This window comes from Nitrococcus mobilis Nb-231 (genome assembly GCF_000153205.1).
Lineage (GTDB): Bacteria > Pseudomonadota > Gammaproteobacteria > Nitrococcales > Nitrococcaceae > Nitrococcus > Nitrococcus mobilis.
Genome location: NZ_CH672427.1, coordinates 3,189,287 through 3,246,957 on the forward strand (window position 1 = coordinate 3,189,287; position 57,671 = coordinate 3,246,957).

General features: G+C 60.5%; 41 protein-coding genes and 3 pseudogenes (2 of these 44 running past the window's edge). 29 read left to right on the forward strand and 15 right to left on the reverse strand.

Annotation, left to right across the window (positions count from 1 at the left end; all coding sequences use genetic code 11):
• Both NB231_RS14535 and NB231_RS14540 read left to right on the forward strand, forming a co-directional pair.
• Positions 1–167 carry the end of an MBL fold metallo-hydrolase gene (locus tag NB231_RS14535; RefSeq protein ID WP_156777037.1) on the forward strand. Its footprint begins 907 nt before the window's first position, so 167 of the gene's 1,074 nt are visible here — the last part of the coding sequence; the start codon falls outside the window, past its left edge; the stop codon is at positions 165–167.
• Between the two features lie 166 nt (positions 168–333).
• A complete protein-coding gene (locus NB231_RS14540) occupies positions 334–1,458 on the forward strand; it encodes a sodium:calcium antiporter (protein ID WP_232210486.1) in 1,125 nt (374 codons plus the stop codon).
• Between the two features lie 109 nt (positions 1,459–1,567).
• On the opposite strand, the gene NB231_RS14545 is transcribed toward NB231_RS14540, so the two are convergent.
• On the reverse strand, positions 1,568–1,903 hold the full coding sequence (locus NB231_RS14545) for a DUF4168 domain-containing protein (RefSeq protein ID WP_005004306.1): 336 nt from the start codon (positions 1,901–1,903) through the stop codon (positions 1,568–1,570).
• Positions 1,904–2,060: 157 nt separating this feature from the next.
• Between NB231_RS14545 and NB231_RS20385 the strand changes: the two genes are divergently transcribed.
• The 3 genes from NB231_RS20385 to NB231_RS14555 all read left to right on the forward strand — a co-directional run bounded on the left by NB231_RS20385 (position 2,061) and on the right by NB231_RS14555 (position 3,516).
• Positions 2,061–2,237 (forward strand): FAD-dependent monooxygenase, encoded by a 177-nt coding sequence (locus NB231_RS20385; RefSeq protein ID WP_408634410.1) that lies wholly within the window; start codon positions 2,061–2,063, stop codon positions 2,235–2,237.
• Positions 2,168–2,854, forward strand: coding sequence for an FAD-dependent monooxygenase (locus tag NB231_RS14550; RefSeq protein ID WP_232210487.1), 687 nt, complete (start codon positions 2,168–2,170; stop codon positions 2,852–2,854). The genes NB231_RS20385 and NB231_RS14550 overlap by 70 nt, the downstream gene beginning before the upstream one ends.
• Positions 2,855–2,952: 98 nt before the next feature.
• A complete protein-coding gene (locus NB231_RS14555; RefSeq protein WP_005004312.1) occupies positions 2,953–3,516 on the forward strand; it encodes a chlorite dismutase family protein in 564 nt (187 codons plus the stop codon).
• A gap of 809 nt (positions 3,517–4,325) precedes the next feature.
• On the opposite strand, the gene NB231_RS14565 is transcribed toward NB231_RS14555, so the two are convergent.
• Positions 4,326–5,861, reverse strand: coding sequence for a SulP family inorganic anion transporter (locus NB231_RS14565; protein WP_005004320.1), 1,536 nt, complete (start codon positions 5,859–5,861; stop codon positions 4,326–4,328).
• A 1,392-nt stretch (positions 5,862–7,253) separates the two neighbouring features.
• Here NB231_RS14565 and NB231_RS14570 point away from each other — a divergent pair.
• Positions 7,254–7,478: a hypothetical protein gene (locus tag NB231_RS14570; RefSeq protein WP_005004322.1), complete on the forward strand. Its 225-nt coding sequence runs from the start codon at positions 7,254–7,256 to the stop codon at positions 7,476–7,478.
• 151 nt (positions 7,479–7,629) lie between these two features.
• On the opposite strand, the gene nirD is transcribed toward NB231_RS14570, so the two are convergent.
• The 10 genes from nirD to NB231_RS14605 form a co-directional block, all read right to left on the reverse strand.
• On the reverse strand, positions 7,630–8,043 hold the full coding sequence (gene nirD / locus NB231_RS14575; RefSeq protein ID WP_005004323.1) for a nitrite reductase small subunit NirD: 414 nt from the start codon (positions 8,041–8,043) through the stop codon (positions 7,630–7,632).
• Positions 8,043–10,475, reverse strand: a complete 2,433-nt coding sequence (nirB, locus tag NB231_RS14580) for a nitrite reductase large subunit NirB (protein WP_040662500.1) — start codon at positions 10,473–10,475, stop codon at positions 8,043–8,045. The genes nirD and nirB overlap by 1 nt, the downstream gene beginning before the upstream one ends.
• A gap of 190 nt (positions 10,476–10,665) precedes the next feature.
• Positions 10,666–11,970: an IS1634 family transposase gene (locus NB231_RS19880; protein ID WP_005004330.1), complete on the reverse strand. Its 1,305-nt coding sequence runs from the start codon at positions 11,968–11,970 to the stop codon at positions 10,666–10,668.
• A gap of 264 nt (positions 11,971–12,234) precedes the next feature.
• Entirely contained in the window at positions 12,235–12,627 is a 393-nt protein-coding gene (locus NB231_RS18035) for a MerC domain-containing protein (protein ID WP_005004332.1), read from the reverse strand.
• Between the two features lie 142 nt (positions 12,628–12,769).
• Positions 12,770–13,090 (reverse strand): transposase, encoded by a 321-nt coding sequence (locus NB231_RS14590; RefSeq protein ID WP_084766352.1) that lies wholly within the window; start codon positions 13,088–13,090, stop codon positions 12,770–12,772.
• A gap of 257 nt (positions 13,091–13,347) precedes the next feature.
• Positions 13,348–13,497 carry a hypothetical protein gene (locus NB231_RS19885; protein ID WP_232210488.1) on the reverse strand — a complete coding sequence of 50 codons (150 nt, stop codon included), beginning with the start codon at positions 13,495–13,497 and terminating at the stop codon, positions 13,348–13,350.
• Between the two features lie 47 nt (positions 13,498–13,544).
• Entirely contained in the window at positions 13,545–15,560 is a 2,016-nt protein-coding gene (locus tag NB231_RS14595; protein ID WP_005004335.1) for a TonB-dependent receptor, read from the reverse strand.
• Between the two features lie 246 nt (positions 15,561–15,806).
• Positions 15,807–15,977: a hypothetical protein gene (locus NB231_RS18810; RefSeq protein WP_156777038.1), complete on the reverse strand. Its 171-nt coding sequence runs from the start codon at positions 15,975–15,977 to the stop codon at positions 15,807–15,809.
• Entirely contained in the window at positions 15,950–19,282 is a 3,333-nt protein-coding gene (locus NB231_RS14600; protein WP_005004337.1) for an ABC transporter permease, read from the reverse strand. Before NB231_RS14600 ends, NB231_RS18810 begins: the two co-directional genes overlap by 28 nt.
• A complete protein-coding gene (locus NB231_RS14605; protein ID WP_005004339.1) occupies positions 19,279–20,160 on the reverse strand; it encodes an ABC transporter ATP-binding protein in 882 nt (293 codons plus the stop codon). The genes NB231_RS14600 and NB231_RS14605 overlap by 4 nt, the downstream gene beginning before the upstream one ends.
• Here NB231_RS14605 and NB231_RS14610 point away from each other — a divergent pair.
• The 19 genes and pseudogenes from NB231_RS14610 (at position 20,135) to NB231_RS19895 (ending at position 50,757) form a co-directional block, all read left to right on the forward strand.
• Entirely contained in the window at positions 20,135–21,364 is a 1,230-nt protein-coding gene (locus tag NB231_RS14610; RefSeq protein ID WP_198007310.1) for a helix-turn-helix domain-containing protein, read from the forward strand. The genes NB231_RS14605 and NB231_RS14610 overlap by 26 nt on opposite strands.
• Positions 21,365–21,431: 67 nt before the next feature.
• Positions 21,432–28,004 carry a non-ribosomal peptide synthetase gene (locus tag NB231_RS14615; RefSeq protein WP_005004343.1) on the forward strand — a complete coding sequence of 2,191 codons (6,573 nt, stop codon included), beginning with the start codon at positions 21,432–21,434 and terminating at the stop codon, positions 28,002–28,004.
• 51 nt (positions 28,005–28,055) lie between these two features.
• Complete coding sequence (locus NB231_RS14620; RefSeq protein ID WP_005004345.1) at positions 28,056–33,557, forward strand: non-ribosomal peptide synthetase; 5,502 nt, start codon at positions 28,056–28,058, stop codon at positions 33,555–33,557.
• On the forward strand, positions 33,554–35,320 hold the full coding sequence (locus NB231_RS14625) for an ABC transporter ATP-binding protein (RefSeq protein WP_005004348.1): 1,767 nt from the start codon (positions 33,554–33,556) through the stop codon (positions 35,318–35,320). The genes NB231_RS14620 and NB231_RS14625 overlap by 4 nt, the downstream gene beginning before the upstream one ends.
• Positions 35,317–37,059 (forward strand): ABC transporter ATP-binding protein, encoded by a 1,743-nt coding sequence (locus tag NB231_RS14630; RefSeq protein WP_005004350.1) that lies wholly within the window; start codon positions 35,317–35,319, stop codon positions 37,057–37,059. The genes NB231_RS14625 and NB231_RS14630 overlap by 4 nt, the downstream gene beginning before the upstream one ends.
• Positions 37,056–38,165, forward strand: a complete 1,110-nt coding sequence (locus NB231_RS14635) for a saccharopine dehydrogenase NADP-binding domain-containing protein (RefSeq protein ID WP_005004353.1) — start codon at positions 37,056–37,058, stop codon at positions 38,163–38,165. The genes NB231_RS14630 and NB231_RS14635 overlap by 4 nt, the downstream gene beginning before the upstream one ends.
• Positions 38,165–39,319 carry a class I SAM-dependent methyltransferase gene (locus NB231_RS14640; RefSeq protein ID WP_005004356.1) on the forward strand — a complete coding sequence of 385 codons (1,155 nt, stop codon included), beginning with the start codon at positions 38,165–38,167 and terminating at the stop codon, positions 39,317–39,319. Before NB231_RS14635 ends, NB231_RS14640 begins: the two co-directional genes overlap by 1 nt.
• Before the next feature lie 19 nt (positions 39,320–39,338).
• Positions 39,339–41,555, forward strand: a complete 2,217-nt coding sequence (locus tag NB231_RS14645; protein ID WP_198007311.1) for a class I SAM-dependent methyltransferase — start codon at positions 39,339–39,341, stop codon at positions 41,553–41,555.
• Between the two features lie 225 nt (positions 41,556–41,780).
• Positions 41,781–42,941 (forward strand): Gfo/Idh/MocA family oxidoreductase, encoded by a 1,161-nt coding sequence (locus NB231_RS14650; RefSeq protein ID WP_005004366.1) that lies wholly within the window; start codon positions 41,781–41,783, stop codon positions 42,939–42,941.
• A gap of 1 nt (position 42,942) precedes the next feature.
• A complete protein-coding gene (locus tag NB231_RS14655) occupies positions 42,943–43,671 on the forward strand; it encodes a VOC family protein (protein ID WP_040662507.1) in 729 nt (242 codons plus the stop codon).
• Positions 43,672–43,680: 9 nt separating this feature from the next.
• Positions 43,681–45,288 carry a (2,3-dihydroxybenzoyl)adenylate synthase gene (locus tag NB231_RS14660; protein WP_005004369.1) on the forward strand — a complete coding sequence of 536 codons (1,608 nt, stop codon included), beginning with the start codon at positions 43,681–43,683 and terminating at the stop codon, positions 45,286–45,288.
• Positions 45,285–46,046 (forward strand): thioesterase II family protein, encoded by a 762-nt coding sequence (locus tag NB231_RS14665; RefSeq protein ID WP_005004371.1) that lies wholly within the window; start codon positions 45,285–45,287, stop codon positions 46,044–46,046. Before NB231_RS14660 ends, NB231_RS14665 begins: the two co-directional genes overlap by 4 nt.
• 5 nt (positions 46,047–46,051) lie before the next feature.
• On the forward strand, positions 46,052–46,357 hold the full coding sequence (locus NB231_RS14670) for an isochorismate lyase (protein ID WP_005004372.1): 306 nt from the start codon (positions 46,052–46,054) through the stop codon (positions 46,355–46,357).
• Positions 46,354–47,730 carry an isochorismate synthase gene (locus NB231_RS14675; protein WP_005004375.1) on the forward strand — a complete coding sequence of 459 codons (1,377 nt, stop codon included), beginning with the start codon at positions 46,354–46,356 and terminating at the stop codon, positions 47,728–47,730. The genes NB231_RS14670 and NB231_RS14675 overlap by 4 nt, the downstream gene beginning before the upstream one ends.
• Before the next feature lie 260 nt (positions 47,731–47,990).
• Positions 47,991–48,707, forward strand: coding sequence for a 4'-phosphopantetheinyl transferase family protein (locus tag NB231_RS18045; RefSeq protein ID WP_084766355.1), 717 nt, complete (start codon positions 47,991–47,993; stop codon positions 48,705–48,707).
• An 86-nt stretch (positions 48,708–48,793) separates the two neighbouring features.
• Positions 48,794–49,201 carry a cupin domain-containing protein gene (locus tag NB231_RS17115; RefSeq protein WP_005004377.1) on the forward strand — a complete coding sequence of 136 codons (408 nt, stop codon included), beginning with the start codon at positions 48,794–48,796 and terminating at the stop codon, positions 49,199–49,201.
• 143 nt (positions 49,202–49,344) lie between these two features.
• Complete coding sequence (locus NB231_RS17120) at positions 49,345–49,605, forward strand: cupin domain-containing protein (protein WP_084766357.1); 261 nt, start codon at positions 49,345–49,347, stop codon at positions 49,603–49,605.
• A gap of 236 nt (positions 49,606–49,841) precedes the next feature.
• Positions 49,842–50,268, forward strand: a pseudogene (locus NB231_RS19890) (IS701 family transposase); the annotation flags it as partial.
• Between the two features lie 162 nt (positions 50,269–50,430).
• Positions 50,431–50,757, forward strand: a complete 327-nt coding sequence (locus tag NB231_RS19895) for a hypothetical protein (RefSeq protein WP_040662510.1) — start codon at positions 50,431–50,433, stop codon at positions 50,755–50,757.
• A 98-nt stretch (positions 50,758–50,855) separates the two neighbouring features.
• On the opposite strand, the gene NB231_RS19900 is transcribed toward NB231_RS19895, so the two are convergent.
• Positions 50,856–51,056 (reverse strand): hypothetical protein, encoded by a 201-nt coding sequence (locus NB231_RS19900; protein ID WP_232210489.1) that lies wholly within the window; start codon positions 51,054–51,056, stop codon positions 50,856–50,858.
• A gap of 17 nt (positions 51,057–51,073) precedes the next feature.
• On the opposite strand from NB231_RS19900, the gene NB231_RS18825 reads away from it, so the two are divergent.
• On the forward strand, positions 51,074–51,304 hold the full coding sequence (locus NB231_RS18825; RefSeq protein WP_156777042.1) for a hypothetical protein: 231 nt from the start codon (positions 51,074–51,076) through the stop codon (positions 51,302–51,304).
• A gap of 181 nt (positions 51,305–51,485) precedes the next feature.
• Entirely contained in the window at positions 51,486–51,902 is a 417-nt protein-coding gene (locus tag NB231_RS14705; RefSeq protein ID WP_156777043.1) for a MuF-C-terminal domain-containing protein, read from the forward strand.
• A 204-nt stretch (positions 51,903–52,106) separates the two neighbouring features.
• Here the strand turns inward: NB231_RS14705 and NB231_RS14710 are convergent, their stop codons facing one another.
• Entirely contained in the window at positions 52,107–54,563 is a 2,457-nt protein-coding gene (locus NB231_RS14710; protein ID WP_005004384.1) for a YbcC family protein, read from the reverse strand.
• Positions 54,560–56,104, reverse strand: a complete 1,545-nt coding sequence (locus tag NB231_RS14715) for an NADH-quinone oxidoreductase subunit L (protein ID WP_232210490.1) — start codon at positions 56,102–56,104, stop codon at positions 54,560–54,562. Before NB231_RS14715 ends, NB231_RS14710 begins: the two co-directional genes overlap by 4 nt.
• 489 nt (positions 56,105–56,593) lie before the next feature.
• Here NB231_RS14715 and NB231_RS20390 point away from each other — a divergent pair.
• Together NB231_RS20390 and NB231_RS18050 are read left to right on the forward strand one after the other, a co-directional pair.
• Positions 56,594–56,671 (forward strand): annotated as a pseudogene (locus NB231_RS20390) (IS1595 family transposase); the annotation flags it as partial.
• 280 nt (positions 56,672–56,951) lie between these two features.
• Positions 56,952–57,671, forward strand: a pseudogene (locus NB231_RS18050) (IS3 family transposase); it runs 456 nt beyond the window's last position.

Sequence of the window (57,671 nt, forward strand, 5' to 3'; positions counted from 1 at the left end):
AACCAACCGTGCGTGATCTCGCCCAACGGATTCTGCCGCGCGTCGTCGCCCCTGGCCATTGCACCGGCTGGCGGGCCAAGGCGCGGCTTGCAGATACTTTCGCGCCGAGGCATTACGGCCCAAGCGCGGTGGGAACCTTATACCATCTTGTTGCGATGACCGCCTGACCGCGCTCATGTGCTGCGCCAGCAGGCTCGGATCGATCGAGCGGATTCAAACAAGCACACAGCTGAGGCCGGTTTGCCCGGTTGCCAGTGAGCTTTTAATCGGCACCATTCGATCCGGGCCATGAGATTGGATTTGGGTGCAACCTCCTGCCGGTAGCCGAGAAAAATGAACGGCCGGCCGGCCGACAACGTCTTCGCTCGGAATCGGTCAGCGCGGGCGAAGTTTGCTGTCTCCCGTGCTTTCGGGCGTAAGATTTGGAGGGGCATGAACGAGACGACGTTATGGTCGTTACCCGTGAGCATTGCCGTCTTCGTGGGCGGGGCACTGCTCACGATCGGGCTTGGCATTCGACTGTCGCAAGCCGGCAACGAACTTGCGGACCGGACAGGGTTTGGTGAGGCCGTATTCGGTTCGATTTTCTTTGGGGGCATCATTTCGCTGTCCGGAATTGTCATGACGGCAACCGCCGCCGGCAATGGCCAAGCTTCGCTCGCTTACAGCAATGCCGTTGGCGGCGTTGCCGCGCAGATCCTTGCGCTTGGTATCGCGGATATTGCTTATCGACGGGCGAATCTGGAGCACGCCGCGGCCTCACTACCGAATGCGGTTTTCGCAGTCGTGCTTGGCTGGCTTTTGTGCATCGCCTTGCTGGCGAGCTTCGCACCACCGGTCACCCTCTTTCAGGTCAATATCGCCTCCTTGGTGCTCGTGGCCGTTTATGTTTTCGGCCTGCATCAAGTTCGGGCCACGCACAGTGATCCGCAATGGCATGCCAAGCAGACGGACCAAACTGTGGCGGATCGGCCGGAAGCGCTTTCCAATCGCAGCACCGCGGGACTGTGGGCGGATTTCGCACTGTCCGGATTAGCCGTATCCGCAGGCGGTTGGGCTATCGCGCGAGCGGCTATCTCGCTCGTACAACAGCTGGATTTGGATGCAAGCTTCGTCGGTGCCTTTTTAATGGGGGCCGTCAATGCCATACCCGAGACCGTAACCGCCGTTGCAGCGGTGCGAACCGGCGCGTTGACGCTCGCCGTAGGCGGCGTGTTGGGCGGCAATGCTTTCGACGTGCTGAATCTCGCAGTAGGCGATGTCGCCTATCGTGGCGGCTCGCTCTATCATGCTGCGGATCGAGATGATCTTTTTGTGACCCTTACCAGCCTGCTAATGACCTTGATCGTACTCGGCGGCTTGCTGCGACGCGAACGGCGCGGGCCGCTGGGCATCGGCTTCGAAGGTGTCGCGCTGGGAGCCGTGTATGCGCTTATGGTGGTTATCACAATAATGTAAGCCGCCGTGCGCCGCATTCCTGGCTGTCGTCAGGAGGCTACGACGCCGCTGGGTGGCGAAGGCCAAGCTTTCTCTCAGCCTATAGCACCCAGCGGCGCAAGCGGGGGCTCTATTGGTGCTTGAGGAGACGCTCGCGGAGCTTGGGATCGTTCTGCGCCGCTTGCGTGATTCGATTGTATTCGGGCACCGTCAGGCCGGTAGCGATAACCGCCTGCGCCATCTCTTGGCGGGCTTGGTTCCGTAATTCCGTGGCCTTCTCCCGGTCCTGAACTTCACCCAGGCGCTCACGGTATTCCTGGCTGATGCCCGCGACCTTATTCTGAGCTTGGGTATATTGCTCCAGCTTCTGCTGGGAGAGGTTAGCGCCATCCTGCGCGTACGTTACCGGGACCACGGTCAGCAGTCCGATCGTCAGCACCAAGACAACGCGCTTGGTAATGCTCATTGGTATGCTCCCTAAAACGCCTTAGTCAGAAAAGAACGGATGCTCCGCTCTTCAACGATACAAATGCAATAAAAGCGCCAATTTTGAATCCACTTCAGGGCTTGTTGAGGAGGACGACCGCGTTGTCGGGGTGCGCGTGCGCGCGCCGCAGGGCGAGGTGGCGATCCGGGCCGATTTGGTGATCGGCTGCGATGGTCGGGATTCGGCGGTGCGCGCTGCCGCTGGGCTGCGTGTGCGGGATTACGGTGCGCCGATGGACGTGCTGTGGTTTGTCTGTCGCGCAAGGACAGCGATCCGCAAGACACCTTCGGCATCATCGGAACAGGGCAGATGATGGTGCTGCTCAACCGCACCGACTATTGGCAGGCTGCTTATTTGATACCCAAGGGCGGCGCCGATGCGCTGCGCGCGCAACCGATCGATGAGTGGCGCGGCACCATAGCGAAGCTGGCGCCGTTTATCGCCGAGCGCACCGATACTCCAGCGTCGTGGAATGACGTCAAGACACTGGAGGTGCGCCTCGATCGCCTTGAACGCTGGTATCGGCCCGGCCTGCTGCTGATCGGTGATGCCGCGCACGCGATGTCGCCCATCGGTGGTGTCGGCATCAATCTGGCGATTCAGGATGCGATCGTGACGGCCAATACGCTGGTGCCGCTGCTGCGCGAGCAGCGCCCGATCACGGAGAGATCGCTACGCGCGGTACAGGATCGGCGCCTGCCGCCGACCCGACTCATCCTGGCGGCGCAGCTGCAGATCCAGAAACGCGTAATCTCGCGCGCTGGTGCGATCCGGGCGTCCGCTGGAAATGCCCGCGATTTTGCGTTGGCTGCTGCGGTTCCGCACGGTACGCCATCTCCCCGCCCGGCTGTTCGGTTATGGTCCGCGTCGCGAGCACGTGTACACGGACGACTACCTTTCACGGGCGTGAAGCAGCCGAGCCGAGCGTAGGGCGCTCATCCGTCCTGGAAGTACCTTGATCGCACCGAGAGCCGCGCGAAAGTTATACTGTCCGGCCCGAGTAGCCACGCCGAGAAGAGAAAACAGCGATGAATGCTCGACTTTTTGCTTTTGTAGGCGGTGAGATCGGTTCTTGGCGTGTGATCGAAACCAAAACCGTCGCCGGAGAGGGTCTTGCCGAGGTTAAGCGATTGAACGTGGTCAACGCAGCGGTTCCTCTGCTACCTGACGATGCCCAATGGCTCCTCCGCGGGGTGACCAGCAATGAACGCTACGTCACCCGTTCGGAACGGGCTCAGCTCACGGCTAAACAACCGGTTTTAGGCCGTCGCCAAGCTACCTGCGCAGCCTTCATTCCCATTCGAAAAACCGCATCGTGGTGGAACCTAGCCCAGGACGAACGCCGAATGATCCTGGAGGAAAGCTCCAACCACATTAAAACGGGGCTGAAGTACCTGCCTGCGGTCGCTCGCCGCCTCCACCATTGCCGCGACCTCGGCGGCGACGCCGAGCCGTTCGATTTTCTTACTTGGTTTGAATATGCACCGTCCGACTCCGCTGCCTTTGACGAATTGGTCGCCGAACTGCGCGCGTCGCAAGAGTGGACGTACGTTGATAGGGAGATCGACATGCGCTTGGCGCGTGATGAGTGAAAATTGCTGGTTACGGCCAGCGACTGCGCCGCGCCGCCGGCTAATTACCACCTCGAGCCCGGCCTCAATTTCCACCGGCCTTGCTTCTTTCCCACCGAGAAAATCGAAGCCAAAGGCCGTATCCGCAAGCACCACCACTACAATCGGATGATGATGACCCCTACGATAAGCTCAAATCACTCCCCCATGCCTCTACTACCTCAAAGCCGGCCTCACCTTCGAGTAACTCGATGCAACTGCTCACGCTATCAGCGACAATGAAGCCGCCTGCGGCCTCAGCCAGGCCAGGAGCTGAACTGTTCCATTTTATCAATAAGTTCCGAAACCTGGCCGCCTGAACCAGCTCACTTACTACCATCGTTCAGGCTTATCTCTGGATTGAAAAGGACTGTGTGCCGAATTACAGCGCTGAATTCGCCGCGTCAGCACGCCGCACAAGAAGCAGGCGCAGAGGATTCTCCTGAGTGCCGAGGCTCTGGCCCAGCAGCGCGATTGTGCGCCGAGTTGGGGGAGTCTGAGGCTGGCGCGCGCGGTTTATGCCGACCGGCATCTAGGGGCTGCACCGGGATAAGACGCGTAGACCGGGCAAGGCACCGGTTTCGCACAGCTAAGTCAGCCCGCCATGACGGCATAACTCAAAATCCGCGAGCCTCCGATAAACTCGGGGCGGTTTCCTTTCGTCTCAGGTCTTCTCGCCACCCGGCTCCGCCATCATGAGGGAGGCGCTTATCCGGTCCAGTTACTGCCCAAATCATGGGGATCAGCTTCAGTTTCCCTTCCTCCTCCGCTTTCGAAGCAGGATTACAGGATTATGGGAGCTTGCCCCGTCCGATTATCGCCCAAAGCGGCTTTCCTCCGTTCCGCCGTGCGAACTCATTCCAGTCGACGACCAGTTTGCCGCCACGCGAAGCGTGGGAGCTTTCGTGGTTTTGCAGCCATTCGAGGCAGGCCCGGTCGACGTGCACCAGGCCCCCGACGTGCAGGTGAATCTCCGCGTCGTTGGGTAGCCGCTCGATTGTCTCCGCGAGTTCCGGCAAGCGCACGAAGGTCGCTGCACCATGCAGGTCCACCTCGTAGCGCCGTTCACCCGTCAGAGTGACGTCGATCTCCAGGTAGCTAAGCGTGCGTACGAGCTTGATGAACGAGAGCACCACGCCCGTGATGATACCGGTCAGCAGATCGGTGAGCACGATTACGCTTAGCGTCACGATGCAGATACCGAACTCCACGCGGTCCAGGTTCCACATACGCCGTAGGGCGGATATGTTGAGCAATCGGTACCCCGTGTAGATGAGGATGGCAGCTAGCGCCGAACGCGGAATGAGCTCGAGTACCTGCGGAAGCGCCACAACGAGACCCAGCAACCACACACCATGCAGAATTGGCGAGAGGCGAGTCCGCGCGCCGGCCTCGATATTGACGGTGCTGCGCACGATGACGCCGGTCATCGGCAGCGCACCGACTACCCCCGCCAGCGTGTTGCCTATGCCTTGCGCCAGGAGCTCTTGGTTGTATTTGGTCCGAATGCGGTTTTGCATCCGGTCGACGGCGGCCGAACACAAAAGCGTCTCGGCGCTGGCCACCAGGGCGACGGCCATGGCGTCGCCGAAGACAAGCGGTTCGGTCAAGCGTGCAAAGTCACCGGGGGCCGGGATGTTCATGTTGTGGATAAGGTTCTTAGGCACCTCCACGTAATGAACGTCCAGCCCCACGATCGCTGCTATGACGCTCGCCACGATCACTCCAACCAGCGGGCCCGGAATCGCTCGCAACCATTTTGGCCGGAGTTTGTTCCACGCTATTAGCGTCAGTAGGGTTACTAGGCCCAGCATCGCCGCTAGGGCAGTGGCGTCCATAGGAAAGATTCCCGTGTGGACGGCCTCGGGAATCGAGATCAGGTTTATGATCCCACTGCCCTGCGGTTCCTTGTTCATCAGCACATGGAACTGGCTGGCGAAGATCAGTACGCCGATGCCTGAAAGCATGCCCTGGATGACTGCGGGCGAGACAGCGCGGAACCAGGGGGCGAGTCGCAGCATGGCGGCGGCCGCCTGGATGAGCCCGGCGGCAAGCACCACGACACCTAGCATTTCGAGACCGTGCCGCTGGACGATATCCCAAATCAGTACCGTCAGCCCCGCAGCAGGGCCACCCACCTGTAGCGGCTGGCCCGCCAGCGCTCCGACAACGATTCCGCCGATTATACCGGTGATCAAGCCCAGGCCTGGCGGAACTCCGGATGCAATGGCGATACCCATACACAGTGGAAGCGCCACGCAGAAGACCACGATTGAAGCCATCAAGTCGGGGAAGAAGGTGCCGCCTGCTCTGCCCTGCTCACTCATGAGATCCCTCGGATTGTTCGACCGAACCTCGTCGGGTGGGTGTGGAAATCGGCTGCCCACACATAGCACGCATAATAGACCCTTCTCCACAGAATTCCTCTTAAATTTACTTCAGCCATATCGGTGAAAGAGCATTAAGAATCATGCCAAAATGGCACTTAATTAAGACGTAACTCACTGAAAATAAAGTGTACTAAGGAATGCGTTGAAAGAGCTACGCCAGGATACCCCATAACGTATTGTTGCTACGTAAAATTATGGCAGATCGATATGTGGCTATTTCAACAACCGCCTTAGTGGGAACCTAAACAAGGACGGCGCAAACGCATTGTCGAAACCGATCCAAGCCGGCAATTGGCGATTTGCCCTCATCACAAGTCATTGAAATCGTTTCGCGTCGTTTTTTGAGTCTCCAATTTGTAATCAATTGATATAATAGAAATTATTTGTTTAAATAAGTGCCGTTGTGCGCGAGGGAAAGTCTGGGTATCTGGAATCAGCCATGAGATGTGATTGTGAAATTATGCGATGGAACCCGGTGGGAGTAACCCACCCGGCAAAGACTGCCCATCAGCCGGAAGCGAGTCTTGGGTGGCGATGTGGCGACCCCCGTCACGAAGCGTAGACAGCGAGTGAACAGGCCGTGTGATTGAGCCTCGAAACACGCAACTCGGGAGCCGACGTCTTAATGGCGACGCAAGGCAGCACGGAACCACCGCGCTGGCAAGGTGGCGAAGTCCCGGCGGGGTCGGAGAGCGGGGCATGAGCACACCGGGGTTCCCCAGGAGCCTGGGAGAGACTGACGTTTCCACCGAGCAACGGCGAAGGGGAAGCCGAGAAAGAAAACCCCAGATCCCGTCAGGGACATCGGTGACGGCGAAGCGAACGACAGATGTCAACGGTGGTACGCACGGACGAGGGAAAACCGAAGTCCGTAAGGATGGGCGTCAGTTGTCGGAGCTTTTGATAGTACCGTAGAAGCGGGGGAATGCTGCCCTGGCAGACCCCGTGGAGGGAAGCGGAAGCCGGTAAAGAACAACCGTTGGAGTGCAACCTGAGTGCCCAGGAACTCGACAACGTGTCAACGAAAATCCAGCGGATAGCGCAACAATCGCGCAGTTAACATTCTGCACCGAGGAGCCGGATGCGGTAGTCCCGCACGTCCGGTTCTGTGGGGGTTCGGTCCGGTTCCGCCGGACCGTTCTACCCGACGGGATCATGCCATATCTATTTCGGACGATCCGGCTGGCTGACTCTCATCCATTGCTGGGTGTCAGCATATGATATGGCACAGCGCAGTACTCGATTCGCAGTAAGTGGCACATGGTGCAATAAAATCTGCCGCTAGTGCACCGTTTGGAACATATCGTTAGTTTTGTGCTCTCTTCGTGCATGAGCATAGAGATTACTTTGAACGAAGCCGAGCGTGCCGAATTGCAACGCTCGATTCGCCCCGGCAGCACGCTGCACAAGAAGCAGGTGCAGCGGGCGCAGAGGGTTCTCCTGAGAGCCGAGGCTCTGCTCAGCAGTGCGATTTTGCGCCGGGTTGGGGTGAGCGATCCAACGCTGGCACGAGTGGTTTATTCAGGCCGGCATCGAGGGCTGTGCCGGGATTAAGACGCGCAAACCGCACAAGGCGCCGGTTTCGCAGGCGAAAATCAACGAGGTGCAGACTCTGACGACCACCGACGTCCGCTCGGGGTGGGCGATCAGCAAGGCTCAGACTCGTCGTCCTTGGTGGCGATAAGGCAGATTTTGCCGGCGGTACTCATTTTTCGAGCTTGGCCAGCCGTGGCCGTTCCCCCTCGTCTCCTTCGGATGAGTGCGTATATGGGGCAGATGAATCGGCTTGCCGCAGGGCTGTCAGCCCGAGCCAAATGCGGCCATCCTCGAGCTTGACCGGAAAACGTGGCACACAGCCTTTATCCGGAGCCACTGCCTTGCCGTTATCTAAGTGGATGTTCAAACCGTGCAGGGGGCAGGTGACGGTTGTGCCATGCACCATGCCCTCGGAGAGCGGTCCGTTTTTGTGCGGGCAGCGATCCAGCAAGGCGAAAATCTCCCCCGTTCGGGTTTTGAACAGCGCAATCGGGCCTCGGGCCGTCTTCACCACCCGAGCGCCTAGCACGGGGATGTCATCGGGTTTGCCCACGGCGATCCAATTCGTTGTCGGGCGGTCCATCAGCTCACCTCCTGTAAGGTTTGGAATTTATCGGCATGGCATTTGTCGGCATACTTCGCCCAGGGATCCTCCTGGGCTTGGCGCTGGGAGGCATGGAAACGTTCGGCCAGGCTCTTGCGCCCGGCCGCGTCGTCGACCAGGCGCTGTTTCACATAGCTCAGCCCCACCCGCTCGATCCAGTGTGCGGTGCGCTCCAGATAACGCGCCTCCTCACGGTAGAGCTGCAGATAGGCGGCGGCGTATTCCTTCACCGCTGTGGCGCTCTCCACCCGGCACAGTACTTCGGTGGCGCGCACCTTCATCCCGCCGTTGCCACCTACATGGATCTCCCAGCCGGAGTCGATGGCCACGACCCCCAGATCCTTGATGGTGGCTTCGGCGCAGTTTCTGGGGCAGCCGGAGACGGCCATCTTCACCTTGTGCGGCGTCCAGGTGCCCCAACACATCGTCTCCAGCTCGATGCCCAGCCGGGTGGAGTCCTGCACTCCGAATCGGCACCATTCCGTGCCCACGCAGGTCTTGACCGTGCGCAGCGCCTTGCCGTAGGCGTGTCCGGAAACGAAACCGGCTTTGGAGAGATCACCCCAGACCTTAGGTAAATCTTCTTTCTTCACCCCCAGCAGGTCGATGCGCTGGCCGCCGGTGACCTTTACTGTGGGTATCTGATAGCGTTCTGCTACATCGGCGATGGCCCGCAGTTCGGCAGGGTTCGTCACCCCGCCCCACATCCGCGGCACTACCGAGTAACTGCCGTCTTTTTGGATATTGGCATGCATGCGCTCGTTGACGAAGCGGGCCTGGGCATCGTCGATTGCCTCGCCCGGCCAAGTGACGATCAAGTAATAATTAATGGCCGGTCGGCATTTCTCACAGCCATCCGGGGTCTTCCACTCCATGAAGGCGAAAACCGCCTCCAGGCTGGTCAGGTGGTGTCGGCGGATAGTCTCGCGCACCTGGTCGTGGCTGTGATCGGTGCATCGGCACAGCGGGGTGATGGCAGGGGTGGCGTAGTTGCCAACGGTATTTTGGAGGATCTGCTGCACCAACCCGGTACAGGAGCCGCAGGAAGCCGATGCCTTGGTGTGGGCGCGCACGTCCTCCAGAGTGAACAGGCCTTTGCTGACAATGGCCTCCACGATTGTGCCTTTGCAGACTCCGTTGCAGTCGCAGATCTGAGCGGAATCCGGCAGATCCGCCGTTTGCCGTACGCCACCGTGGCCGGAGTCGCCCAGATTGGCCTGGCCGAACAGCAGTGTGCTGCGGATATCGTTGATGGGGGTTGCGTCGCGCATCATCTGGAAATACCAGGCACCATCGGCGGTATCGCCGTACATCACCGCCCCGACGATCTGCGCGTCCCTGATCACCAGCTTCTTATAGACCCCGGCGCTCGAGTCCTGCAGCAACAGTTCTTCACACTCCCCCCCGCCCTGGAAATGGCCGGCCGAGAACAGTTCCACACCGGTGACTTTGAGCTTGGTGGAAGTCACTGAACCCTCATAGTAACGATAGCCCAGTTCGGCAAGCTGGTTGGCGCAAACCTTGGCTTGTTCAAAGAGAGGGGCAACCAGACCGTAACACTGGCCGCGATGCTGCACGCACTCGCCCACGGCATAGATGCGCGGATCAAAAGTCTGCAGGGTATCCGAGACGACCACCCCGCGCTCGCAATAGAGGCCCGCCCTTTGCGCCAGCGCCGTGTTGGGGCGAATGCCCACGGCCATGACCACTAGATCCGCGGGGACCTCCGAGCCGTTGGCAAAGCGCACCGCTTGCACCCGACCATCGCCTACAATCTCGGCGGTTTGGGCCTTCATCAAAAACCGCATGCCGCGTGCCTCCAGGGAATGCTTGAGCAACTCCCCGGCTGGTCGGTCTAGCTGGCGCTCCATCAGGGTCTCTTCCAGATGAACCACAGTGACCGTCATGCCCTGTTTCATCAGCCCATAGGCCGCCTCCAGCCCCAACAACCCCCCGCCGATGACCACCGCCTCTTTCTGGCGGCGGCTGGCGGCGAGCATGGCTTCCACATCATGGATGTCGCGATAAGTCAGTACTCCGGGTAGGTCGTTGCCCGGCACCGGGATGATGAAGGGATTAGAGCCGGTAGCCAGCAGCAACCGATCGTAGGGCGCCGACGTACCGTCGGCGGCGATCACCCGACGGTGGAAGCGGTCGATCTCGATGACCTCGCAACCGCTATGCAGCGTAAGGCCATTTTCCGCATACCATTCCACGCGGTTCAATATGATGTCGTCCACTGTCTGATCGCCGGCCAGCACCGGGGAGAGTAGGATACGGTTGTAATTGCCGTAAGGCTCGGCACCGAAAACAGTGATGTCGTATCGGTCGGGGGCGATGGCAAGCAGTTCTTCGATGACCTTCATGCCAGCCATACCGTTACCTACCAATACCAGCCGCTCTTTACCCATGACCCGGATCTCCAACTTGGGTTTGCCATTTGCTTACCCTGTATGCAGCATGTGTGCCAATATCGGGTATACCGATCAATCGGCTGTTTTATGAAGAATTTTTTATAAAAGAGCAGGGACGAAGCGGACTGATGGGGAGGTTGCGTGGTGCGCTGCAGCGATGGGTGCACCAAGATGAGACAGATCGCGTTCATCTGTGGTGGAGCTGAACCGCATGCCGTGGCGTGAGATCAGCGCGGATATTGCGCCAGGTATCCGCGCAGGCCAGCTCCGCGGCTCGCTCGAGCCGCAACGCCAGCACTGTCAACGCCACCTGAGCGTGGATGCGGTGGACCGCCCAGTGGTAGACCGGGCGCATGCGCAGGCCGCTCTTGAGTCTCCGCCAAGCCTCCTCGACGCATTGGAGCTGCTTGTAGCCCAGAGCCACGTCCTCGGCGGACAAAGTATCATCATTGCTGTGGACGACGAACTTGCCATCGAGCCGCTCGGCAGCTTTGACTCGGGTCGCATCGATAACGGGCTGGCCCGCCTTGGACAGGCGCAGGTAGCGCCCATAGCGGCGGCTCGCACGTAAGGCGCAGACCCGCTTGCTATGGCCGGGCGTGCACGGATCTCGCAGGCTCTCGATCTCCGCTTCGAGCTCGCATAGCACCTCCCCACGGTGGCGGCGCTGGCGTTCGGCCTCTTGCGGGTTGTAGCACATTACGTAGCGTTGCCGACGCTCACCGTTACCGACCGTGACCTCTTTGACCTGAAGGTTCTCAGCCACCGGCCGATAGCGCCCCGGCCGGCTGACCACCTGCCGGTCGACTTCGCCACCCCGATGCACCGGCAGACCCTCACGCGTTACGGCGAGCCCGACCACGATCTGCGGGGCATCGCTGCGCCCGTTCTTCGAGTGGCCCCGCTGTCTCGGGGCTGGGTAGCGTTTGGCGCCAGCGGGCAGGCTGCCTCGCACCGTGTTTGCTTCGCCGGCGCCGGCATCCGCTTCGTCGATCTCGAAGTGCAGCGAGGTGGTGTCATAGAAGATGGGCTCCACATCGGCGTTGAGCAGGTCGGCCACCCGGAAGTAGATCGCCTGCTCGATGGCCTCCTTGTTCACCTCGAGGAAGTCCATCGCCCGATAGAGGTGGTGGAGCTCAAGCGTCTCGGTCCCGGCGATGCCCAGACGCTGCCAGAGCTGCTCAAGGACATACACATCGCCGTAGGGCCAGGCCTCGACTAGGCGCCAATCGGGCTGCTCGGCGACGATCTCCTCAGGCGCGCAGCGGCGCAGGATGCTGCGCGCCAGCCGGCGCAGGCGCTCGGCAACCGCCGGATCATCGGCCCGCCCGCAGTTGAACACCACGCGGATCTTGGATTGGCGCTTGATAGGGTCCCAGACACTCTCGGCGAGCTGAAGGTGCGTGAGCGTCGAGCCGTCGGCGCGCTTTTGGCGAGTTTCACGCAGATAGATGTACGCGATAATAAGCCAATCACAGCTACACCACCGCACTATACACTAATCCATGTACGTGTAATTTCGCGGGTTGTACGTGCGGCTCGGCTACCTAACGCCCTGAAATTCCACGCCTCAGCGCACGCCACTCAAGAGAATCTGTACGTGGAGGTGTCAAAGTCGGGCTAAACCGTGGCTTGGCTTTCAAGGGGAGCAGGATAAGCGCTCATAGAGAGGCCGCATATAAGGATGCAGTCGGACCGTGAACTGGTATCCACACCACGTATCTTGCACGTCAAAGGGGGTCCATATAAGGACCGACTAGCTATGACAGTTGTATTTGCAACACAATCTATGGTTTTGAATATGACCAAAAGCGATCATTGCCGCACCAATTAACGTCGCTATTTTTTCGCCGTTTTCACCTAATAAGTCGTGCCCTAAAAATGCAGTAGTGATAAGAGTAGCTAAGCCTATAAACCCTGATGTTCCCACTCGCCAATTTTTATGTTTTCGACATCCTATTGCTAGTGCAATAATGCTTGCCGGCAAAACTGCTATTAATATTTTTTGATGAAATGCTTCATCTCTAAGCGGTGTTGCGGCTAATGCAGGCAAAATGACCATTGCTATTGGAACCAAAACACAATGAACTGCGCAAATAATTGAAAACCCAATAGCTACTTTATCCATTGCTACTTGTATTTTCTCCATTTTTTTCCTCTCGTAAATATAAGCCGCAAATAAATATGGGTTCTTAGGCCAAGCCGCGTAGCGGATCTTGGGGTACTTGAAATAAGCCTGGCCGCGGGCCGGGCGTCTTCGCAGCATCCGCATGTGTGCACAAGCCTGGGTTTCAAGCTCGCCGCTGTTGCGGCGCCGCCGGTATTCGACCAACGCCGTCCATGCGATCGTCGTCGAGATACTCATTGGGATTGAGTTCCGGGGAGTAGGCCGACAGGTAGAAGAGCTCAATGCGATCACAGTGGCTAGCCACCCACTCACGAACTTTGTGGGCGTGATGCATGCGCAGGTTGTCGACGATGAGAAAGACCTTGGCACCGGTTTCCTCGATGAGTCGGCGCAAAAAGCGAATGAGCACCTCGATGGTGAAATGCCGCTTGGCCGCGCATTTGTTCCAGCGTGGTATCGGCAAAATGGCGAGCATCGTTCTCATCACCAACTATCCACCCAAATTGACGACATCCTTAATTGAATGCACTTTTATTTTATTGCTGGGTTAATACTGCCACATGCACCCTGCGGCCGCGTCGACGCGTATAGCCAACGTGGCCGGCGCGCGGTCCGCGCTGGCATCTGGATTGCAGCGTGCGAGCTCTCTCCACTAGGGCGCTGGGTTGGTTCCGGCTTCTTTGTGCCACGCGGATTATCGCGCCCAGGTCTCCGAAACCATGGCCTCGAAGCAGCCCTACTTCACCCAAGGGCGGCTTTGTTGGTAGACCATCCCCCAGGTCGAAAAGCGTTGGGCAGCAGTCGCTGCGGCGCATCCCCCCGCACGAGCCAGTGCAGGACATTGAAAATCTCGGGTGGGCCGTGCCGGCGTTGTGGCGCGGACGCGTTCATGAGGCTTAGGCACGGAACCGCCTCCGATAAGAAGTTCATAGTACGCTCTAAAAATAGTAACTCGCTCCCACGCCTAAGGCGCGTCCGCGATGCGGTGCTCCGGTTCTCACTCCGGGGGCGAGCTGATAGCCGGACAGGTCATAGCGTTCGTCGAGAAGATTGTTGCCATAGAGGTAGAGTTCGGTGCTGCCGGTCAGCAATGCCACCCGGATATCCACCAGGTCGTAATGATCCAGGTTGAAATGATTCTGTGGATCAGCGGGCCGGGCGCCGACGTGGTGGTAACCCAAGCGGGCTTTCAGCATCGGCAATTCCAACCCTAGCATCTCGGGGAGGTTGCGCTGGTAGCTGAGAGCCAGATCGCCGCTCCAGCGAGCCGCATTGGGAACGCGGTTTCCGGAGCGGACATCGCCGCCCTGCACGCCGATGGCATCACTGGTAATTTGCGCGTTGATGTAACTCACCGACCCGGATAGCGCCAGATGCCGGTTCAGGTTCGCTGTCCCTTGCAGTTCCGCGCCCCAGCTTCGGGTATCGGCGTTGATGGCTCTGATGGCCTGGGTGGCTGCGTCAAAGCCCAGCAGGTGGTCATCCTTGACGCGGCTGAGGAAGGCGGCGCCGTTGAGGGCGTATTTTCGCTGGGAGGTTTCCAGCTTGAAGCCGACTTCCACGTTGTCCACGACGGCAGCTTCGGTCGGTTTGCTGTCCTCGACTTGGGTGGTGTAGTCACTGAACAGGCCGGATTTATAACCTCGTGCCAGCGTGCCGTAGAGGTTCAGAGTCGGAGTGAGAGCGAAGGACAGACCGGTCCGTCCGGTAGTGTAGTCGTCGTCGAGACGGCGGTCATCGTGCTGCCAAGCGCCGTTGAAATAGTCCGCCTCATAGGTTTTCCGGTCCCACGTGTGGCGCACCCCGAAGGTCCAGTCAAGGGTGTCGGTGAGCGGATAGGTGGCTTCTCCGTAGAGCGCGGAGCTGCGGGTTTCAAAATCCCGGTTCTGTTGGGTACCGGTGGTTTCGACTACGGAATCGAAATCGCGCTTGGAGCGGGACGTATACAAACCGATCACCCAGAAGTTCGATGCGCCGGGCAGGGAGGACCAGCGCAGCTCCTCGCTGACTACCCGTTGTCCGAAGTCGTCCTCTCTCATGAACTCCATTGGCATGCCGAACAGCGCCTCGTTGATTCGCCGTCCGAAGCCTGTGACCAGAAGCGCATCCGTTCTCAGCAAAGCGGTGATGGAGGTGAGACGGCTTGTTGCGAAATCGTGGTGAATGTTCGCGGAGTAACGTTCCACTGTATTGCGATTATCGTCGAAGAGACCCGGTGTGATATCGATCTCGGTCGGATTTCCGAAGGGATGCAGCGCTTGCACGGCGGCACCGCTCCGGATGCGCTGTCGTTCGGCGATCAAAAGGGCGGTGGTGTTCTCGCCGGCATTCCAGAGCAAGCTGCCGCGGTAGGAGAGCAAACGGGGTTCGGAAATCGGCTCGCCGTCATTTACGTTCTCCACCCAGTGATCCTCTTGGCTTTGACGAAGGGCGAAGCGAGCGCTGAGACTTTCGGTGATCGGGCCGCTCAAGGCGCCTTCAAGGCGATATTGCTGGGACTGCCCTTGAAGCCCGTACTGCCTGAATTGCCCGTACCGCCCTCGAAGATAGCCTTCGAGGTAGGGGGTGGGCTTACGACTGATCACGTTAATGGCACCGGCTTCGCTGTTGCGGCCGAACTGGGTGCCCTGGGGGCCCTTGAGGACCTCCACGCGCTCCATATCCAGAGTGGCCAATGAGAGTTGGCGGGCGGACATCGCCACGCCGTCAACGTTGAGGACCACGGAGCCGTCTTCCTGGCTGATCTGATTAAGCGATCCTACTCCCCGAATCAACACATTGGCATCGTAGGGCCCTGAGGAGCTGACGTTCACGCCGGTAGTGTCACGCACAGCGGTTTCCAGGTCCGGGTCTCCCTTCGCGTCCAAAGTATCACCGTCGATCACGCTGATACTGAATGGCACGTCCTTCGCCTGCTCCTCACCGCGGCGGGCGGTGACCTTGATGCTCTCCATTTGGTGGGGAGGTGCCGCTTCATCGGGCTCGCCTTCTGTACCGGCAGACGACAGCGGCGGCGGCAGCAGTAGAGTAAGAACTAGAACCACGCTTGACTGGGAAGGGCTCAATGACCTAGTCATCGAAGGGCTCCAATTTTGACGCTATTGCGTCACTTTTGAGTCGGGCGATTGCCGCCGAAATATCATCGGGACTGCGTTATAGGGCCTTGCCGTTCCGGGTGGGGAACGGTGAGACTGGGATAGTCAGAAGTGTGAGAGCTCGCGTCGGGAGTCCGGCTTGCTCTGCTCGGCGTGAGTCGGAGCGAGCACGGCGAGACGGCGAATCAGAGCGAAAACATCGCGTCTGTCCTGGCCTGACCAAAACGCCTCATGGATCGGGTCTTCTTTCACTCGACATTCGTATCTCCGAGCCATGGCTTATCGTGTGATTCGCTGTGTTGCGCAAACCGGGGATAGGCGGGCCAGTTGTCGAGTAAAACGCCGGGGTTTTTTTCAGTATCCCCGGAGACGGAAATGATCCGCCCCTCCCGTCGCACCAGGCGGTGATAGTCCGCCGGTGAAGGCAGGGGTTGCCAGCCGCCGTCCTGCCAGCGCCAGCGCTCACCCTTGGGACTAAAGCTGAGGGGCGGCCCGAGTAGTCGGCTTGCCGGTTTCGCGCCTAGGCGAGCGGTCAGGGCGGCCGCCAGATCCTGCCGGTGTCGAATGTCGGCGAGCAGGCTGTTCAAATCAGACGAGGTTTGGCGAACGGTCCAGCTCAAGGCCGCAAGAGGAGCATACTGGCGCGCCCAGCCGGTGGTCGGCGCGTTCTCCAGGGAAGACACCGGGATGCTGCTGTTAACGAGGCTCTGAGTAGCGGTTTCCGCGCGCCGCTGAATAACGGCTCGCAGGGCTTTGATGCCGTTTTCATCGCCCACGCATAATAGCCCGACAGCCCCAGCAACACCCCAGCTGAGCCACGCCGAGCCATGGCCGCGGCGCAGATCGCTGGCGCTGGTCAGGTAATGGCGTGCCATGGCCTCGGCGATATGAGCCTGACGCAGCCAGCGCCCGGTGCCTTTGTCCGCTACATCCCAATTCGGGGCCTCGCTCAGTTGCAGCACGTCCTGAGCAAGGCGAGTGCCTCCCAGCCCGCGGGGCCACTGCACCACATCATTGATTTCGATACTGGTACCCAGGCGCCGAGAAACGCAGGCTTGCATCAAGCGGACGTCGTCAGCCACGCCTTTCGCCACATCGGCCCGACTCGGGTCGCTGGTCACATTCAGGTCATCGCGTTTCAGTGTGTAGGCGCCGTCGGGCAGGAATAGGCTGAAGCCCAGAGTCCCCCGGGTCTGTCCCTGCTCGGACCATATCTGGTCCGCGCGCCGGACGTTCAACTGCCATCGCCATTGTCCGAAGGGCGCGACGCCTTGGGTGGGGACGGCGGCGGAGGCCGACGGCGGGATGAATTCAGAGGTCAAGTCATAGCGTGTCCTCTCCGCAGGAGCACGCACGGCACGGTCGGGGTCGATGCCTAGCCGGGGGACCACCCAGTCGGCGCGCAGCCACACCTGATTGCCGCCCAGCACAGGGAGATGGTCGTTGGTGGGCCAGCCGGAGAGAGACAGCGTCCAGTCCAGCTCGACCTGGCAGCCGTGGTCGGCGCAGCTGCCTAGAGGCAGAATCAGATGGTCATGGGCCGCGGTGGCGCTGGCTGGCTGATCGTTCACCTGCACCGAGGTGAGAGAGAAACCCGGTGGCAACTCGGCGTGTAACACACCCGTATCAGCATGGACGTCATTGATTCGCCAATGGCCCTGCACTTCCCGAGTCAGGGTGTCGAGGTCTAGGATCAGTTCGCCGCCGCCCGCCGTGAAATCACCGCTGGTGCGCGCTGTGCTCCGCTCCCAACCGACTTGATCCCGCTGTTCCTGTTCGGCGGAGCGATAGGCTCCATCGGTCACCAAATTTTGGTGCAGCAGGGCGCCGGTGGCTATGACCCCGAGAAGGGCGATCAACCCCAAGCCACCGATCGGGCCGGGGACTCGCATCCTGACTTCCCGCAGGCGGCCGAGTTTTCCGCGCGGCAGCACCAGGCCGGCAAGGGCCACGAACAGCGCGGCCACCCCCAGTTTGTAGCCGTCCATGGCTAGCAAGTAGGCCCGCCAGGGCTCCCATCCGGTCAGTGCGGAAAAGTGGATTTGCACGGGAATCCCGAATTTGTACGGCGGGTAGTGCACTAATGCCAGTTCGTTGTTGAGGACCAGGGTAAAGGTCACCAGCATGGAAGCGGCATAGGCGAGGCCGGGGCGCCGAATCAGGGCATGAACCAGCAGCGCCAACATGGCGAGTTCCAGCAGGGCCGGGGCCATTACCAGGGTTTGGTAGATGAGGGTGGTTCCCAGGGCCAGGCTCTCGGGAGTGACCAGCGCCGTCACGATCAGCCCGGCCACGCCTGGCAGCAAGGCCAGGATCAGGGTGATCAGCACCAGGGTTAGGGTGAGGGCGAACAGACGCACGAAAGCTGGGGCGGGAGCGGCGTCGAGGATGTCCTTTAAGCCTTCCACATCGTCTTGCCGCGATATCAAACCGGCAATGGCGGCCACCAGGAAGGCGGTGACCAGGTAGATGGTAGTCATCAGCAGCGGCAATAACCGATCCGGGTGGGGCTGAAAGGGGCCTTCCGCGTGCCATATCACATGAACGAACGCGGCCATTACGCCTACGCCCACCAGCAGGGCAGCGCCGATCAAAGTGGCGCGTGTCCGTAGTGTTTGCCGCAGCCGCCAGTGGGTCTCGGTGGCGGTCGCATTCCACCATCGGGGAGTCTGCGCCGGCCCGGGATGGGTTTCCGGGCACACCAGCTCCGGCATTCTGGCGGCGTGCCGGGAGGGACGCTCGGTGCGTTCGAATATCAGTGTCTCGCGGCGCACCCGGGTCACCAACCATGCCAGCCCTGTGATCGGGAGAGCGCACCAGAGCCCTCGGTTCAGCAAAAATTCGCGGCTTATCGGCAGCAGAGCCTGACTCTTCTGTTCGGGTGTCCAACTTTCCACTTGAGCATGAGTGAGGGTGAACAGGGATGGGTCCAGGACAGCCGCCAGGAAGGGATTAATGTCTCCCCCCTCCAGTACCACGACGGCGATCATCCACAGCAGCATCAAAACCGCGGACAACCCGAATGCACCGGCCATGCTGCGCGTGCGCAAAGTGATCATGAAGTACAGCGCGCCGATGCCGAAAGCGCTCGGTACGACCAACCACAACCAACTGAACCACAAAGCTTGCCAAGCGGGGGCGGTGATGGTGCCGGTCGGCACCAGGTCCAGCCAGGACAGCAGCGGAGCGCACAGGAAGCCGACTATCACCGAACCGCCCAGCAGCGTGCCGACCATCGCGGCACCTAGAAAACGTCCGAACAGCAGTGAACGCAGAGAGATGGGTGCGGACAGCACGATCTCATGCAGACTGGCCTGACGGTCCCGGAGCAGCGCTTGCGCGAACACCCACGCCCAGGCAAAAAACAAAAAGAACATGCAACCGGTGCTCATCAGATAGATCAGGCTCGGAGCATTGCGGGGAATGTCCGTGGCCGCCATTTTTTCCATGTATTCTGCGTTGGTGAGGGACATCAGCAGATAGAGCGGCAGGCCGAGTAGGACCAAGGTGACGATCCCGCTTCGCAGTCCCGCGCGCAGTTCATGGCCGGCTTCGTAAAGGATCAAAAGCAAGGCTTTCACGCTGTCGCTCCCGTGCGCTCCAGTGCCAGGTAGTAGACATCCTCGAGTCGCGGGGGGCGGGGAGCGAAGCGATCATCCGGCGCCTGTTCGCTGTGGCATATCACGCGAGCACCGCGAGGGTGGGGCAGGACGCGAAGGGCAGTGTCTGGAATCGCGTCACCCCGTTCGAGCGCGGCTTCCCAAATCGACCCTTGATAGGGGGCGGCCAGCGACGCCGGTGTGCCCTCGACGAGCAGTTTGCCGCCGGCTAGTATCGCCAGGCGGTCGCAAAGATTTTCCACGTCCTCGACGATATGGGTGGAAAGCAGCACGATGGTGTTCGTTGCGGCTTCGGCCAGAACGCGATGAAAATGATTGCGCTCGGCGGGGTCCAGGCCAGCGGTGGGTTCATCCACGATCAACAGGCGTGGTGCGCCGATCAGTGCCAGAGCAATACCAAAGCGGCGCAGCATGCCTCCGGAAAAGGTGGACACCGCTTGATGGGCCCTATCTCTCAAATTGACCTTATCAAGTAGCACCTCCACCTCATTGCGACGCTCCAAGCGTTGATGCCGGCCTTTCAGCCAGGCGAATCGTTCCAGCAGGTTTCGAGCCGGGATTCCCGGATAAGCGCCGAGTTGCTGTGGCAGGTAGCCGAGTCGCTGACGCAGATGATCCGGGCGTGCGAGCACGTCCTCGCCATCGAGAGAGAAGCGTCCGCGGTCCGGGACCTGTAGCGTGGCGAGAGTCCGCATCAAGGTGCTTTTGCCAGCCCCATTGGGACCCAGCAGGCCGTACATTCCGGGTGCCACATGCAGCGTCACGCCATCCAAGGCGCGCACGCCGTTACCGTAGGTCTTCGCCAGGTCCTCGATGACCAAGCCGGTTGGTTTCGCCATGAAGTGGATTCCCAAAAAAGAAGCCTTACTGAACGGCAAGGCTTCGAGGTCGACAGAGGTTAGGAAACGCTTTATACAAGGTAAATTTTTTCATTTGTTGTTCCGCCCGAATCAGCTGTTTTTATACCCGGATCGGTTCATTTGTGTATTCATGAAGCGGAGGTTCATTGCAATGGAGATTTCTCGCATGTCCATAAATCAATCCACCTTGGCGCGGAGGGAACTGTCCGCGATCGCATTGCTTTCCAACACTTCGATCATCGATCTGGAGCCATCGTCAAACTGCCGATTGTTGCGAACATCATTGCAGGACGGGGTGGAACTACTGGTTTGGCAGGGCCAGTTCGAGAATCCGGTGACCATGAATGTCTGTGACGATAGTGGGAGAATCCATTTCTCTTATTCCTTGCGGGGGGGATTCCAGAGTTGGTTCGATGACAGTGATCCGGAGCACGTCCATACGGTTCACGAGGGGGACGGTTGTATCAATTACAATCCGGGCCGATCCGGTGGGTTCCGCCAGCATGGGGAGTTCGAAAGCGTCACCGTGATGATGTGTCCGGAGGTGCTCTCTCAGTGGGTTGGGGAGCTGAGTGTTCTGTTGGAACGTTCGATCAGTTTGGGGCGTTGTTTTGCCCATTGTCTGTGTAGCAACGCGGAGTTGAGAGCCACCGCTCACGCACTCAGCAAGGCATTGCGGGTTTCCGACCTGTGCCCCGAGGATGCCAGCAACCGGAAGCGATTGTGGCTTTTCGGCAACAGTCTGGTATTCGTCAGTCTGTTGTTGGAAACGCTTGAATCCAATTCCCAATGCGCCTGCGATCTGTCGCTTCCGGATCGGGAAAAGCTGATTCGGGCTCGGGAATTGTTGTTGCGAAACCTCAGTCAGGCGCCCACCATCGATGAGCTGGCCAGGGCCTCGAATCTGACTGTGATCAGACTGAAGCGGGGTTTTCGCCGGCTTTTTAACAATAGCGTTTATGGTCTTTTTCAGCGCGAACGCATGCATGAGGCACGCCGCCGCCTCGACACCGAGGGCCAGCCGGTTCTCAGGGTAGCCGTCGAGTTAGGCTACACCAATGCCAGTCATTTCGCTGCTGCTTTTTATAAGGAATTTGGCGTTAACCCGTCCACATTCAAGCGTCGGCAATGCCGAAAAAAGCGGTCGAACACAGTGAACGGACTCGGGTTCAAATCATCTTGATTCGGGTAGAGCCGTGACAGTAAGTGGATATCATTCACTCCGAATGATCCTTTGCTGACGGTGAACCATGAATGATGTCACTGATGTGCCGGACCTGCGCGCTCGGGTAGCGGAGGTTCTTGATCTTCCCGTTGAAGCCGTCAGCAAGGACGGCAACCTCATCGAAATGGGGATCGATTCGATCACCATGATGCGGCTGGCCAGTGAATGGTGCCGCCAAGGCTATGGAATCAGCTTTGCCGAGATGATCTCGGATCCAAGAGTTTCAGCCTGGCGAACGATCATTTCGGAGAGTGAGCGGGAAGCACCGCGGACGGACAGCGGCATGGCCGTTGATGAGCAGGCACCGTTTGAGCTCGCCTTAATGCAGCACGCGTACTGGGTGGGGCGTACAGGTGAGCAGTATCTCGGCGGTGTCGCCGCCCATTTCTACAACGAATTCGATGGTGTCGGCGTGGAAGCCGCGCGTCTCGAAGCCGCGGTTCGCGCGCTGATCGAACGCCACGGCATGCTGCGGGTGCGCATCACCGACGATGGCCGCCAGCGTATTCCCGCCGACAGCCTCTGGCCGGGTTTGACCGTTCATGACTTTCGCACGCTGGACGTCGGGGACGCAGAAAAAGCACTTGAAGAGCTACGCCAGCGGCTTTCTCACCGGCAGATGAATCTGGTCGCAGGAGAGGTGTTCGATGTTCAGCTTTCCTTGTTGCCCGCTTCCCTTCGCCCTGGCGCCACTCGTATTCATTTCAATCTGGACATGGTCGCCGCCGATGCCTTGAGTCTGCGTACGTTGTTGAAGGATCTGGCTTATCTGTATGCGGGCCGGGAATTGCCTCCCATCCAGTACAGTTATCCACAGTATCTGGCTGACCGCGAAGCCGCGTTGTGTCAGCCGGATCGGGCAAGCGCATTGCGGAACGACCGGGCTTACTGGTGGCAACGACTCGATCAGATGCCGGCGGCACCACGCCTGCCGGTGGTCGGCGCGGGTGAGGAGCGGAACGCAACGCGAGTGGTGCGCCGACACAGATGGTTGGCGCCGGATTCAGTTCGAGCCTTCGAGGCGGCGGCCCGGCAGCATGGTTTGACGCCCGCTATGGCGCTGGCGGCTCTGTTCGCCGAGGTCCTGACCGCTTGGAGCGCCGAACCCGCCTTTCTGCTCAATCTCCCTCTGTTTAATCGTGAGCCGCTCCATCCTGAGGCCGATCTCCTTGTCGGCGACTTCACTTCCTCAGTGTTGTTGGAGTGGCAGGGCGGTGCTGGGGGGACTTTCGTCGAGCGGGCCACCGCGCTGCAGGCGCGCTTTCATTCGGATGTGCAACACAGCGGTTTTTCCGGCGTCGAGGTACTGAGGGAGCTTTCCCGTCGTCATGGCGAGCGGTGGCTGGCTCCGGTGGTTTACACCAGTGCCTTGGGGCTGGGGGAGCTTTTTCCCGACATTGTCCAGGAGTGTCTTGGCCGTCCTTCCTGGATTATTTCCCAGAACCCGCAGGTCTGGCTGGATGCTCAGGTCACGGAACTCAATGGCGGCTTGCTGGTGAATCTGGATGCGCGGGAGGATGCCTTCGAGCCGGGTGTGCTGGATGCCTTGTTCGATGCGCACGGCCGATTGTTGGCCGATCTGATCGACCGCCCCCAGGTCTGGAACCAACCGGTTTCGCCGTTGTTGCCCGATGCCGCTCGGAAACAGCGGGAGGCGATCAACGCCACCGGAACGCCGGTATCTGGTCGCCGTCTGCATGACGGCTTCCTGGCCTTTGCCGAAGCCGAGCCGCAAGCGCTGGCGCTGCTTTGGGAAGAGCATGGGGCGTTGTCCTATGGCGAGCTACGGCGTCAAGCGATGGCCGTCGCCGGCTATCTGGTGGCGAAAGGCGTGCGACCGGGGGACGTGGTAGCAGTGTTGCTGCCGAAGGGGCCGGAACAGATTATCGCCGTGCTCGGCACGCTGGCGGCGGGAGCGGTGTACCTGCCAATCGGTGTGGACCAGCCGGCGGCCCGGCGCGAACGCATCCGGCGCGCCGCCGCGGTGCGCCTGGTGCTCGATGCCTTGCCGCAGGACGCTGAGCCGCTGGCGGCGCCCGTGCCTGGTTCGGATCAAGACCTCGCCTACATCCTTTACACCTCTGGTTCTACCGGCGAGCCCAAGGGCGTGGAGGTGCCGCATCGAGCCGCCATGAATACCATTGAAAATTTGAATCGCCGCCTGGAGCTATCCGGCGCCGATCGAATTCTGGCGCTGTCCGCTCTCGAGTTCGATCTCTCGGTTTTCGATATTTTTGCCGCTCTTTCCGTGGGAGCCGCCGTGGTTTGCGTGGACGAGGCCGAGCGCCGGGATGCGGCGGCCTGGAATCGATTGATACGGCGCCATGGGGTTAGCCTCCTGAATTGCGTACCCGCGTTGCTGGACATGATGCTGAGCGCGCCGAACGATGAAAGCGGGCCGGTGACGCTGCGGGCCGTGTTGCTTGGGGGCGACAAAATTCCCCCGAATCTTCCCGGCAGACTGGCGAACTGGGCGCCGGGGTGTCGTTTCATTGCACTGGGGGGCACCACCGAGACGGCCATTCATTCCACTTTCTTCGAGGTTACGGAAACCCGGCCCTCCTGGCATTCCGCTCCCTACGGCAAGCCTCTGGGCAACGTTTGCCTGAGAGTGGTGGACGCTTTGGACCGAGACTGCCCGGACTTCGTTCCGGGCGAGCTCTGGATTGGCGGGGAAGGGGTGGCCCGGGGCTATCGCGGGGATCCGGAAAGAACCGCCCGCCAATTTGTCGTGCATGACGGACGGCGCTGGTATCGCACCGGGGATCAGGCTCGCTATCGCTCGGACGGTAACGTCGAATTCCTAGGACGCCTCGACCAGCAAATCAAATTGCGCGGTCATCGCATCGAGCTTGGTGAAGTGGAGGCGGCCCTGGTTTCCGGTCCCGGGGTCGGTCAGGCCGTGGCGTTGGCGGTCAAGCAGGGCCTGGTGGGCGTTATTACGTTGTCCGGCCGTAATCAAAGTACGACGGGCGCGGGCGGGTGGCTGGACCTGCAGGCCCCCCCGGCGGCGTTTCAGCCGCTCCGGGAGCACCTGCGCGAGACGCTGCCACCGGCGATGGTGCCGGTAAGCCTTTACTGCTGCTCCGAATTGCCGCTTACCGCCAACGGCAAGGTTGATCGCAAGTCGTTGGCCCGCCTCATTGAGCAAAGTGCCAAGGCGGCAAACCCGACGCTCGTCGTTCCCCCCGAAGGCGAACTGGAACGTCGTGTGGCCGAAATCTGGTCCAGGCTGCTCAAGGTGTCCGCAGTAGGGCGCGATCAGAACTTCTTTTCCCTCGGTGGCGATTCGCTGCTTGCCACCCGGATGGCACGACAACTTGGCGAGCTCGGCATTGCGGGTGTGCGTCTGGCGGCGTTGTTCGAGAATCCGACCCTATCGGAGTTCGCCGCCACTCTGCACCTCGGCGGTGCTCCGGCGCTGATGCAGGAGTGGCACGCGGATGTCGAAAACCGCTATCAGCCGTTCCCGCCTACGGAGGTGCAGCACGCCTATTGGATCGGCCGGGATCCGGGGCTGGTGCTGGGTGGTGTCGGCTGCCATTTTTACCGCGAGTACGATGCCGGGGATCTGGATATCGCACGGCTGGAAGCTGCGGTGAATACCCTAATCGGCCGGCATGAGATGTTGCGCGCGGTGTTCGATGAAGAAGGTCGCCAGCGGATTTTGCCCGATGTGCCGCGTTTTTCCATCAAAATCGATGATGCGGAGGGCCGTTGGGACGAGGTCTGCGACGCGGTGCGTGCGGAAGCCTCGCATCGAGTGTTCGACCCTACACGCTGGCCGTTGTTCGACATCCGCGCGATACGTTCGCGACAGGGTACGCGTCTGGCGATTAGTCTGGATAATATGATCGTCGATGCACTCAGCATCGTGATGTTTTACGCGGAATTGAGTCAGCTTTATCAGCAACCCGATGCCTCTCTGCCACCGATATCTTTGTCGTTTCGCGATTACCGGCTAAACAGTGCACCTTCGCCGCAGGCGCTGCAGACAGCCCGGGAATTCTGGCTGCGCAAATTGCCGGAACTGCCGCCGGCACCGGAGCTGCCGCTGGCCCGTAACCCGGAAGAAATCGGCGTGCCGCGCTTTGTTCGTTACCAGGGAAGCCTGGACGCCACAACCTGGTCCCGTCTGACGAACTGGGCCCAGCTCGAGGGTGTCACCGCGTCGGCTATTCTACTGACCGCCTTCGCCGAGGTGTTGGGCCGGTGGAGTTCTAGCCCGGACTTGACGCTGAATCTGACTCTCTTTGATCGCCAGGAATGCCACCCCGACATTCACCGGGTGATGGGTGACTTCACGTCCTTGACACTACTTGGTTACCGGGCACGGAACACCGATAGCTGGCTTGATCGCCTTCGGCGAACACAGAAAGAACTGGGGGAGGCGCTCGATCATCGTGCATGCTCAAGTGTCGCACTGTTGCGCGAGTTGGCCCGGGATACTGGGGATGCCATGGTGTCCATGCCGGTGGTGTTCACCAGCGCTTTGGGTGTCCCCGGTGGCACCGCTTTTCCGGAAAGCGGCCCTTTCAGCCGGCAGGTCTGGGGCGTTACGCAGACACCACAGGTGTGGATAGACCACCAGGTGGTAGAAGCGGATGGCGGCATCGCATTGAACTGGGACGTGGTGGAGGACCTCTTCCCCGGTGGATTGATCGCCGATATGTTCGATGCCTATCTCCGTTTGTTGCATCTGTTGGGCGATATGGACTGGCGAATGCCGCCGCCGGACCTGATGCCGTTGGGTCAACGCGAAGTGCGCCGACAGGTCAATGCCACTACCGCGCCGCTTCCTCAGCACGCCTTACACGACCGCTTCTTTCAGAACGCACGGGAAAACACCGACTGGATTGCCTTGCGATGGGGGCGGAGCGGGACGCGGAGCTACGGCGAACTGGCCGATAGCGCGCTGCGGGTGGCTGCGGAATTGATACGCGGTGGCGTCTCTCCGGAGGAGGTGGTGGCGGTGCATCTGCCCAAGAGTCCGGATCAGATCGCCGCTGTATTGGGGGTGCTGGCCGCCGGTGCTGCCTATTTGCCCCTGGGCATGGATCAGCCGGTCGCCCGTCGTGATCGGGTGTTGCGGCGGGCCGGTGTTCGCCGGGTGGTGACCGACTCGAACCAATCCTGGCCGGACCAGGTATCACCCTGTTTGTTTTCCCGCATACGGGCCGTCGAGCCCTTGCCTGAACCTGTGTCGGTGGCCACGGATCAGCTGGCGTACGTGATTTTTACTTCCGGCTCCACCGGTGAACCCAAAGGCGTGGAGATTACTCACCGCGCTGCCCTGAATACGATACTCGATATTAACCGCCGCTTCGGTGTCGACGCGCAGGATCGTGTGCTGGCGGTATCAGCCCTGAATTTCGATCTGTCGGTCTACGACATCTTCGGTCTTCTTTCCACCGGCGGTTCGCTGATTCTCATCGACGAACAGGCGAGACGCGAGGCCCGCGACTGGCACGAACTGGCGCGACGACATGGTGCGACCATTTGGAACAGTGCTCCGGCTTTGTTGGAGATGTTGTTGACGGTCAGCGATCAGTCCTCGCCACCGGCGCCGTTGCGTCTGGCTCTGGCTTCCGGCGACTGGATCGGTTTGGATCTGCCCAGGCGTCTCACCGCCCGCTTCCCCGAATGCCGTTTCATCGCTTTGGGCGGTGCCACCGAAGCGTCGATCTGGTCCAATTTCTATGAGGTCGAGACGGTGGATGCCGACTGGCGTTCCATTCCCTACGGGCGACCTCTGTCCAATCAGCGTTTCCGTGTGGTCGACGAGCAAGGGCAGGATTGTCCGGACTGGGTCAGCGGTGAACTGTGGATCGGTGGGGACGGTCTGGCGCTCGGCTACCGTGCCGACCCTGAGCGCAGCGGCGCGCGCTTCGTTACCATTAAAACGGGTCGCGACGATACCACGGGCCGATGGTATCGGACCGGTGACCGGGCCCGCTACTGGCCGGACGGCGTGTTGGAGTTTCTCGGTCGGATCGACGATCAGGTCAAAATTCGCGGCCATCGTATCGAACTTGGAGAGATCGAAGCAGCGCTTCTGGAATGCCCCGGCGTTGACCATGCGGTCGCGCTCGTGCTGCGTGGGCCGGCTTCAACGGCGCGACTGGTAGCTGCCGTGGTGGCGCCACCCGGGCACCCGGTCCCCGATGGCGACCTTCTGCATTCGCACCTGATCGGAATATTGCCGCCGCCGATGGTTCCCGAACACATCGAGGTGATGGATGCCTTGCCGCTGACCGCCAATGGCAAGGTGGATCGTGCCGCGCTGGCGGAATGCTTCAAAAGCCCCGCTTCGAAGGACGAGAGTCAATCCGGGCCGCCGCAGGGCGAGTGGGAACAGCGCGTCGCTGAGATCTGGGAAGCACTGCTAGAGGTGCCTTTTCCACAACGACAGCACAGTTTTTTCGAACTGGGGGGCGATAGCCTTTTGGCAACCCGTTTTACCGAAACCCTGTGCCGCCGCTATGGAGTGACTTTACCCCTTCGTCACCTTTTTACCCAGCCTATGTTAGCGGATGTGGCGGTGGCCATCGAAGTCGAAGCGGCGCGCGCCGTGGATACAGAAGAAGGCGCCCTGTGAGTATCTGACCGCCCCGATTTCTCACCCAGGACACACAGGGAGTCTTACATTATGAACGCCAATGCCTTGATTGAGGAACTGCAAGGACTCGGAGTGGAACTCTGGGCAGAGGAGGAGCAACTGCGTTTCCGTGCCCCCAGAGGAGTACTTACCGAGGAAAAAATTGCGGTGTTGCGTACTCACAAAACGCAGATCATCGATCTGTTGCGCACGGATAAGGCGGGAGCGGTGGCGGCGGACGCCCAGGCTCGCCATGAGCCTTTTCCATTGACCGAGGTGCAGGAGGCCTACCTGCTCGGACGCAGCGAATCCTTTGGTTTTGGGGGCGTGGCCTGCCACGGCTATCTGGAGGCGATCTACCCGGAACTTGATCCAGCCGCGTTGCAAGATGCCTGGAACGATCTGATCCACCGCCACGATATGCTGCGCGCGGTGATCAGCGCGGACGGCTACCAGCGCGTGCTGCCGGAAGTGCCATGCTATCGGATCGCGGTGCAGGACGGCCGGGACTGGGCGCCTTCCGAGTTGGAGCAGCATCTACGTGCGTCCCGCGCGGAGATGGACCATCGCCTTTACGACACCGGCAAGTGGCCGTTGTTTGAACTGCGTCTGACGCGCACCCGTGGTGGCGACATTCTTCATTTCTCCTTGGATGCGCTGATCGCGGACTGGGCCAGCGCCGGCATTCTATTCTCCGAGTTGAACCAGATACTTCGGGGGCACGGTGACACCTTGCCCGCTCTGGACATCAGGTTCCGCGACTACCTGCTGGCCGAACGGCGGTTGCGCGACGGTGTTGCCTATCGCAGAGCCCGGGATTACTGGATGGATCGGGTGGAGGCTTTGCCCAGTGCGCCGGAATTACCGCTCTTGTCTCGAACCGCGGTGGAGAACCGCGCGCGCTTTCGGCGTCATCATTGGCGTCTGCCACGCGGTCATTGGGAGGCGCTGCGGCGACAAGCCTCCATGTTCAGCCTGACCGCCTCCAATGTGGTGCTGGCCGCTTATGTTGCGGTACTACAGCGCTGGAGCCGATCTCCTCACTTCTCGCTGAATTTGACCCTGCTGAATCGTCAACCGCTGCATCCTCAGGTCAACCGTTTGGTAGGGGATTTCACCTCGGTCAGTCTGTTGGAAGTGCCTGCTTTCGGCGGGCGCCCGTTTCATGAGCAGGCGGCTGTTCTGGGCGAGCAACTGTTCGCGGACCTGGACCATCGTCTGTTTTCTGGCGTGGAAGTCATTCGCGAAATCAGTAGACGGCGTGGCCACGAAGCCGCTTTCATGCCGGTGGTGTTCACCAGTGCCATAGGTCTGGATGGAACCGGTGAAATGGATATCGGTTGCCGGCTGGAGAACGGTGTTACCCAGACGCCGCAAGTGTTCCTGGATTGCCAGGTCCGCGATGACGCGGACGGATTGGAACTGAATTGGGATGTCCGTCAGGGCGTGTTTCCCGAAGGTTTGATCGACGATATGTGGGATGCATTTCAGACGTTGATCCTGGATCTGGCCTCCGGCGGTCGAAGTTGGTCCGCTGCCAATTCGCTTCCTCTTCCCGCATGGCAAACGTCAATCAGGGCGCAGGTCAATGATACCGAAGCGCCGGTGTCGAACCGGCTCTTGCACCAAACCGTGTTGGAACAAGCCGAGCGCACGCCAGAAGCCATCGCCATTGTAGGGCCGGAAGACACACTGTGTTACCGCACTCTGGCACTGCGTGCGGCGGCCGTGGCCGAGGCATTGCGGGACGGTGGCTGCCAACCCGGTGAGCGCGTCGCCATTCTGATGCGCAAAGGGGTGGAGCAGGTGGTCGCGGTTCTTGGAATTCTGCTGGCCGGCGCGGTTTATCTGCCGTTAGAGACGACCCAACCGGTGCGGCGCAGGGACAAGGTGCTCGCCAACGCGTCGGTGGCGGTGGTGCTGACTCAGTCCTGCCATCGGCCTTTGGATCTGCCCGATACGGTTCGTACGATCGAAACGGATACGCTCGGCGAAGCGCAACGGATGCCACGGATATCGCAGGGAGCTCCCAACACACTGGCGTACGTGATCTATACCTCGGGTTCAACCGGTGACCCGAAAGGAGTGATGATCACCCACCAGGCCGCGCTCAATACCATCGACGACATTAATCGTCGTTTCGAGGTCGATGCCGGTGACCGTGTACTGGGGCTGGCGCAACTGGGCTTCGACCTTTCCGTTTACGATATCTTCGGTCCTCTTTCCCAGGGCGGCGCGCTGGTGCTGCCGGACGCGGAACGAGGGGCCGACCCTTCGCACTGGGCGCAATGCGTCATCGAGCACGACGTCACCGTCTGGAACTCGGTGCCGGCCCAATTGCAAATGCTGGCCAATTATCTCGATGGAGAACCCGCCACACTGACAACGCTGCGTTTGGCGCTGGTCTCCGGGGATTGGGTTCCGCTGACGTTGCACGATCATATTCGTCGGCATGCGCCGTGTCTGTCTCTGGTGGCTCTCGGGGGGGCCACCGAGGCTTCGATTTGGTCCAACTATCACCGTGTTGAAAAGCTGGATCCGGAATGGACCAGTATCCCCTACGGACGTCCGTTGGCGAATCAGGGGTTTCGTGTCCTCGACGCCGAATTCCGAGATCGGCCGGTGTGGGTTCCCGGTGAGCTCTATATCACCGGCCTCGGACTCTCCACCGGATACCTGGGTGATCCGGTCTTGACCGAAGCGCGATTCTTCCCCCATCCGCTGGACGGACAGAGGCTTTATCGCACCGGCGATCTGGCGCGCTATTTGCGATCCGGCGAATTGGAGTTTCTCGGCCGTGATGATGGTCAAGTCAAAGTCCGCGGACACCGTGTTGAACTGGGCGAGGTGGAAGCGGCGATACTCGCTCACCCGAATGTAGCTGCTGCCGTCGCCATTACCGCGGACAACGACAGCAGTGACCGGATGCTGCTGGGTTTTGCCGAACCGCGTCGCGGCGTGGAGGCGCACCAGGTTTCGGCGGAGTTTGGTGAAGCGGCGCGGCGGATGGCGGAGTATCAGCTCCGAGGTCTGGAATGCGAGGGCGTGGGCACGCAGGTCAATGCGCTCCATCATGCCGCTTTGGCGTCGCTGCTGAACGTCATGCTCGAACATCGCCTGTTTGTCGATAGGGAATCCCGTTGCTCCTCGGATCAGGTGATCCAGGCCCTGGCCGCTGAACCGCGACATCATTGGCTGATTCGTCGCTGGTTGGCGTTGTTGGTGCGGAACGGCTGGTTGAGTAAAGGGGACAACGAAGACCAGTACTGGAGGACGGCCGACATCGACAGCGCGGGAGTGGAGCAGGCCTGGCGGCGTGTCGAGACCGGCGTCGAGCGGCGCTGGTGTACCCGGGAATTCATCGATTATCACAAGGCACACGTGGCGCGTTTGCCGGAACTGTTGAGCGGGGAGCAAAACCCGTTTGAGCTGTTGTTCCCGCGAGGCGAGCAGGACATCGCATTGGCCTTATACCGGGATGACCTGATCACACGCTACAACAATCACGCCGTGGCCGCCTTGTTGAACCGTCTGGCGCTGGAGCGCACTGAAGCGACGCCGCTGCGGGTTCTGGAAATAGGGGCCGGTACCGGCGCCACCACCTCGGCGGTGGTGCCCATGCTGGATGGTTTCCAGGTGGAGTATCTGTTTACGGACCTGACACCGTTCTTTCTGTCAGCGGCCCGCCAGAGCTGGGGAAACCTGCCGTGGATGCGTTTCGGATTGTTCAATCTGGACCAGGACTACCGGGCTCAGGGGTTAGCGCCGAACTCCCAGGACGTGGTGCTGAGCGCGGGAGTGCTCAACAGTACCCGGGATCCGGAAGCGGCCGTCGAGAGGATCATCGAATTGCTGGCACCGGGAGGCTGGTTGATATTGACCGAGCCGACGGTGGAGCATCCGCATATTCTGCTGACCCAGGGATTCATGATGGAGCCGGACGGAGATCGGGAAACCGGTCGGGCGCCGTTTTCCTCTCGGGAGGCCTGGCTTGCAGTGCTAAAGAGCAAGGGGGGGCAGGACCTGATTTGCTTGCCTGAGCTGACGCATCCGCTGGCGGTTTGTGGAATGAACTTGATCGCGGCGCGTTTCAAAAGCGACCGTGCTCCGCTGTCCGACACGGATTTGTTTGCGTTCCTCTCCGAACGCCTGCCCGGCTACATGATGCCTGCCCATATACAGGTGCTTGATCGACTCCCGCTGACCGCCAATGGCAAGTTGGATCGCAAGACTCTGGCCGGTTGGAAGCCTGCGCCTTTGATTCAAGGTGGTGGACACACGGAGGAGCAATCCGCTGATCCGCTGGTGGACGGCTTGCGTGCGCTGTGGGCGGCGGCGCTGGGGCTGCCGCACATCGGCACTGAAGATAACTTCTACGATCAGGGCGCGGATTCCCTGGTACTGGCCAGGGTGGCGGGACAGTTGCGCGAAACCGTTCCGGAGGCTCAGGCCTTTACCTACGACGCCTTGCTGCGGCAGATGCTTAATGAACCCACGGTGGCGGCGCTTGCCCGGGCTCTGCGCTCATCGCCAGGCGACGCGGAACCGGCCGCCAACTCGTCCGCCACGATTGCGGACGTCGGCGCGGCGCGGCCGCGGCCCGGCAGTAACTCCCTCATCGTTCCGTTCGGTGGTGGTGAGGGGCCGGTACGGGTGCTGTTCCACGCGGCGCTCGGCACCATGGACTATTTCCAACATCTCGGGCGGACGCTGGCCGCTCAGCAACAGGGGCCCGTGGTGGGGCTGGCGGTGGCGGATCCCGAACGGTATCTGGCCATCCCTCATCAAGAACTGATCAATCGGGTCGCCGATGATTACGCGCAGCGATTGGTGGATGAGGGTTACCGACGTTTCCAGTTGATCGGCTATTGCCTTGGCGGGTTGCTGGCGATGGAAGTGTCGCGCCGCCTGCTGGAACGGGGTCTCGAGGTGATCGATCTGACGTTGGTAGACAGTATTCCGATGTTCATCGAAACGGACGAAGAACTGGCGTTTGAAGCGATCTTCGCGCCCAACCTGAACCTTGATCCGGTAAAAGATGTTTTCGGTGCCGGGGTCGAGCACGAAGACGTTTACCGTGCGATCGATACGTTGATGCATCAATACGACCGCCGTATCCCAGCCGGAGCCATGGCCGGCCTAGATGGTGATGATGGCCTGCGGGTGGTGGCAGAGGCGGTGCGTCAACGCTCGGCGATACCCCAGGATGAACGGCTGGCCGGCTACGCCCGCCTCGCCGGCGGTCAGGCCGGAGTTCCGGTCGGGCCCGAACTGATCCCGGCCTTGTTCCGGGTGTGCCGACACAGTATGCGGGCCGCTCGTTTCGACCCGCCGCCCTACGTCGGAAACATCAACTATCTGCGGTGCAGGGAGCAGCAGTCGTTCGGCATCACCGCCGGTATCGGCCACTACGCGGCGCCATTCTGGGAAAACACCTGCCTCGGCGTGTTTAACCTTGTCGATGTGCCGGGCAATCATTTCAGTGTGATCGAACCGCCCCATGTGGAAGAGGTCGCCACCCGGCTGGCTGAAACTCTGCGGGGGAACCGGTGAATCACACATCCAACCCGCCTTTGTACGAGTTGCGTCGCCCGGTGGCGGGGTTGATTCGCCTCGGTGTGATACTCGGAGGGGTGGGGGCATTGAGCTCGCTGCTTCCCTTTATCGCCATCGTGGAACTGGGGCGAGTGTTGATGGCTCCAGGTCCTATCGATACCGTCCGGGTGGGAATGATCGCGGCGCTGATCGGGCTGGCGCTTTTGTTGGGCTGGCTCTGCATGGGGTTGGCGCTCTGGGCTACCCATCTAGCCGATCATCGCATGCAGGCGTCACTGCGGCGCGAGCTGGTACGAGTACTCGGCCGCGTGCCTTTGGGCTGGTATTCCGACAAGACCTCCGGCGCCGTCCGTAAGGCGGTGCAAAACGACTTGGAGGATCTGCATCACTTGGTGGCGCACCATGACGTGGAGCGCGTCGCCGCCATTGTATTACCCGCGGGAGGACTGCTCTATTTGCTGTGGCTCGACTGGCGTCTGATGCTGCTGGCAGTGGTGACCCTGCCGGTTTACGCGGTGGCTTACGCTCGGATGATGCGCGGTTTTGGCGACAAAATGACGCAACTCGACGCCAGCTTTTCCGAGGTCAGCGCCGCCATTGTCGAGTTCGTTAATGGTATCACCGTGGTCAAGGCTTTCGGTCAGTCCGGACGGGCCTACGAGGGTTACCAGAACGCGGTTCGTAATTTCAGCGAACGCTATGCAGGTTGGGTCAGGCCCCTGTTGCGGCTTGAAGCGTTGTCTTCGCTGGCGCTGTCGGCGCCGGTGATCATGCTGTCGACCCTGGCCGGTGGGGCCTGGTTTCTTGCCAACGGCTGGGTGGGGCCTTTGGATGTGATGGCCGCGACCCTGGTTGGCATGGCGCTTCCTCAAACGCTACTGACGTTGAACCAGGGGCTGGTCGCGCAACGCAATGCCGAGGCCGCGGCAAAGCGAATCGCTTCGTTGCTCGCAGCGGAGCCGCTACCGGTGAGTTGTCATCCGCGCCGTCCTGTCGGCGCCACGGTGGAATTCGAACAAGTCTCGTTTCGTTACGCCGACGACCATGAGGTTCTTTCCAATATCTCGCTGAATTGCCGGCCCGGCACGGTGACCGCCCTGGTGGGCCGGTCCGGAGCCGGCAAATCCACTCTGGCCATGCTGGTGCCCCGGTTTCATGACGTCAGCGCTGGAACAGTGCGGGTGGGCGGTGTCGACGTTCGCGAGATTGCTCCCTCCGTGTTGTACGGAAAAGTGGGTTTCGTGCTGCAGAATGCGCAACTGGTGCGCGGTACGGTCCGCGACAACGTCTGTCTGGGGCGGCCCGGCGCCGATCAGGCGGCGGTGATCGAGGCGGCCCGTGCTGCTCGCATCCATGATCGCATTCTGGCTTTGCCCCGAGGATACGACAGCGTGATTGGCGAGGACGCGGTGTTTTCCGGTGGTGAAACGCAGCGGGTATCGATTGCCCGTATGTTGCTCGCCGATACGCCGATTCTGATTCTGGACGAGGCTACGGCCCATGCCGATCCGGAATCCGAGGCGCACATTCAGGATGCGCTGTCCACTCTGGCGTTGGGGCGGACGGTTCTGGTGATTGCCCATCGCTTAGCTTCCATCGTTGCCGCGGATCAAATCGCCGTCATCGACGGCGGCCAGATTGTTGAGCAGGGCACCCATGATCGGCTGTTGGAAGCGGGCGGTTTGTACGCGCGCTTGTGGCGACTGCAGACGTTTGTGGAGTCGGAAGGGGGCGAGCGGGAAGAGGCGGCACGGGCATGATAGGTGATCTTTCGAAAATACTGGGACCGGTGCATCGCCGGGATCTGTACCGCTATCTGAACTGGTTGATCGCCTACGCGGTACTCCAGGGCGTCGCCATCGCCTTTCTGGTGCCGGTGCTGGCGGCGATGATGCACGGTGATATGAAGCGTGCGGGCTATGGATTGCTGGGGTTGGCGCTGATGGTGGTGCTGGTGGCCGTCGCCCACTATCGCCAGGCAATGAAAGGCTTCGCGCTGGCGCTGGTGGTGCTGACCACGCTTCATGACCGCCTCGGGGCTAAGCTGGTCTCCCTACCGCTGGGGTGGTTTTCGTCGGAGCGTGTAGGCCGGCTGTCGCGTAGCGCTACCGGCGGGACCATGTTGGTTACTAATGTCTTCGCCCATCTGTTGACTCCAGTGGCGACCGGAATTCTCACCCCAGCCACCACAGCCGTCGCTCTATTGTATTTCGACTGGCGTCTTGGGCTGACTGTTTTATTCGCCGCCCCACTGATATTCCTGCTTCATAACTGGTCGTCGTCATGGATTGCCCGTACCGAGCTGCAGGTCGATGCCGCCGGTGTCGAGGCCAGTAACCGAGTGGTGGAATTCGCTCGCCTGCAGCCAGTGTTGAGGGCTTTCGGTCGTACCACGGATGGCTACCTGCCATTGGACGAGGCCATTGAGGAGCAACGCCGTGCCGGCGGTGACCACCTCAGTGCTACTTTCCCCCGTCTTCTGGTGGCGGGGCTGGGTATACATCTCGCTTTTGCTGCCCTGTTGGCGGTCGGCGTGACCCTGGTGTTCGCCCACGCTCTCGACAACGTCGAACTCATCGCTCTTCTGGCTCTGTCCGCGCGGCTGGCCAGTCCGCTCGCAGAGGCGGCAGCGCGCAGCGGGCAACTGCGCATGGCGGCGAACGATTTGCGACGGCTCGCGGACATCTTCGATCAGGAACCGCTGCCGGAATCGGGTCATTCCATGCCGATGAGCGATCCGGGATCGGTGGCGTTCTCTGAGGTGGTGTTCGGATACCGGCCCGGGGAGAAGTTGATAAACGGTGTCTCGTTCCATGTGCCAGCGGGAACCATGACCGCCATCGTCGGACCTTCCGGGTCCGGCAAAACCACGCTTACCAAACTGATCATGCGCTTTCACGACGTCGACAGCGGATCGGTGCGGATGGGTGGTAGTGATGTCCGCAGCTTGACCACCGGGGATCTGATGGCGCAGATCGCGCCAGTGATGCAGGACGTCTACCTGTTCAACGATACCCTCGAAGCAAACATCCGCATCGGCTCGCCGACGGCCAGCCAAGCTGAGGTTCGCGAAGCCGCCCGGCTTGCCGGTGTCGATGACATCGTGGAACGGTTGCCGTTCGGCTGGCGCTCATCGGTGGGCGAGGGTGGCAGCGCCTTGTCCGGCGGCGAGCGACAACGGATTTCCGTGGCGCGCGCCTTGTTGAAACGAGCCTCGATCGTGATTCTCGATGAAGCCACCGCCGCTCTCGACGCGGAGAACGAGCGCCATGTTCAAAACGCCATCCGTACCCTGAAGGCGCGTTCCACACTCATTGTGGTGGCGCACCAGCTGTCCACGATTCGTGCGGCGGATCAGATTCTTATGCTTGAGGACGGTGTTGTCGTCGCCGCCGGTACGCATCGGCAGTTACAGGCCAGTGATCCGCGCTATTGCGCGTTCTGGCAAGAACGCAATCGCGCCCAGGGATGGCGGCTGACGGGGGAAGCAGTGCCATGATCTCAGTGTTGGGAGGTTACGGTGAGGTCGGAACGGCGGCGGTCAGGGCCTTGCTGGCGCTAGGGCTCGGTCCGTTGCGGATCGGTGGTCGTGACGGCGCCGCTGCCAGGGCCCTGGTAAGAACACTGGATGCCCCATCGCTGGAAGCCGCGGAAGCGGATTTCATGGACCGTTCGTCTCTGGCGCGGTTCGTATCCGGTTGTCGTGTGCTTCTCAACTGCGCGGGGCCTTCCCATCTGATCGGTGCGGGGCCGGCGTTGGTCGCTTTGGAAGAGGGCGCCGATTACGTGGATGTGGCCGGCGATGACGGTCTGTATGCGCTTCTGGACGACGCCGACTACCGTGAGCAGGGGTGCCGGGCACTGCTCTCTGCCGGTTTGCAGCCCGGTCTTACCGGACTGCTGCCGCGCTGGCTGGCTGCTACTGGTTTCGACAAAGTAAGTCGGCTGGTCAGCTATTTCGGTTTGCTCGATCACTTTACCGCGGTGGCCGCCGACGATTACCTGCAAAGTGTCGAGGACGGTTTTGGACGGCCCTTGGCCGCATGGCGGCAAGGATGCCGTCCCGGCGTGCTGGTCCGCAACAGTGACGCGGGGTTGCCGTTCTTTCCCGGCCGGGTGACGGCGTTGCCCTACCTGAATCGGGAAGCGGAACGGATTGCCTCGTCCCTGGAACTTGAACAGGGGGACTGGTACACGGTTGTTGCCGGACGCCATACCCTGGCGGCTTTAGATTGGGTCCACGGCATGTCTCGTGAGGGAGCCGCCTCCCTGCTGCAACGGTCTAGCCGCCTGGACATGGCCGGTCGAACACCCTTCGTAACCCTACTGGTGCAACTTGGCGGCCGCGTGGTCAGTGGAGAGCAGCGGACTCGTTCACTGGCATTTCGGGGGCACCGCAATAGCGAATTGACCGGCGCCTTTGCGGCGGTGGTGACCCGCGCGGCGTTGGAGCAGAACATCCTCCCCGGCCGTCAGTTCGCGGCGATGTCAGTGGAGCCGGTATCTGCCGTCGAGTCCTTGCTCGCCACCGGCATGGTGAGCGGTCTCACCGTCCTGGACGGCCCTCTGGAGATGTTCACCGAAGCCGAGGAGGGCGCATTGTGATGCTCGATACCGCTGTCGTTCATCAGGCCGGGCTGGCGGGTGTACGCCGGCATCGTCGTCCGGTGTGCGACCCGGCACGGATTCCGGAGGCCATGGAACGACTGGAAACCCTCAGCCGCCTCGCCATGCAAGGTTGCCTTCAGCAATGTGGCTGGTCCGCCGGTGACTCTATATCCCGGGAACAGGTTGTGACGATGATAGGCGCGGCGTCCCGGCATGCCGGGTTGCTGCGGTCCTGGCTGGCGGCCTTGCTGGCCGCTGGAATGTTGGAAGAGAGTATGGGGATTTGCCGCTGGCGCTCCGCCGCCACGTCTGAGGACGAATCGGAAAAGCTGGCGGAGAATATGAAAGATGCCTACGCTCAATTGGGATTCCCGCCGATCATGGCCGAGGGTCATTCCCGGGCGCTGGCCTGTTTGCCGCGATTGATCCGCGATGAACTGCGCATCGAGCAGCTGTTGTTCCGGGACGGCAAGGTGCTGGAAGCACTCGGAGCGTATCAGGACAACTTGTTCACGTCTTATCTCAACACCGCCTGCGGCTATCTGGCCCGGCATTTGGCGGAGCAGCATCCGTCTCCCTTGAGAGTGGTCGAGTTGGGCGCCGGCGCTGGATTGACCACCGCTTCCACCTTGCGGGCGTTGAACGGTATGGCGGTGGACTACCTATTCTCCGATCTGTCCCGGATCTTTACCGTCGCCGCCGGTGAACGGTTTGCCGGTCAGCCGGGAATGCGCTACGAGCTGTTGGACATCAATACCGCATTTTCCAGCCAGGGGGTGCCGCCGGCTAGCGCCGATCTCGTGTTGGCCGGCAATGTACTGCACAACGCTCGCCATCTGGGGCAAACCCTCGTTCATATTCATCAACTGCTGGCGCCGGGAGGTTGGCTGCTGTTCACCGAATCGTGCCGCGATAACCACGCCGTGCTGACCTGCATGCAGTTCCTGCTCTCGCCGGCGCCAAGGACTCCGATGCCGGGCATGGCTGACCGGCGCCGATTCACCGGCCGCCTTTTTCTGGATATCGGGGGTTGGGACCGTGAGCTGCGCGAAGCCGGTTTCGAACCGTTGCTGGTGCTGCCGCAGGCCGATTCCTCGCTGGCTGCGGCGGGGCAGTATCTGTTTCTGGCTCGGCTTGGCAATACGGACTGACAAGAACTGCATGGCGACCATGAGCTTTCACCAAATAATTTTCGACGGACTGGAACGAATGCGCGAGCGCACCGTGTTGTATGGCGATGCTCAGCAATGGAACGGAGCCCGGATGCTGGAGACCGTGGAGCAGTACCGGGCGGCGCTGTCCTGGCGAGGTCTCGGCATCGGCGACAGCTTGATCTGGGATGGTGAGGAAGACGGTCAGGTACTGGCATTGCGGTTGGCGGCCATGGCCCGCGGTTGCACGTTTGTTTCCGCACCCGGCGGCGCCGGTGACGCGGTGCCGGTTTCCTCGTCCATTCTCCAGGACTGCGTCGACGACAGGGGGCTGGAGACCCAACGGGACGAGCTCTGGTGCTACCAGGTACGAAAGGGCGCCTTTGCCTGGTCTGAAGACACTTTCAGCGCCACCTTGTCGGAGCTGCGAGCCACCTTGGAGGAAGTGCCGCGGCGCATTGCCGTACTTGCCCCTCTGTCCGGTTTTGGCGGCGACCTCTGCCTGGCAGCGTGGAGTTTGTCCGCACCGGTTCATTACTCCGGCGCCAAGCAACCCGCCGGCGTTTTCGCCTTTCTCGAACGTGTAGCCGCCGATCGCCTGATTGTGTCGGATCATCGACTGCGAGAGTTGCTGGCGCATCCGGCGGCGGTACTGGCCCGTTGTGCGCCGCTGCGGACACTGCTGATCGAAAGCAGCCCTGGGGCAGAGGAAAACGATCTTGAGTCGTTGGTTGCCTCTGGTCCCCTCCACTGCGAAAAGACCGTCGTTGTCGTTCCCACCGACCAGGGATTCCTGCCCACAGAAGAAGCGTTTTTGCGACTGCAACAGGAAGCCCAAAAAGTAGAGGAGGCAGCCGCTGCCCACCCGCTGGTGGGCGAGGTCCGGGTGTTGCCGGATGGCGTCGGGAAATGGACGTTGTTGGCCGTTCCCGCCGAGCAATGTCCGGTGACCGAGGAAGAGGGGGGGGAGGATTTCTGGAATGGCTATGTCCAGACCCGTTTGGCCGCGCATTTCACCGACTTCGACTGGCAGGCCGGCGTTTCGGCGACACAGCGTTTGGCCCGCATCGCTTTGCTGTCGATGGTCAATGCGCTAAGCCGGCGGGGTGTTTTTACCGAACGTGAAACCGGTTATTCCCAACAACAGATATTGGCCTGCGCCGCCGAACGGCACCGGCCTTTAGTGTCCCGATGGTTGGCGGTGTTGGAGCAGCAGGGGTTGTTGCGTCGCCATGGCGACGGGCTGAGGGTTTCGGACCGGCTTGATGACTATGCTGACGCGGCGCTGGAGCAGGCCTGGGACGAAATGGAAAGCGTTTGGCGTGAGGTGGCGGGTTCCACCGGCACCATTGAGTACGCCCGCGAGAACAGCGCCTGTCTTGCCGAATTGCTGTCCGGACAACGCAATGCCGTCGAGGTTCTGTTTCCGGCGGGGCGGATGGATCTCGCCGAAGCCCTCTATCGAGAAAGCCCGGCGGCGCGTTACCAGCATCAGGCGGTCGCGGTCTTGTTGACGGAGATCGTTGCCGCCCACGAGCAGGGTGACCCGGTGCGGATTCTGGAAGTCGGAGCCGGCACTGGCGCCACTTCCGAAGTGGTGCTGCCGGCTTTGGCGGGCGAGCCGGTGAGTTATCTCTACACCGATTTTTCCCGGTTCTTTCTGGATCAGGCTGTTCGGCGCCTGGGGAACGATCCGCGGGTGACATTCGCCATTTATGACATCGACAGCTCCCCTGAAGCCCAGGGTTTCTCGCCCAACGATTTTGACGTGGTTATCGGCGGAGGGGTACTCAACGCGGCCCGTGACACGGATGCCTCGGTGCTCTGGCTGCAACAGTTACTGAGACCGGGAGGCTGGCTGGTGATCACCGAGCCGACCATGGAGGAATTCTGGGTGATGGCGTCCCAGGCCTTCATGCTGGCTGATGCCAGCGACGAACGGGCGCAATCAGGCCGCACTTTCCTCAGCCTGGAACAGTGGCATCGGGTCCTGGCCCAAGCCGGCCTGCGGTGCGTGCTGGATTTGCCTCCGTCGGGGCACCCGCTGGCGACTTTGGGGCACCGGGTTTTCGCCGCGCGTGCCAAGATCGACCGCGCACCCCTGCGCCGCACCGATCTGGAACGCTACTGTCGGCAGTGTCTGGGTGATGTCATTTCCCGGGTGGAAATTCTTGATCGGCTGCCGGAGTTGCGAACCGGCGAACCGGCGGCTGCGGAGTACGGCCACTGCATATAGTGACCACGGTCAGCCTGGCCGGCTACTCAACCCTTTGGGGGGATCCTATGACATCCACACTGGATCAGCCGCAGGCCTATCCCTTCAACCGGTTCGACGGTCTGGAGCTTGCGCCACAGTATGCGTGGGCGCTGCGTCAGACCGGACTGACTCGGATCACCTTGCCGTTCGATTGCGTGTTTTGCTCGAGCGCCTGCCGGATATCCATCTTTGCGGAGAAATTGAATGGAAGACCAAGACCTTCTTTCGCGGGCCGCGGCGCATGCTGGTGGCATGGTGAGCGAGGTCGGCGATCGCCGACGTCGAGTGGTGGTCGCGGGCACCGCATTTGGGCGTATCTATATCCAGGCGGTGCTTTCCCACCCTGACCGATTCGCATTGGCGGGAATTCTGGCTAAGGGCGGAGACTATTCCCGGGGCTGTGCTGAGCGTTACGGTGTGCCGTTGTTCACCGATCCGGAACGAATTCCCGATGACGTGGACATCGTCTGCGTGGTGATCCGCTCCGGGGCCATTGGCGGTGCCGGTGCAGAGCTGGCGAAGGCGTTGCTGGAACGAGGATATCACGTGCTCCAGGAACACCCGGTGCACAGTTCGGAAATCGTCGAATGCTTACGCGCCGCCCGGGCCGGTAACGCAGCCTATGCAGTGAACACGCTTTATCCCGATATCAAACCGGTGCGGCAATTGCTTGCCGCCGCTGCCTATCTTCGGCAACAACAGCCGTTGGCTTTCATTGATGCGGCGTGCAACAGTCAAGTGGCCTATCCGCTCATCGATATCCTCGGTCGGGCGGCGGGCTCACTGCGACCGTGGTCGTTCCAGGCGCCGCCGCTGGGGTCCGACAGCGAGGCGACGCCATTCCGCTCCCTGACGGCCACCATTGGCGGTGTTCCGGTGACGCTGCGAATTCAGAACCAGGTTCATCCCGACGATCCGGACAATTATTCCTATCTCATGCACCGCATCACCCTGGGCTGGGAAGCGGGCATTCTGAGTCTTGCCGATACCCACGGACCGGTGTTTTGGAACCCCCGGTTGCATGCGCCCCGTGACGACACCGGTCGGTTGCTGATGGAAGGCCCTGGCACGGAACGACTGGCAGTACCCAGCACCGTGATTCTGGGCGACGAAGAGCCCCGCGATTATCACCGAGTGTTTGCGGAAACCTGGCCGGATGCGGTTGCGGTGGCCCTGGCACGCTTGTGCCGCGATATCGATGCTCCTGCGGGCAGGGCGCGAAGTGGGCAGTGGGCTCTGGGTGTGTCCCAGGCCTGGCGGGATATGACAGCGGCGGTGGGTATGCCCGAGTTGATTCGTCCTGCGGAGCCGCGGGCCGTTTGCTTGGACGCCTTACGTGCCGCTGCCGCGGCCGGGGAATGGTGATATGGGATTATCGTGCAGTCACGTTTTGCTTTGGGTTCGTGATCTTCATCAGGCGGTGGCGGATTTTCGCGCGCTGGGATTCCACGTGGACTACGCCACCGATCGAAAAAAAGCACAGCACGCCCACATCTGGTTTTGCCGAGGGCCGGTGATCGAGTTGCTGACCACCCCGAGCAACGCTCGTTATTTCAAGTGGCCGATTGATCTTATGGCCGGTCGCGGCGCCGGAGAGCGCATGGTGCGTTGGGGCTGCGAGGGAGAAGGATTCTGCGATGTGGCTGTGGTTGTCGAGGGCAATCCTAAAAAAGTGTCGGCGGAACTGAAGCGTTCCGGAATTGCCATAGGACGTTTTGTTCCCTGGCGGCGCACTCGTCCGGATGGTCAGCGAGTCCACTTCCGCTTCGCCTACCCACGCCAAAGCCGGCTCCCTTTCGTGGTGACCCCCTATGAACCGCCTCAGCATCCCGCCAGGGTTCGTCACGCCAATGGTGCCACCGCTTTGCGGCATGTGCGGATGGGTGCGCGGGTGGAAGACAGTGACCGGCTGCATCATCTGGTGGGGGCGGATCCGGTTTTCTCCGTGACGTCTGCCGAGCAAACCGGCGTGTTGTGGATCGAATTGGAGGGCCTTTCGCTGCCGCTGCCTGAGACGTTGACGCACGGGGCGGAGATTCGCCCGGCCGGCGCGCGCGCCGACGTGGCGCGAAGCTCACCCGCATTTGCAAAGTAGGAGGCAAAGATGTTGGAAGGTTGTGTGGCCTGGCCGGTGGAACTCGCGGAACATTATCGGGAAAAAGGATATTGGCGGGGTATCGATCTGGGAGAGTGGTGGCGCGGCTGTGCCGACGAATTTGCCGTCGGTACTGCGCTGATCGAAGGCAGTCGGCAATGGTCCTATCGGGAACTGGATGCCTGGGTAGAGAGGTTGGAGGGGGGCATTCTGGAGGTTGGATTGGAACCGGGACAGAGGGTTCTGCTGCAACTGCCCAACAAGGCGGAATTTGTTGCTTTGTGTCTGGCTTTTTTCAGGATTGGTGTAATTCCGGTACTGGCCTTGCCGGCGCATCGGGAGAAGGAAATTCGTCACTTGGCGGAAGCTTCACAGGCGGTTGCCTATGTGATCCCCGACACGCATCTCGGATTCGATTATCGGCCGATGGCCAGAACGGTGCTGGACAATGTCGAGACTCTGCGTTCGGTCTTCGTGGTTGGAGAACCGGGAAGTTTTGCGCCGTTCTCGGCTCTGGAAGGGGAGCCGCGCCCAGTGCCCGCGCCTGCCGCCGAGGAAGTTGCCGTAATGTTATTGTCCGGCGGCACCACGGGATTGCCCAAGCTGATTCCGCGTACACACAACGACTATCTCTATAACGCACGCACGAGCGCCGAACGGGCCGGTTTCACTGCAGACACCCGTTATTTGGCAGTGTTGCCCGTGGCGCATAATTTTCCGTTGGCGTGTCCGGGGCTGCTCGGCACTTTTGATGCGGGAGGGGCGGTGGTGCTTTGCCCTGACCCCAGCCCCGATACGGCTTTTGCACTGATCGAGAAAGAGGGGATTACGGTTGCCGCGCTGATTCCCACGCTCGTACGAGTCTGGCTGGAATTCGCCCCGCTTACCGAAGCCGATTTGAGCAGCCTGACCTGCCTGCAGGTGGGAGGGGCACGCCTGAAGGTGGAGGTTGCGGCACAGGTGGGCGAGATATTGGGGTGCGGTCTGCAGCAGGTTTACGGCATGGCCGAGGGGCTGTTATGCATGACTGCGCCGGGGGACCCGGAATCATTGGTGCTCAACACTCAGGGATGCCCTATTTCTCCTGGCGACGAGGTTCGAGTGGTGGACGACCAGGGGCGTGATTTGCCGGACGGAGAAATCGGTGAGTTGCTGGTACGTGGGCCTTACACTCTGCGCGGCTACTACCGCGCCGAGGAACATAATCGCCGTTCCTTCACCGAGGACGGCTTTTATCGCAGTGGTGATCGAGTGCGCCGGCTGGCCGGCGGCTATCTGGTGGTGGAGGGGCGTGATAAGGACATCATCAACCGGGGAGGCGAAAAAGTACCGGTGGAGGATGTGGAGAACCATTTGTTGTCGCATCCCAGTGTCGCCGACGTAGTTTTGATCGGGATGCCGCATAACACTCTGGGCGAATGCAACTGCGCGTGCGTTATCGCCAGAGGCGAAGCACCCCGGCTCTCCGAGTTGAATGCTCACCTTTCCGCATCGGGCCTGGCGGCGTACAAACTGCTGGATCGGTTGGAAATCATCGACCGTTTTCCGCTTACCCGATTGGGCAAGGTCAATCGCCGTCAACTGGCGGAGCAGTTTCACGCCAGGGTGGCCTTATGAGAGCGGTTCAGCCATCCAGTAGTGGCATCTGCGCGCTTAGGGTCTCTCCGAAGCCGCGCGCCCGGCTGGTCTGCCTGCCTCATGCCGGAGGCAGCGCCAGCTATTACCGTGACTGGAGCAAAGCGTTGCCTGGCCATATCGATCTGTTGGCGGTGCAGTACCCCGGGCGCGCGGAGCGGTATTCCGAACCCTTTGCGCGCTCGCTGGAGTCGTTGGCGGATGAAACCGCTGCGGCCCTGGTGCAGTTCGCCGACGTGCCGCTGGTGTTGTTCGGGCACAGCCTCGGCGCCGCGCTGGCTTACGAAGTCGCGCTACGACTCGAGCAACGGGCCCTACCTCTGAAACGCTTGATCGTCTCCGCCCATCCCGCCCCCCACCGGCAGCGTGAAAGTTCTTTGCACCAGCAGACCGATGACGATCTGCTTGAGGATATAAGACGCCTTTCCGGCGGCAGTACTCCTCTGGACGAACCCGTGATACGAGAGGTGTTCATGCCCATGTTGCGCAATGACTATCGACTCATCGAAAGCTATGCACGCGATATTCCCGAGCGGGTCGGGGCTCCAGTAGATGTGTGCTTTCCCCTCGACGACGACGAAATCAGTGAAAGCGAAGTGCGTGCCTGGCAGGACGTGACGCCCTGGATGCTAGGGATTCTGCTGTTCCGGGGTGGGCACTTTTATCTGCAAGAGCAATATTGGGAGCTCGTTGAGCGACTGTTGCAACGTCTGGATTCCACCAACGAGCCGAGGAGGTAAATGGAATGTTGGCGCCTGATGATTGTGCCAGCCTCACGGATATTCGCCAGGCCATCGACGGGTTGGATCGGGAGGTGCTGACGATTCTGGGCAAACGGATGCAGTATGTTCTGGCCGCGTCGCGATTCAAATCGGACGCAAAAAGCATTCCCGCGCCGGAGCGGGTGGCGTCGATGTTGGTGGACCGTCGCCGGTGGGCGGAGGAAAACGGGCTCGACGGTGACTTCGCGGAATCTCTTTTTCAGCAGATCATCTCTTGGTATATAGCCCGGCAGGTGGACTACTGGCGCGCACAGCGGGGGCTGCAATGAACATACTGACCCGGATGTGGGATTTTGAATCCGTGTTCACGGCGGCCCGGGCCCAGGCCAGGCAAGCCTGCCAGCCGGTTCTGGCGGTGCTGACTTTTCTCTGGACGGGCCGGGATCCGCTGGAGCTATACGAACAGTTGGAGTCCTCCTCCGTCCCGTGCTTGTATTGGGAAACCCGGGACCCGGAATTGACGTTATTGGGTATTGGCAGAACATTGGAATTGTGTCCCGATCCCGGCTCCGGATTTGAGCGGGTGGAACAGCGATGGCGGGAGATGACCGTCGCCGCCCTGGTTGAGGGGTCTGCGGCACCTCGAGCCATCGGCGGGTTCCGGTTCGACGCCGAGGCCGTTCCGGAATGGCCCTGGCGGCAGTTTCCATCGGCGCGTTTGATAGTGCCCCGTTTATTATTGGAGCGCACTCCGCAAGGAAGCCTGCTGGTCTGTCAGAAGCTGATTGGGGTGGACGATGATCCTATTGCCGAGGGACATCGGTACCGCCGTGATATCGAAGCCTTACTGGGCCAGGGGGCGAGTTCACGACGGCAGGCGAAGCCGTCGCTGGTTCAGAATCAGGGAGTATCCGCGGGGCAATGGCAATCCAAGGCCGAGGCACTGATAGAGGCGATTCGAAAGGGCAGGCTGCAGAAGGTTGTGCTCGCAAGGCATCTGCACCAAACCTATTCGGAGCCCTTGTCCCCGGCGGCCATACTTCGCCGCCTTCGGAGATCAGACGCCCGCTCCCATCTGTTTGCGGTACGGCACGGCGATCTCTGTTTTCTCGGTGCAACTCCCGAGCGCCTGGTTTCCGTGCGGGAGGGGAGGGTGAGAACACATGCTCTGGCAGGAACCATACAGCGGGGCGACGACCCCGAAACCGACCAAAGGTTGGGGCAGCAACTTCTGAGTTCCGCCAAGGACCGTCATGAACATGCACTGGTGGTGCGCGCTATCCGCGATGCTCTAGCGCCGCTCGTCGAGGGACTGACCGTGTCTCCGAAACCAGTATTGCATCGTCTGCCTGTGATGCAGCATCTGAGCACCACGATCGAAGCCCGGATCGCCGGAGTCAACGGCATCCTGAAGTTGGTGGAAGTTTTGCAGCCCACTCCGGCCGTGGCAGGTCATCCAAAGGGCGAGGCACTGTCCTGCATTCGCCTGCATGAAGGCTTTGACCGCGGCTGGTACGCGGGACCGCTGGGCTGGATTGACGGCAACGGAAACGGAGATTTTGTAGTGGCGCTGCGTTCGGCGTTGATAAAGGGGCGCGATTGTCACCTGTTCGCCGGTTGCGGGCTGGTGGCCGATTCCGTTCCCGAGTATGAGTATCAGGAAACCTGCCTCAAACTATCGAGTATGCAGGAGGCGGTATGAATGCCCCGGTTTCTCCGGAATGGCCTCGCTTTGGGTAACCGCAGTACGCCCGCTCGCTGTATTCCGCAAAGCCGCGGTGTCTCCCGTTCCTACTAAGCGATCAAACGGCCCCACTGCCGCTCGCAGTGTGCGCTGTCATGCCTGGTGAAAACCGGGATTGAATACATCGAAACCGACTAGCGGCATTATAACATGCTGGATTACATCAGCGTGGAAGTCTTCGTGAGGCGCGGATCAAGTGCTCAATCAGGTGCCTACAATTGCTGGATGAGACCGACGAATTGACAGCGTGTGATAAGGGAACGGACTTCACGGCGGTCTGTAGAGCGCTGGTTCCCGCCGGTATGGCTGTTGCTGGCGGGCCTATCTTGGCGCTATCGCATGACCACAGGGGTCTTTCTCCGACGTTCTCAAGCAAGCGTCGTGCCGAGTATTGGTCTGGTCGGTATTATGCGCTGCAGGCACTTTGTGATCTCGGTGTGATTGTTAATAGTCTGCCAATTGGAGGAAATCGAGCGCCAGTGTGGCCCGACGGTATCGTCGGCTCAATATCGCACACGGACAGTCTATGCGTTTCGGTAGTCGCTGCGGAAGACAGGTTTCACGCAGTCGGAATTGATCTCGAACAAAATAGCCGCGTTACTCCTGAGCTGTTTAGCATGCTCTTCACCCAGCGCGAACTGGCAGTTCTCGATCGTTTGGCTTTGGAAAAGCGATTCAATTTTATCCCCACGCTAGCCTTTAGCGCCAAGGAGGCGTTCTACAAATTCTGTTCACCAGAAAAGTACTTCGATTTCTTAGACGTGGAAATCGAATTTAACTCTCACATACCTATATTTCGGGTGCGCCTTGTTAACCCGAAAAACGTCCCGGTAACAGGCGAAATCTTCTACGGCCGCTGGGGGCGGTTTCGCGATCACGTTCTCACCGTAATTTGCTGTTCGGCGAACGCTACTTACGTTAGCAAGCCTCTGTGAGGCTCACGATGGCGGGGTCACTATGAGCATATGGAAGTAAGACGAAGGGACATGGGGCAACGCGCACAGCGACGCGGAGTTGCGCCATGAGCCAAGATGCGCTGTCCGATCTGCCACGCTGCGTGCGGTTGCGCGGTGCGTTGTTCTTCCATGTGGACTGCGCCGGACGCTGGGTGAGTGAAGCGCCCGACGCCAAGGTGCTGACCCCGCTCATCATGCCCGAAGCTCAGCACCTGATGGACTACCACGTGATGCTCAAGGGGGCATGTTGGGCTGGCGTTACGACGGCTGAGCCGCCAATTCGTCTGAGCGAGGGCGACGTCGTCGTTTTCCCTCGCGGCGATGCTCACGTGATGTCGAGCGTGCCGGGCCTGCGCGCCGAGCCTGACGTCGACTTCCTGGCGCGGCGCCCGCCACAGCTGCCGTTCCTGTTGCGCCAAGAGGGTGGCCGGTTCCTCGAGGCAGGCGATTGGAGTCCGAATGATGGCTCGTAAGGCGCGGACGCGGCGACCCTGCTGTGCGGTTTCTGGGGTTGCGACCGGGGCCGTTCAACCCATTGCTCGGCACGTTGCCGCGGATGATTCACACGCCTTCGAGCCGTTTGGCCGAGGACGGCTGGATCGGCTAGTTCGTTCGCCTGGCGGCCGAGGAGTGCCGTGCCAAACGCCCAGGCGGTGAGGCGGCACTCGAGCGCATGAGCGAGATGATGTTCATTGATGTGCTGCGCCGACACCTCGAGACACTCCCCGAGGACCAGACGGGTTGGCTTGCCGCGCTGCGGAACCGTTACGTCGGATGCGCGCTTTGCCATCTCCTGGCAGACGCTATCCCAGATAAAGCCCACCAGCTCCCGGATGTCTTTGACTACATCGAGCGGTTCTATAACCCACGCATCTAACGACGGCTCGACGCCGAGGACCAGAAATTTCGAGCCTTAACCCAACCGTCCATGGAAAACGGGTAGAACCCGCGCTGACTAAACGTCCGTCGCACTCAAGTCCGACGGACTCCTAGGGCTTGGCCACCTTGCCCTTGCCGATGCCCCCCACCTCAGAGGACTGTCAGGAAAGAAGCTTATTCTTACTCTTAGTACTACAAGTTTAATCTGCGTGGTACAAACCTGAGGAGGCTGTCATGCAAGCAAGAGTTCGGGAATGGCATGGAGCCTTGGGGGCGCCCCATGAACGGATCGTCCCCCGCCTTCGGCGGGTTGAGCCGCGCAAACAGGTTCTGGGCTATCTGCGCGGACTGCTCAGTCCGGTGCTCGGAAGAATGATTGGCACCTGACCGAATATCTAGGGGGAAGACTGTCCCGACGGTGTGCAACGCCTGCTCAACGCGGCGCACTGGGATGCCGAGGCGGTGCGTGAGGATTTGCACCGATACGTTGTCGAGCAGTTGGGCGATCCGCAAGCCGTGCTGATCGTTGACGAGACGGGCTTTCTGAAGAAGAGCACGCACTCGGCCGGGGTCAAGTGTCAGTACAGCGGCACGGCGGGCCGGGTCGAGAATTGCCAGGTGGGTGTATTTTTTGTGTTACGCGAGCCGACACGGTGCGGCCTGGGCGTACTGGGCGTACGTTGCACTGAAGCACAGCACCGCCGACGCGCGCCGGTCGAGCGCCCGATTTGGGAAACAACCACCCTGGGTAGTTCGACGTGCTGCAATCTCCGGCCTACAATCAAATTGTCTACCCCCATCGACGCCAAGGAGACAACCAACCATGCCATTTTCTTCTAGAATATCCAAAAAACTTCGTATTCTGATTCTGGCGATTGCCGCGGCCGCACTTCCGCTCAGTTTCTCCAACCTGGCCATCGCCGCCGACGATGGTCACGCCTCGGAACACGAGCATCATCATGGCAATGACGGCCACGCCAACGAGCATGAGCACCATCATGGCAATGACGGCCACGCCAACGAGCATGAGCATCATCACGGTGATGACGGCCACGCCAACGAGCATGAGCATCATCACGGTGATGACAGCCACGCCAACGAGCATGAGCACCATCATGGTGGAGATGGGGATCATCACCACCACGGATAGCCCCTGCCATTGAACGCGGCACAGGCTGCAATTAATATTTGATCCCCCTGGCAACGCGTTGCCAGGGGATAGAACCGCGACTGCGCCGTACGCTGCTACTAATCGCAGCCAATCTCCTGCCCCCGGTGGGCGTTCTGTTCCTGGGATGTGACACCAGGGCCCGTGTGGTGTTCTACTAATCCGAGAACCTCATCATCGGTGCCGACAACATCCTCCCAATGTTCGTCGTCGGTGGGCCCGCGGCGATTTTCCCATCGGCTTTTCCCCTCATCCACCAAGGCAGTTTCTGCGCCGTGCACGCGTTTTCATCGCATCCATGCTGCTGTCTAACCCCGTCGAAATGGGTGGAGAAGGAGAGTCCTCCCTGGCCTCTATTCCTCGTCACCATAGAATGGCTTGTCAACGTTACCGGTCGGATCCTGGCCAGCTGTCCGCCGCGCGGCTGATCACCTTCGTCGGCCTGATGATCAGCCATGGTTATTCGTTTGTGACCAACTTCCTTCTTGTCGGCGAGAAGGATCGGCCGACCATTAACCACAGCGCATGACTGCACCCTCAAACGAACCGTGGTTCTTCACGTGGCTGTCATTCGCGGCAAAGGAATACCGAGCCTTAGTACTACAGTTGCAAATAATCATCAACGGACATCTCGACGATGATTATTTGCAACTGTAGTACTAAGAGCCATTGGCGCTCCCGATCTGCCCATTACGATCACGCGCGACGTAGTGCGCAAAGCCACCAATGGCGTAAAACACAATGTCCCTATGGCTGCGATCGATCAGCTTCCCGAGGAGCTTGCCGATCCGCTTCTGGTGTTTGAAGGGGGTAAGGATTTCCCGTCACACGTCATTTTGACTGAACGCAAGGATTCAAACGGCAAGCCTATTCTGGTGGCCCTGCATCTACAGAAGCGGGAAGGGCGTCTTTTTGTTAATCGGATCGCCAGCGCTTATGGCAAGGATAAGGTGCAATCGCTGCTAGGATGGGTCGAAGAGGGGAGGTTACGCTACCAGAGTAATAGAAGCCCCGCGCAGGTACGACTGATTGGGCTCCAATTGCCACAAAGTGGTACACCTGCGCAGGGCCAGTCCCGCATCCTTCCCGAAGTTCCGGCGAAAGGAAAGGGCCTGATAGAATCCTAAACGACTCCGGCATCGGGTCAATATCCCGCCAATCCGGATCTCCACTTCGTCTTGCTCGAGGGGGTATCCCACCCGATCCCGAAAGTGGCGCCGAGGTTCGAGTGCAATTCTTCACTTTGATGCACGCAGGCCGTTCATCGGCAAGGTGTTGCGCGTCAAAATGCTGGAGCAGGAATTCGTGAACGCATCCCGAGATGGGCGCCTCTATCTTGTGGAGGCCGTTGAAATAGAAACGCCAGCGTCATGCCACTTCGATTTATAATATTTGGCGATCTTTTTTGCTTCAATATCCCATTGAAAAACATACAGCCAGTCATGATTGATTAATTGAGCGACGGCTTCATGTCGCTCGACGATATCCGCGATCGCTTCCCGTGGCGCAGCCAGATAGACGCTCAACCGTAATGGCTGGTGCATCCACTGCCGACCGTTGTGCAGGCACTGCAGCGGCAGGCCAATGCGCAGATCGCCGCCGTTGCCTTCGAATACGCCCAGGTTGCCGCCAACGACGTTGTGCAGAACTTTGTTGCCGCTGCCGTATTTCAAATTGTCGCTGACCGACGCGTTATATTGCATGTTGATCCAATGGGTGACCACCATGGGCGCAGTCATGATCAGCTCCAGCACTTTAAAGTCTTGATCCTGCCGCCATTCGTAGTCGTGCAGAAAGCTGCGGCCGGCAAAATCGAGATGCCGGGTACGAAGGCGTGGAGCCACGATAAAACAGGCGTTATTGGCCAAGCCCCATTCCGGTCGGACTTGCGACCAGTCCCCGGCGCGCCGCCTAATCGACTGCGTCAGGTTCGCCTGTTTGTTCGTATGCAGGTCCAGCTTTGCCGCTCGCTCCTGGCGAACACGCTGGCCGGCAGCTTTTAGCCAGCCGCTGAGTTGCTCGCTCACCTTGGCGTCGAAGCAGTCGATATCGTCGGTAGTGGTATTGTGCAGGGCAGCCACAAAACGGGTCTGCTCGGGAATGATGATACCCTGCTTTGACATCGATTCACGGAGTGTTGGCTCGTTGAGCAATTGCGCCAAAACGCGCACGTTAATTTCACCGGTTTGCCCGCCACAGGCACCACAGTCAAGTCCGGCTGCATGGGGGTTATTGCGGCTTTGGCTACCGTGTCCCACCAGCAGGACCAGCGGGGCAAAGTTTTTGGTCAGCCCCATGGCTCCTAATATTCCGGCGGCAAGCTCGGTTTTCTCTGCCAGCGTGAGCGGCGCTCCGTCTCGGCTTAGCAGCCAGGACCCACTCTGGGGCAGGTCGTTCACTGGATGTCGGTGAGCGCCGGGGATAAAGCTATCTTTCAGCAGTTTGAAAGCATAGCGCAAGCCCGTCGCCTCGATCAGGCTGAAAGTGGCCGGGGGCGCATCGTTCAATTCCTGCCAGCGCGCCAGCCTATTCAGGTGTTTTTGGCGGTGCTCGCCGACAGCTGCCCCCGGATCGTCGCCTTCAGCAATCTGAATCGTCGGTTTGAGTAGCCCCGGCAGTTGCGGCCGTTGCAAAGCGCTGCCAACCGGTTGATACTCCAGCGGCAGGCCAAAAAAGCCGGCGAAACCGAGCGTTTCAATGGCCGGATGCTGGGCTTCCAGGGCCCGGCGCATGGGCTCGGAGCGCACATCGATACAAAAGGCGGCCTGCAGCACCGGGGGAGTCGGTGCAACATAGGGCGGCGGCTGGCGCAACTGAGTATGCAGCTCTTCCTGGTAGGACAGTTCGGCCGCCCGCTGCCAAACCCAGGTTAACCGTTGCGCCTGGCGATGCGAATCGATGATTTGCGGAAGGCGAGTCCATTGCTGTTGCCACTCGGAGCGCAAATGGCGGGCTTCAGCGGTGTGCATGGCGGCACAGTGGCGCCAAAGCGCCAGTTCCCACCCAAGGCGCACGGCGAGCAGTTCTACCATCAAGCCGTACTCTGTCTGGCCGTCGAGGCGAGCCTGCCAGCGCCGATAAGCGACCCAGGACGCCCAACCGTTGATGTCTAGCAACAGTGCATGCAGGTAATCCGCCAAGTAAACCTGATCCCCGGCCAGTTCATCGAACGCTTGCGCCAGCAATTCCTCATGCTCATCGGGCAGTGCGGCGAACTGTGAACGCAATTTCGGCTCGGCCATAAGAATCTCTAGGCCGCGGTCCTGACGAGTGACTTCCAACCAGTCCCGATAAAGTCCCTGTTCGGCGTTGGCGTCTGCGTTAAACGGGCCGCCTGGTTGAAAGAAGCCGACACAAAACTGGCTGATCTGGTAAGTGATTTCGTCGCGCCAGGCCATGCGATGTTGGCGGTCGCGGTGACTGTCGAGCCAATCGGAAACGTTATGCCAATGGCTCTGCCGCTCGGGCACCCGTAAGTGAGTAAGCAAATCGTCGACACTCGCCGTTTCGCCAAGCAATCGCGCCGCTTGTTGGAGATGGTGACGCTGAATCTGGTGCGACCAGAGTTCGGCGAAATAGTCTTTCGGCATCAAGCAGTGAGCCCGAGCCAATGCCGCCAGCAGTGCCGAGGTCTCAGCCAGCGAGCGATCGCGTAGTTCCCACCAGGGATTCACCGCAATCATCTGGTCCAACGGCCAGGCGGGTGCAATGCGTTGGCATGCCTGCTGCACGGCCTGTTTTTGATCGTCCAGCAGCACGGCGGCGGATGGTTGGAGTGCAGCCTTCATGACAGGGACTCCCGGTTCAACAAGGGTTGCGGTAGTTGTTTGGCATTGGCGCGGACTGGCAATCGAATAGGCCACACCGCCAAGGTAGTGCGAGTGGCCCATTCATCCAGGTAAAGGCCCGCGTAGATCGACTGCCACAGCCGCCGGCCTAGGGCGCTGTTCGGGGCGTAGCGCAGCAGGATATAGCCGAGGAACAGCGACGCGACCAACAAACAGACCCAGGCATCGCCCAGCGCGCCGGCGCTTGGCGGTAATTCTGGTGCAAGCCAAGCAGCGCCGCTTTTTTGCAGGCCGTAGGCCGTGATCAGCACCACCGCCAAGCCCAGCGCCGGTAATAGCTTGCCAGCGTGCAGCCGGCCGGCGCGCTCGGCCAAGACCAAGGACAGAGTCAGCGTCAGCAGCAGCCAGGGACTGTACGGGCCTGCTGGAGCCAGGTAGGCGACCGGCGCCGCCACCAGAGCAGTGGACAATAAGGCTGCCTCCAGCCAGGCTCGGGCATCGGGTCGGCCGGCCGGCGCCAGTTGGCGATAGAGTTGAGCTTCGACGGTTGAACCGGCGTTGAGAAAAGCATAGGCCTTATAGCACGAGTGGGCGATCAGGTGCAGCAGCGCCAACTCGAACAAGCCGAGCGCACACTCCACGAGCATCAATCCCATCTGTGCACAGGTCGACCAGGCCAGTCTTACCTTGATACTGGTACGGGTCATCATGATCAGGCCGGCCAGCAGTGTGGTCAGTCCTGCAAACACCAGCAACAGCCACTGTGCGGCAGCGGCCTGGGTCAGCAGCGGGGCAAACAAAATCAGCAGATAACCGCCCAGATTGATGATACCCGCGTGCAGCAGCGCCGATACAGGCGTTGGCGCCTCCACCACCTGAATGAGCCAGCCATGGACCGGCAACTGAGCGCACTTGATGAGGGCTGTCAACGCCAGCAGCAGTGCCGCTATTTGTTCATAGAGGCTCAGTTGCGCTACCGGATAGGCGGCAACGATCTCGTCGATCCGCCAGGTACCGTGTTCGGCATACAACAATAGCGCGGCGCCGAGCAGCGAGCCCTCCGCGATTCGGGCAAAGAGGAATTTCTTATGGGCGGCCAGCGCGGCGCGCGGACGTTCCGGATAGAACATCAGCAATTGATGCAGACTGAGGCTGATGGCGATCCAGGCAGCCAGTAGCAGTAATAAGTGGTTGCTGATCACCACCACTGAGACCGCCGCCAGCGTTAATTGCAGGCTGCAGTAGTAATGGCTCTCGCGGCGCTCGCCGGCTAGATAGTGTTGGGAATAGCGCGCGATGATCAAACCGATAAAACTGATCAACAACAGCATAACAAGGCTCACCGGGGACGATGAAAGCCACGGCAGTGGATGCGCCTCGGCGAACAGCGCTTGGCTTGTTGCCGCTAGCATTGCCAGCGAGAACAAAAACTGGGAGCCGGTAGCGCGGGCTGGGTCCAGGTGAGCGCGTGTGGCGCCAATTAGGTAAGCAAAGGGTACTGCAGCCAGTGTCAGCGACAATGCAATCTGTACGAGTGTCACTTCTATCTCCTTTACACCGATGAGGCTTCAGTTGGATTGAGTGTATGCAGAAGAAGTGATAAAGCATATTTTAATCTCGATAACTATTGATTTAATGATTATTTAATATAAAGAGCGCCTCTAAACATATCTCAGCTATGTGTGTCGAAGCTGTTGAGATGCTTTGAAAGAAGGAGGCGGGAGCGTGCAACAGCCGAAGACAGCTATTTTGACTGGATGCAACGCTTCTCGACCCAGCAAGCCTGCCTGGAAGAGTGGCGCACCACCGCTGACCCAAGGGGTTTATCTGTCCACGCTGTGGCCATGATCAAGGCTGCTGGATCGGCACCCGGGGCTGTATCAGTGCACTCGTTGCCGCTATCACTGCTCGGTGACCGCGGGCACGCTTTTTCATCATCATACGCGAATGGCACTGCCCAAGTGGTTCGCTATCCTGCTCCCCTTGAAAGCCAAGCCATGGGCGATTGGGATGGAATCTATCGACTCAGTGGCCTGGTGGAGCTTGATGAGGCCTTTATCGGAGGGCGCCGGCCGGGAAAACGCGGACGCGACGCCGCCGGCAAGACACCGATGCTGTGGGTGCTGAGCGCGGCACCGATGCTCTGGCGGCACATGACTGCGCCCGCGCCGTGGAGCAAACGGCAGCCCGGCACCGGCGCCTGCAGAAATCGCCTCGCTCGGCGAGCGCCTTGCCAAAAGGCTCGATGCGCAGGAGGCCGGCAAGGCGCTACGCGGTCGGCCCACCTCGGATCGACGCGCCTAGCAGCGCCTTAGCCGCATCGTCGATCCGTGGAGTTAACCCGCTTTCGTGGACATCTGACTCTTTGAGTAGCAACAGGAGTTCGAGATGTCACGAACCGGACCGCCATACCCACCGGAGTTTCGGCAACAGATAATCGATCTGGTGCGCAATGGCCGCACGCCGTGGGAGCTGGCGAAAGAGTTTGAGCCCTCTGCGCAGACCATCATGAACTGGGTGGCACAGGCCGGCCGGGACGCCGGTGAGCGCCATGATGGCCTCACGAGTGCCGAGCATGAGGAGTTGCGCCGGCTACGCCGGGAGAACAAGCGCCTGCGCAAGGAACGCGAGATCTTGTCAAAAGCCGCGGCCTGGTTCGCTCGGGAGACCGATGCCGTGCCACCGAAATCTTCAGGTTCGTCGAAGTGAATCGGGCCTGTCACAGCGTGGCCACCATGTGCCGAGTGCTGGACGTCTCCCCCAGCGGCTACTATGCGTGGCGAAACCGCACGCCCTCGGTGCGCTCGGCGACCGATGCGGCGCTCACCGAGCGTATCGAGGCCATTCACCAGGGAACGGGGGAGACCTATGGGGCACCCCGAATCCACGCGGCACTCAGAGACGAGAGCTGGTGCGTTGGTCGCAAGCGGATTGCCCGGCTGATGAGTAGCGCTGGTCTGCAGGGGATAACCCGGCGCAAGGGCACCTTCACCACAGAGCGCGATAAGGGCCGCCGGAGCGAGCCGGATCTCGTCGAGCGGGATTTTACGGCCGATGCGCCGAACGAGCTCTATGTCTTCGATACCAGCTACATCCCGACCTGGGGCG

What these genes read in the sequence shown, in the direction of transcription:
- NB231_RS14540 (WP_232210486.1), top strand. Translation starts at nt 334, where the DNA reads ATGAACGGCCGGCCGGCCGACAACGTCTTCGCTCGGAATCGGTCAGCG.
- NB231_RS14545 (WP_005004306.1), bottom strand. Translation starts at nt 1,903, where the DNA reads ATGAGCATTACCAAGCGCGTTGTCTTGGTGCTGACGATCGGACTGCTG.
- NB231_RS14555 (WP_005004312.1), top strand. Translation starts at nt 2,953, where the DNA reads ATGAATGCTCGACTTTTTGCTTTTGTAGGCGGTGAGATCGGTTCTTGG.
- NB231_RS14565 (WP_005004320.1), bottom strand. Translation starts at nt 5,861, where the DNA reads ATGAGTGAGCAGGGCAGAGCAGGCGGCACCTTCTTCCCCGACTTGATG.
- NB231_RS14570 (WP_005004322.1), top strand. Translation starts at nt 7,254, where the DNA reads ATGAGCATAGAGATTACTTTGAACGAAGCCGAGCGTGCCGAATTGCAA.
- nirD (WP_005004323.1), bottom strand. Translation starts at nt 8,043, where the DNA reads ATGGACCGCCCGACAACGAATTGGATCGCCGTGGGCAAACCCGATGAC.
- nirB (WP_040662500.1), bottom strand. Translation starts at nt 10,475, where the DNA reads ATGGGTAAAGAGCGGCTGGTATTGGTAGGTAACGGTATGGCTGGCATG.
- NB231_RS18035 (WP_005004332.1), bottom strand. Translation starts at nt 12,627, where the DNA reads ATGGAGAAAATACAAGTAGCAATGGATAAAGTAGCTATTGGGTTTTCA.
- NB231_RS14590 (WP_084766352.1), bottom strand. Translation starts at nt 13,090, where the DNA reads ATGAGAACGATGCTCGCCATTTTGCCGATACCACGCTGGAACAAATGC.
- NB231_RS19885 (WP_232210488.1), bottom strand. Translation starts at nt 13,497, where the DNA reads ATGAACGCGTCCGCGCCACAACGCCGGCACGGCCCACCCGAGATTTTC.
- NB231_RS14595 (WP_005004335.1), bottom strand. Translation starts at nt 15,560, where the DNA reads ATGGAGAGCATCAAGGTCACCGCCCGCCGCGGTGAGGAGCAGGCGAAG.
- NB231_RS18810 (WP_156777038.1), bottom strand. Translation starts at nt 15,977, where the DNA reads ATGGCTCGGAGATACGAATGTCGAGTGAAAGAAGACCCGATCCATGAG.
- NB231_RS14610 (WP_198007310.1), top strand. Translation starts at nt 20,135, where the DNA reads ATGACCAAGCCGGTTGGTTTCGCCATGAAGTGGATTCCCAAAAAAGAA.
- NB231_RS14605 (WP_005004339.1), bottom strand. Translation starts at nt 20,160, where the DNA reads ATGGCGAAACCAACCGGCTTGGTCATCGAGGACCTGGCGAAGACCTAC.
- NB231_RS14615 (WP_005004343.1), top strand. Translation starts at nt 21,432, where the DNA reads ATGAATGATGTCACTGATGTGCCGGACCTGCGCGCTCGGGTAGCGGAG.
- NB231_RS14620 (WP_005004345.1), top strand. Translation starts at nt 28,056, where the DNA reads ATGAACGCCAATGCCTTGATTGAGGAACTGCAAGGACTCGGAGTGGAA.
- NB231_RS14630 (WP_005004350.1), top strand. Translation starts at nt 35,317, where the DNA reads ATGATAGGTGATCTTTCGAAAATACTGGGACCGGTGCATCGCCGGGAT.
- NB231_RS14635 (WP_005004353.1), top strand. Translation starts at nt 37,056, where the DNA reads ATGATCTCAGTGTTGGGAGGTTACGGTGAGGTCGGAACGGCGGCGGTC.
- NB231_RS14640 (WP_005004356.1), top strand. Translation starts at nt 38,165, where the DNA reads ATGCTCGATACCGCTGTCGTTCATCAGGCCGGGCTGGCGGGTGTACGC.
- NB231_RS14645 (WP_198007311.1), top strand. Translation starts at nt 39,339, where the DNA reads ATGAGCTTTCACCAAATAATTTTCGACGGACTGGAACGAATGCGCGAG.
- NB231_RS14650 (WP_005004366.1), top strand. Translation starts at nt 41,781, where the DNA reads ATGGAAGACCAAGACCTTCTTTCGCGGGCCGCGGCGCATGCTGGTGGC.
- NB231_RS14655 (WP_040662507.1), top strand. Translation starts at nt 42,943, where the DNA reads ATGGGATTATCGTGCAGTCACGTTTTGCTTTGGGTTCGTGATCTTCAT.
- NB231_RS14660 (WP_005004369.1), top strand. Translation starts at nt 43,681, where the DNA reads ATGTTGGAAGGTTGTGTGGCCTGGCCGGTGGAACTCGCGGAACATTAT.
- NB231_RS14665 (WP_005004371.1), top strand. Translation starts at nt 45,285, where the DNA reads ATGAGAGCGGTTCAGCCATCCAGTAGTGGCATCTGCGCGCTTAGGGTC.
- NB231_RS14670 (WP_005004372.1), top strand. Translation starts at nt 46,052, where the DNA reads ATGTTGGCGCCTGATGATTGTGCCAGCCTCACGGATATTCGCCAGGCC.
- NB231_RS14675 (WP_005004375.1), top strand. Translation starts at nt 46,354, where the DNA reads ATGAACATACTGACCCGGATGTGGGATTTTGAATCCGTGTTCACGGCG.
- NB231_RS17115 (WP_005004377.1), top strand. Translation starts at nt 48,794, where the DNA reads ATGAGCCAAGATGCGCTGTCCGATCTGCCACGCTGCGTGCGGTTGCGC.
- NB231_RS19895 (WP_040662510.1), top strand. Translation starts at nt 50,431, where the DNA reads ATGCCATTTTCTTCTAGAATATCCAAAAAACTTCGTATTCTGATTCTG.
- NB231_RS18825 (WP_156777042.1), top strand. Translation starts at nt 51,074, where the DNA reads ATGCTGCTGTCTAACCCCGTCGAAATGGGTGGAGAAGGAGAGTCCTCC.
- NB231_RS14710 (WP_005004384.1), bottom strand. Translation starts at nt 54,563, where the DNA reads ATGAAGGCTGCACTCCAACCATCCGCCGCCGTGCTGCTGGACGATCAA.